53 protein-coding genes and 1 pseudogene (1 of these 54 only partly in view) are annotated in these 51,783 nt (G+C 63.1%); 36 read left to right on the forward strand and 18 right to left on the reverse strand.

Translation table 11 applies throughout. The features are described 5' to 3' along the window. The 3 genes in view from FPL11_RS03005 to FPL11_RS03015 are tightly spaced (each overlapping or abutting the next) and all read left to right on the forward strand, a layout consistent with a single transcriptional unit that may run on beyond the window. A protein-coding gene (locus tag FPL11_RS03005) for an NAD-dependent protein deacetylase (RefSeq protein WP_235013513.1) crosses the window boundary here: on the forward strand, positions 1 to 821 show its 3' portion. It extends 61 nt beyond the left edge of the window; 821 of the gene's 882 nt are visible here — the last part of the coding sequence; its start codon lies off the left edge, out of view; the stop codon is at positions 819 to 821. After that, positions 821 to 949, forward strand: coding sequence for a DUF2256 domain-containing protein (locus FPL11_RS03010; protein WP_144347159.1), 129 nt, complete (start codon positions 821 to 823; stop codon positions 947 to 949). Before FPL11_RS03005 ends, FPL11_RS03010 begins: the two co-directional genes overlap by 1 nt. Further along, positions 946 to 2,502, forward strand: coding sequence for a cryptochrome/deoxyribodipyrimidine photo-lyase family protein (locus FPL11_RS03015; RefSeq protein ID WP_144347160.1), 1,557 nt, complete (start codon positions 946 to 948; stop codon positions 2,500 to 2,502). The genes FPL11_RS03010 and FPL11_RS03015 overlap by 4 nt, the downstream gene beginning before the upstream one ends. A gap of 76 nt (positions 2,503 to 2,578) precedes the next feature. On the opposite strand, the gene FPL11_RS03020 is transcribed toward FPL11_RS03015, so the two are convergent. Continuing rightward, positions 2,579 to 3,583, reverse strand: coding sequence for a porin (locus FPL11_RS03020; protein ID WP_144347161.1), 1,005 nt, complete (start codon positions 3,581 to 3,583; stop codon positions 2,579 to 2,581). Positions 3,584 to 3,774: 191 nt separating this feature from the next. Next, positions 3,775 to 5,781, reverse strand: a complete 2,007-nt coding sequence (locus FPL11_RS03025) for a thioredoxin domain-containing protein (RefSeq protein ID WP_144347162.1) — start codon at positions 5,779 to 5,781, stop codon at positions 3,775 to 3,777. Between the two features lie 87 nt (positions 5,782 to 5,868). On the opposite strand from FPL11_RS03025, the gene ampD reads away from it, so the two are divergent. Together ampD and ampE are read left to right on the forward strand one after the other, a co-directional pair. Continuing rightward, positions 5,869 to 6,456 carry a 1,6-anhydro-N-acetylmuramyl-L-alanine amidase AmpD gene (gene ampD / locus FPL11_RS03030; protein ID WP_110882578.1) on the forward strand — a complete coding sequence of 196 codons (588 nt, stop codon included), beginning with the start codon at positions 5,869 to 5,871 and terminating at the stop codon, positions 6,454 to 6,456. Next, positions 6,453 to 7,316, forward strand: a complete 864-nt coding sequence (gene ampE, locus FPL11_RS03035) for a regulatory signaling modulator protein AmpE (RefSeq protein WP_159308534.1) — start codon at positions 6,453 to 6,455, stop codon at positions 7,314 to 7,316. The genes ampD and ampE overlap by 4 nt, the downstream gene beginning before the upstream one ends. 27 nt (positions 7,317 to 7,343) lie before the next feature. On the opposite strand, the gene FPL11_RS03040 is transcribed toward ampE, so the two are convergent. From FPL11_RS03040 to FPL11_RS03065, 6 genes are all read right to left on the reverse strand, one after another. Next, on the reverse strand, positions 7,344 to 7,793 hold the full coding sequence (locus tag FPL11_RS03040; protein ID WP_144347164.1) for a universal stress protein: 450 nt from the start codon (positions 7,791 to 7,793) through the stop codon (positions 7,344 to 7,346). A 9-nt stretch (positions 7,794 to 7,802) separates the two neighbouring features. Beyond that, positions 7,803 to 9,086 (reverse strand): TRAP transporter large permease, encoded by a 1,284-nt coding sequence (locus tag FPL11_RS03045; protein WP_144347165.1) that lies wholly within the window; start codon positions 9,084 to 9,086, stop codon positions 7,803 to 7,805. A gap of 3 nt (positions 9,087 to 9,089) precedes the next feature. Further along, the gene (locus tag FPL11_RS03050) at positions 9,090 to 9,674 is read right to left on the reverse strand and encodes a TRAP transporter small permease (RefSeq protein ID WP_110882480.1); all 585 of its coding nucleotides are present in this window, start codon (positions 9,672 to 9,674) and stop codon (positions 9,090 to 9,092) included. Positions 9,675 to 9,767: 93 nt separating this feature from the next. Then, entirely contained in the window at positions 9,768 to 10,784 is a 1,017-nt protein-coding gene (locus tag FPL11_RS03055) for a TRAP transporter substrate-binding protein (RefSeq protein ID WP_144347166.1), read from the reverse strand. A 160-nt stretch (positions 10,785 to 10,944) separates the two neighbouring features. Continuing rightward, complete coding sequence (locus FPL11_RS03060) at positions 10,945 to 11,691, reverse strand: TadE family protein (protein WP_144347167.1); 747 nt, start codon at positions 11,689 to 11,691, stop codon at positions 10,945 to 10,947. Between the two features lie 30 nt (positions 11,692 to 11,721). Beyond that, a complete protein-coding gene (locus FPL11_RS03065) occupies positions 11,722 to 12,198 on the reverse strand; it encodes a pilin (RefSeq protein WP_144347168.1) in 477 nt (158 codons plus the stop codon). A 214-nt stretch (positions 12,199 to 12,412) separates the two neighbouring features. Between FPL11_RS03065 and sucC the strand changes: the two genes are divergently transcribed. The 4 genes from sucC to FPL11_RS03085 are packed head-to-tail and all read left to right on the forward strand — an operon-like array spanning position 12,413 to position 16,506. Next, a complete protein-coding gene (sucC, locus tag FPL11_RS03070; protein WP_110882484.1) occupies positions 12,413 to 13,582 on the forward strand; it encodes an ADP-forming succinate--CoA ligase subunit beta in 1,170 nt (389 codons plus the stop codon). Positions 13,583 to 13,615: 33 nt separating this feature from the next. Further along, positions 13,616 to 14,488, forward strand: a complete 873-nt coding sequence (gene sucD / locus FPL11_RS03075; protein ID WP_144347169.1) for a succinate--CoA ligase subunit alpha — start codon at positions 13,616 to 13,618, stop codon at positions 14,486 to 14,488. Continuing rightward, complete coding sequence (locus FPL11_RS03080; protein ID WP_144347170.1) at positions 14,485 to 16,131, forward strand: NAD+ synthase; 1,647 nt, start codon at positions 14,485 to 14,487, stop codon at positions 16,129 to 16,131. The genes sucD and FPL11_RS03080 overlap by 4 nt, the downstream gene beginning before the upstream one ends. Positions 16,132 to 16,167: 36 nt before the next feature. Then, a complete protein-coding gene (locus tag FPL11_RS03085) occupies positions 16,168 to 16,506 on the forward strand; it encodes a P-II family nitrogen regulator (protein ID WP_110882487.1) in 339 nt (112 codons plus the stop codon). Positions 16,507 to 16,538: 32 nt separating this feature from the next. Here the strand turns inward: FPL11_RS03085 and FPL11_RS03090 are convergent, their stop codons facing one another. After that, positions 16,539 to 17,402, reverse strand: coding sequence for an outer membrane protein assembly factor BamD (locus FPL11_RS03090; RefSeq protein ID WP_144347171.1), 864 nt, complete (start codon positions 17,400 to 17,402; stop codon positions 16,539 to 16,541). 64 nt (positions 17,403 to 17,466) lie between these two features. Here FPL11_RS03090 and FPL11_RS03095 point away from each other — a divergent pair, with 64 nt between their 5' ends. The 4 genes from FPL11_RS03095 (at position 17,467) to FPL11_RS03110 (ending at position 22,337) form a co-directional block, all read left to right on the forward strand. Further along, positions 17,467 to 18,579, forward strand: a complete 1,113-nt coding sequence (locus FPL11_RS03095) for an RluA family pseudouridine synthase (RefSeq protein ID WP_144347172.1) — start codon at positions 17,467 to 17,469, stop codon at positions 18,577 to 18,579. Further along, positions 18,576 to 19,367, forward strand: coding sequence for a peptidoglycan editing factor PgeF (pgeF, locus tag FPL11_RS03100; protein ID WP_200833625.1), 792 nt, complete (start codon positions 18,576 to 18,578; stop codon positions 19,365 to 19,367). Before FPL11_RS03095 ends, pgeF begins: the two co-directional genes overlap by 4 nt. 53 nt (positions 19,368 to 19,420) lie before the next feature. Further along, positions 19,421 to 22,042: an ATP-dependent chaperone ClpB gene (clpB, locus tag FPL11_RS03105; protein ID WP_144347173.1), complete on the forward strand. Its 2,622-nt coding sequence runs from the start codon at positions 19,421 to 19,423 to the stop codon at positions 22,040 to 22,042. A gap of 73 nt (positions 22,043 to 22,115) precedes the next feature. Then, positions 22,116 to 22,337, forward strand: coding sequence for a type II toxin-antitoxin system Phd/YefM family antitoxin (locus FPL11_RS03110; RefSeq protein ID WP_144347174.1), 222 nt, complete (start codon positions 22,116 to 22,118; stop codon positions 22,335 to 22,337). Here FPL11_RS03110 and FPL11_RS03115 read toward each other — a convergent pair. The 4 genes from FPL11_RS03115 to FPL11_RS03130 form a co-directional block, all read right to left on the reverse strand. Continuing rightward, positions 22,334 to 23,191, reverse strand: coding sequence for an SDR family NAD(P)-dependent oxidoreductase (locus FPL11_RS03115; protein ID WP_144347175.1), 858 nt, complete (start codon positions 23,189 to 23,191; stop codon positions 22,334 to 22,336). The two genes, FPL11_RS03110 and FPL11_RS03115, sit on opposite strands and share 4 nt — an antisense overlap. Continuing rightward, positions 23,184 to 24,398: a M24 family metallopeptidase gene (locus FPL11_RS03120; protein WP_144347176.1), complete on the reverse strand. Its 1,215-nt coding sequence runs from the start codon at positions 24,396 to 24,398 to the stop codon at positions 23,184 to 23,186. The genes FPL11_RS03115 and FPL11_RS03120 overlap by 8 nt, the downstream gene beginning before the upstream one ends. A gap of 422 nt (positions 24,399 to 24,820) precedes the next feature. Continuing rightward, the gene (locus FPL11_RS03125; RefSeq protein ID WP_144347177.1) at positions 24,821 to 26,101 is read right to left on the reverse strand and encodes a HipA domain-containing protein; all 1,281 of its coding nucleotides are present in this window, start codon (positions 26,099 to 26,101) and stop codon (positions 24,821 to 24,823) included. 103 nt (positions 26,102 to 26,204) lie between these two features. Then, positions 26,205 to 26,858 carry a DUF1614 domain-containing protein gene (locus tag FPL11_RS03130; RefSeq protein WP_144347178.1) on the reverse strand — a complete coding sequence of 218 codons (654 nt, stop codon included), beginning with the start codon at positions 26,856 to 26,858 and terminating at the stop codon, positions 26,205 to 26,207. Between the two features lie 100 nt (positions 26,859 to 26,958). Between FPL11_RS03130 and FPL11_RS03135 the strand changes: the two genes are divergently transcribed. Then, positions 26,959 to 27,303 carry an FmdB family zinc ribbon protein gene (locus FPL11_RS03135; protein ID WP_144347180.1) on the forward strand — a complete coding sequence of 115 codons (345 nt, stop codon included), beginning with the start codon at positions 26,959 to 26,961 and terminating at the stop codon, positions 27,301 to 27,303. Positions 27,304 to 27,402: 99 nt separating this feature from the next. Next, on the forward strand, positions 27,403 to 29,181 hold the full coding sequence (gene aspS / locus FPL11_RS03140) for an aspartate--tRNA ligase (RefSeq protein ID WP_144347181.1): 1,779 nt from the start codon (positions 27,403 to 27,405) through the stop codon (positions 29,179 to 29,181). Here aspS and FPL11_RS03145 read toward each other — a convergent pair. Then, positions 29,178 to 29,723, reverse strand: coding sequence for a DUF192 domain-containing protein (locus FPL11_RS03145; protein WP_159308535.1), 546 nt, complete (start codon positions 29,721 to 29,723; stop codon positions 29,178 to 29,180). The two genes, aspS and FPL11_RS03145, sit on opposite strands and share 4 nt — an antisense overlap. Before the next feature lie 152 nt (positions 29,724 to 29,875). Between FPL11_RS03145 and FPL11_RS03150 the strand changes: the two genes are divergently transcribed. Next, on the forward strand, positions 29,876 to 31,879 hold the full coding sequence (locus tag FPL11_RS03150; protein WP_144347185.1) for an MraY family glycosyltransferase: 2,004 nt from the start codon (positions 29,876 to 29,878) through the stop codon (positions 31,877 to 31,879). A 45-nt stretch (positions 31,880 to 31,924) separates the two neighbouring features. On the opposite strand, the gene FPL11_RS03155 is transcribed toward FPL11_RS03150, so the two are convergent. Beyond that, positions 31,925 to 33,253, reverse strand: coding sequence for a site-specific integrase (locus tag FPL11_RS03155; protein WP_159308536.1), 1,329 nt, complete (start codon positions 33,251 to 33,253; stop codon positions 31,925 to 31,927). A 167-nt stretch (positions 33,254 to 33,420) separates the two neighbouring features. On the opposite strand from FPL11_RS03155, the gene FPL11_RS03160 reads away from it, so the two are divergent. From FPL11_RS03160 to wecB, 19 genes are all read left to right on the forward strand, one after another. Next, positions 33,421 to 33,672 (forward strand): antitoxin, encoded by a 252-nt coding sequence (locus FPL11_RS03160; RefSeq protein ID WP_144347189.1) that lies wholly within the window; start codon positions 33,421 to 33,423, stop codon positions 33,670 to 33,672. A gap of 3 nt (positions 33,673 to 33,675) precedes the next feature. After that, positions 33,676 to 34,074 (forward strand): PIN domain-containing protein, encoded by a 399-nt coding sequence (locus FPL11_RS03165; protein WP_144347191.1) that lies wholly within the window; start codon positions 33,676 to 33,678, stop codon positions 34,072 to 34,074. 142 nt (positions 34,075 to 34,216) lie between these two features. Then, positions 34,217 to 34,576 (forward strand): MarR family EPS-associated transcriptional regulator, encoded by a 360-nt coding sequence (locus tag FPL11_RS03170; RefSeq protein WP_069133716.1) that lies wholly within the window; start codon positions 34,217 to 34,219, stop codon positions 34,574 to 34,576. Beyond that, positions 34,573 to 34,830, forward strand: a complete 258-nt coding sequence (locus tag FPL11_RS03175; RefSeq protein ID WP_144347193.1) for a nucleotidyltransferase domain-containing protein — start codon at positions 34,573 to 34,575, stop codon at positions 34,828 to 34,830. Before FPL11_RS03170 ends, FPL11_RS03175 begins: the two co-directional genes overlap by 4 nt. A gap of 266 nt (positions 34,831 to 35,096) precedes the next feature. After that, a complete protein-coding gene (locus FPL11_RS03180; protein ID WP_144347195.1) occupies positions 35,097 to 35,291 on the forward strand; it encodes a DUF1902 domain-containing protein in 195 nt (64 codons plus the stop codon). Between the two features lie 167 nt (positions 35,292 to 35,458). Next, a complete protein-coding gene (relB, locus tag FPL11_RS03185; RefSeq protein WP_144347197.1) occupies positions 35,459 to 35,686 on the forward strand; it encodes a type II toxin-antitoxin system RelB family antitoxin in 228 nt (75 codons plus the stop codon). 227 nt (positions 35,687 to 35,913) lie between these two features. Then, positions 35,914 to 36,168, forward strand: coding sequence for a type II toxin-antitoxin system HicA family toxin (locus FPL11_RS03195; protein WP_144347199.1), 255 nt, complete (start codon positions 35,914 to 35,916; stop codon positions 36,166 to 36,168). A 9-nt stretch (positions 36,169 to 36,177) separates the two neighbouring features. Then, a complete protein-coding gene (locus tag FPL11_RS03200) occupies positions 36,178 to 36,528 on the forward strand; it encodes a type II toxin-antitoxin system HicB family antitoxin (protein ID WP_144347201.1) in 351 nt (116 codons plus the stop codon). 37 nt (positions 36,529 to 36,565) lie between these two features. Continuing rightward, positions 36,566 to 36,853, forward strand: a complete 288-nt coding sequence (locus tag FPL11_RS03205; RefSeq protein ID WP_144347279.1) for a DUF2442 domain-containing protein — start codon at positions 36,566 to 36,568, stop codon at positions 36,851 to 36,853. A 447-nt stretch (positions 36,854 to 37,300) separates the two neighbouring features. Next, a complete protein-coding gene (locus FPL11_RS03210; protein WP_144347203.1) occupies positions 37,301 to 38,422 on the forward strand; it encodes a DegT/DnrJ/EryC1/StrS family aminotransferase in 1,122 nt (373 codons plus the stop codon). 15 nt (positions 38,423 to 38,437) lie between these two features. After that, positions 38,438 to 39,502 carry a Gfo/Idh/MocA family protein gene (locus tag FPL11_RS03215; RefSeq protein ID WP_186295082.1) on the forward strand — a complete coding sequence of 355 codons (1,065 nt, stop codon included), beginning with the start codon at positions 38,438 to 38,440 and terminating at the stop codon, positions 39,500 to 39,502. 7 nt (positions 39,503 to 39,509) lie between these two features. Further along, positions 39,510 to 40,112, forward strand: coding sequence for an acyltransferase (locus tag FPL11_RS03220; RefSeq protein ID WP_144347205.1), 603 nt, complete (start codon positions 39,510 to 39,512; stop codon positions 40,110 to 40,112). A gap of 288 nt (positions 40,113 to 40,400) precedes the next feature. Next, positions 40,401 to 41,882: a lipopolysaccharide biosynthesis protein gene (locus FPL11_RS03225; RefSeq protein ID WP_235013516.1), complete on the forward strand. Its 1,482-nt coding sequence runs from the start codon at positions 40,401 to 40,403 to the stop codon at positions 41,880 to 41,882. A 99-nt stretch (positions 41,883 to 41,981) separates the two neighbouring features. Next, positions 41,982 to 42,533, forward strand: a complete 552-nt coding sequence (locus FPL11_RS03230; protein ID WP_144347207.1) for an acyltransferase — start codon at positions 41,982 to 41,984, stop codon at positions 42,531 to 42,533. A 778-nt stretch (positions 42,534 to 43,311) separates the two neighbouring features. Next, positions 43,312 to 44,544 (forward strand): ATP-grasp domain-containing protein, encoded by a 1,233-nt coding sequence (locus FPL11_RS03235; protein ID WP_144347209.1) that lies wholly within the window; start codon positions 43,312 to 43,314, stop codon positions 44,542 to 44,544. Between the two features lie 139 nt (positions 44,545 to 44,683). After that, positions 44,684 to 46,075 carry a polysaccharide deacetylase family protein gene (locus FPL11_RS03240; RefSeq protein ID WP_144347211.1) on the forward strand — a complete coding sequence of 464 codons (1,392 nt, stop codon included), beginning with the start codon at positions 44,684 to 44,686 and terminating at the stop codon, positions 46,073 to 46,075. A gap of 18 nt (positions 46,076 to 46,093) precedes the next feature. Then, positions 46,094 to 47,113 carry a nucleoid-associated protein gene (locus FPL11_RS03245; RefSeq protein ID WP_144347213.1) on the forward strand — a complete coding sequence of 340 codons (1,020 nt, stop codon included), beginning with the start codon at positions 46,094 to 46,096 and terminating at the stop codon, positions 47,111 to 47,113. Next, entirely contained in the window at positions 47,110 to 47,346 is a 237-nt protein-coding gene (locus FPL11_RS03250) for a hypothetical protein (RefSeq protein WP_144347215.1), read from the forward strand. Before FPL11_RS03245 ends, FPL11_RS03250 begins: the two co-directional genes overlap by 4 nt. Positions 47,347 to 47,387: 41 nt before the next feature. Continuing rightward, complete coding sequence (gene wecB / locus FPL11_RS03255) at positions 47,388 to 48,488, forward strand: non-hydrolyzing UDP-N-acetylglucosamine 2-epimerase (RefSeq protein WP_144347217.1); 1,101 nt, start codon at positions 47,388 to 47,390, stop codon at positions 48,486 to 48,488. A gap of 242 nt (positions 48,489 to 48,730) precedes the next feature. Here the strand turns inward: wecB and FPL11_RS03260 are convergent. Further along, a pseudogene (locus FPL11_RS03260) lies at positions 48,731 to 49,551 on the reverse strand (integrase core domain-containing protein). Between the two features lie 117 nt (positions 49,552 to 49,668). On the opposite strand from FPL11_RS03260, the gene FPL11_RS03265 reads away from it, so the two are divergent. Continuing rightward, the gene (locus FPL11_RS03265; protein ID WP_159308537.1) at positions 49,669 to 50,796 is read left to right on the forward strand and encodes a glycosyltransferase; all 1,128 of its coding nucleotides are present in this window, start codon (positions 49,669 to 49,671) and stop codon (positions 50,794 to 50,796) included. Positions 50,797 to 51,153: 357 nt separating this feature from the next. On the opposite strand, the gene FPL11_RS03275 is transcribed toward FPL11_RS03265, so the two are convergent. Further along, positions 51,154 to 51,543 (reverse strand): IS3 family transposase, encoded by a 390-nt coding sequence (locus FPL11_RS03275; protein ID WP_159308538.1) that lies wholly within the window; start codon positions 51,541 to 51,543, stop codon positions 51,154 to 51,156. Between the two features lie 56 nt (positions 51,544 to 51,599). Next, on the reverse strand, positions 51,600 to 51,783 hold a 184-nt coding region (locus FPL11_RS10130), incomplete at its 5' end, for a hypothetical protein (RefSeq protein ID WP_222103836.1).

The raw sequence follows: 51,783 nt of genomic DNA on the forward strand, positions 1-51,783 counted from the left end.
AGGCCCTCGAGGCGCACGCCCCGGCGCTGGTGATCACCGGCGCCGGGGTGTCCACCGGCTCGGGCATTCCGGATTATCGCGACCATCGCGGCGTCTGGAAGCGCGGCTCGCCCATGCAGCTGGCCGAGTTCACCGGTCACGAGTCGGGTCGCCGGCGCTACTGGGCGCGCAGCCTGGTGGGCTGGCGCACCGTCGAGCAGGCCCGACCCAATGCCGCCCATCGGCGGCTGGCCGAACTCGGCGCCCGTGGCGTGGTGGGCCCGGTGATCACCCAGAATGTCGATGGCCTGCACCAGGCCGCCGGCAGCCCGGCGGTTCACGACCTCCACGGCCGGCTCGATCGCGTCGAGTGCCTGGACTGCGGCCGGGTCATCCCCCGCGCCCATCACCAGAGCCAGCTGGAGGCGGCCAACCCCGGCTGGGCGGCCGCGGCCCGGTCCCCGCAGATGACCCCGGATGGGGATGCCGAGCTGGGCGATGTCGACTACGGCGATTTCGTGGTGCCGGCCTGCGAGGCCTGCGGTGGCATGCTCAAGCCCGCGGTGGTGTTTTTTGGTGAGACGGTCCCCAAAGCCCGGGTCGCCGCCGCCTTCGCCGCCCTTGAGTCGGCCGGCGCGCTGTGGGTGGTGGGCTCCTCCCTGATGGTCTGGTCGGGCTACCGGTTCGTGCGCGCCGCGGCGGCGGCCGGCAAGCCGGTGTATGTGCTGGGGCTTGGCATCACCCGCGGCGACGCCGAGGCCAGCGGTCGGGTGACCGCGGACTGCGCGAGCGGGCTTGCCGCGATCATCCAGTCCCTGTCACCCCGCCGGGCGGTGGGCTGATGGCGAAAAAGCCGCTGCCCAGCAAGATCTGCCCGGTCTGCGGCCGGCCGTTCAACTGGCGACGCAAGTGGGCGCGTGACTGGGAGAACGTGCGCTATTGCTCGGAACGCTGTCGGCGCAGTCGATGAGCGCGCAGCTTGTTTGGTACAAGCGCGATCTGCGCACCGCCGACCATGCGCCGCTGGCACGCGCCATGGCCGAGGGGCCGGTGCTGCCGGTGTATGTCATCGAGCCCGACTACTGGCGCCAGCCGGACACCGCCCAGCGCCACTGGGCGTTCATCCGCGAGAGCCTGATCGAACTGGATGCGGCCCTCGCCGAGCGGGGCCTGCGCCTGTGGGTGTTCGAGGGCGAGGCCATGGCAATCTTTCGGTGGCTGAATGCCGCGCTGGGCGGGATCACCCTCCACGCCCACGAGGAGACGGGCAACGCCTGGACGCATCAGCGTGATCGGACGGTGCGACGCGGCTGCCGCGAGGCCGGTATCGCGCTGCATGAGGTGCCGCAGTTCGGCGTGGTCCGCCCGCTGGCGAGCCGCGATGAATGGGCCGGACACTGGGAGCGGCGCATGAAGGCCCAGCCCGTGTGTCCGCCGGCAACCGCGCGGGCGCTTGACCCGGGCGCGGCGGTGCACGCTGCCACCATTCCCATCGATCGGCTGCCGGCCGAGCGCGGCGGGGGGCGGGTTGCCTGCCCGGGCCGTCAGCCGGGCGGTCGGGCCGCTGGCGAGTCCCTGCTGGCCAGTTTTCTGGCCACCCGCGGCGAGACCTACCGCCAGGGCATGGCAAGCCCGGTGTCCGCCGGCGAGGTCTGCTCGCGGCTCTCGCCGCATATCGCCTACGGGACGCTTTCGCTGCGCGAGATCGTGCAGACCCATCGCCGCCGCTGGATGGCACTGAAGGCCGAGGCGCCGCGCTCGCACTGGGCGCGGTCGCTCAAGTCGTTCGAGTCCCGCCTGCACTGGCACTGCCATTTCATCCAGAAACTCGAGGACGAGCCGGCGCTTGAGTGGCGCAACATGCACCGCGGCTACGACGGGCTGCGGGACGAGTCGCAGACCGACCCGGAGCGGCTCGCCGCCTGGATCGAGGGCCGCACCGGTCTGCCCTTCGTCGATGCCTGCATGCGCCAGCTGCGGGCCGAGGGCTGGATCAACTTTCGGATGCGCGCCATGCTCGTCGCCGTATCGAGCTATCACCTGTGGATGCACTGGCGTGAACCGGCGCAGGCGCTGGCGCGGCTTTTTACCGACTACGAGCCGGGCATCCACTACTGCCAGTTCCAGATGCAGTCCGGCACCACGGGGATCAACACCCTGCGCATTTACAACCCGGTCAAGCAGTCCCGCGATCAGGATCCGGACGGCGCCTATATCCGCCACTGGCTGCCGGCGCTGGCCGCCGTGCCCGGCGAGTGGATTCACGAACCGTGGCGGATGCCCGGTGGGCTGCAGCGGCGCTACGGTGTGCGTCTGGGGCGGGATTACCCCTGGCCGGTGGTGGATCACGAGCAGGCCGCGCGGGACGCCCGGGCGCGCATCAAGGCCCACCGCGAGCAGCGGGATCTGGCCCGGGAATCGGCTCGAGTACGCCGCCAGCACGCCAGCCGCAGCCCCGCCCCCGAGCGGCCGCGCTCCGGTCGGCGCCGCCCGCCGCCGGGACAGGGCACGCTGGATCTCTAGTCCCTGGAACAAAAAAACCGCCGACCGGGTAGCGACGCCGGTCAGCGGTTGTGTGGGGGAAACCCTGGGAGTGGGATCAGAACTCGTACTTCAGACCCGCGACGCCCAGCTTGTCGGTGTCGAGCTTCGCGAACTCGCCGTCCGAAAACTTGCGGTCAAGATCGCCATACTCGGCAAAGATCACCACGTCGCTGGCGATTTCGTAGTTGATACCAGCTGCCGTCTGCGTGTTCGAGTCACCGTTGCTGGGATCAACGCTCTGGGCCGCCCCGTAGAGGTCACCGCCGCCGTAGTTGTAGGAAAGCGCGATAGCCGTGTAATCGGTGTCATTACCAGCTTGGTCGTTTTCCTGGGCAAAGCGGGCGCTCGCCTCGAGACGGTCACTCAGCTGGGCCACTGCAGCGATGCCGACCACGTGGTCCTGCGACTTGAATTCGTTGGAATCACTGCCATTGGCATTGATCGAACCCCGGCTGTCGTAGGCGGCCGCGAGGGCGACCGGGCCGAAGTCATATTCGGCCGCGGCGATCAGGCTAACCTCAGAACCGTTGCCATCTCCGACATCATCGTTATCGCGATTGTTATGCCGACCCTGCAGCCGGAACGAGAAACCATCCATGTCCGGGCTGTAGTAGGTCAGCATGCTGTCCTCGTCGGTGAGGCTGACCGCGTCCAGCGAAGCGTTCTCAAAGGGATCCACGGCATCGGAAATCAGATCCTCGAAGACGTTGTCGCTGGCGCCGATCGCCACTTCACCGAAGTCGCCGACAAACCCGAGGATGCTGCCGTCGCGGCTTACAGTGTCGCTGTTTCCGAGCGTGTTGTACTCAAACTCCGCCTCGGCAAACGCCGTGATGCCATTGCCCAGATCCCGGGTGCCGCCGATAACAACCTTCGAACCGTCGTCTTTGAAGTCCGTGTCGTTTTCGCCGTTGGTTTTCTTCTCATACAGGTAGTTGAGCACCACTTCGCCGCCCAGGGTCAGAGTGGTGTTCTCGGAGACTTCGAAATCGGCGGCCTGGGCGCCGGCGGAGGCCATGCCGGCCGCGACCAGAAGGGCCAGTTTGGGTGCGTGCTTCATCACTTGAATCCTCGTTTGATTGTGGCGTTGCGTTGACGCGACAGCCGCGGCGTCCGCCGCTGCCCCGACTGGCGATGACAATGCCGGGACAATGTGACGAGGCGATGAGGATTCAGTGACAGATCAGTGGCGGTTCAATGACAGGACGATGGCATTTGGATGACAGCCGTGGTGAAGACGCAACAGGGCGTTCACAGCGACTCGCTGAGGCGGTCCTTGAGCTCGGCGGCGGTGGCCGCCTTCGGCAGGCAGGCCCGGGCGCGGCACACCCACGCGCCGCTGCCCTCGGCCGGCGCGGCACCGGCACGCTGGCCGTCACCGGGAGTCAACACCAGCCGGCCCGGGGCGAAGCCGCCCTCGGCGACGTCGCGCAGGGCCTGGCGCGTCGGAGCATCCCCGCGGATCACCACCAGCGCCGGGGGGACGAGCTGCTCATCCAGGGCATCCAGCAGGGTGCAGTGCGCCGCCGGTGCCTGCTCGATGCTCTCGGCGGCCGCCATTAGCGTGCGCTTGGCGGCATCCAGGTAGCGCGGCTCGCCCAGCCAGTGCCCCAGTCGGTTGAGCGCCAGCGCCGCGATGCCATTGCCGGCGGGCAGGGCATCGTCGGTCCAGCGCCGGGGCCGCTGGATGAGGGGGGCGTGGTCGCGGGCGGTCAGATAGAAGCCGCCGACATCCGCATCCTCGAAGCCCTCGAGCAGGGCATCGGCCAGTGAGCGCGCCCGCGCCGTGCGGGCATCGGACCAGCGCGCCTGCTGGAGCTCGATGAGGGCATCCAGCAGGAAGGCGTGATCGTCGAGGAAGGTCAACGCCCCGCGCGCCTGCAGCGCCGCCTCGGTGCGCTCGGCAGCATCGATGAGATGCGGCAGGTCGAGGAATCGCCCGGCCCGCGCCAGGGAACGGATCATCAGCGCGTTCCAGGCGGTCAGCACCTTGTCGTCGCGGCCCGGCCGCGGGCGCTGGTCGCGGGCATCACGGAGTTTCTGCTGCGCCGACTTCCAGCGGGCCACCAGGACGTCGCGCGGGGTGTGCAGGGCCTTGGCCAGTTCCGAGAAGGCCATGTGCACCTGTGGGTGCCAGCGCCCGTCAAAGTTGGGTTTTTCATCCAGGCCCAGTCGCCGGATCACCAGCTCCGCCTCGTCGGCACTGAGCACCGTCCGCATCTGCTCGGGCGTCCAAAGATAGAACGCGCCTTCGCCCCCGGCGCTGTCGGCGTCCAGCGAGGTGGCGAAGCCGCCGCCCGGCTGTTCCATCTCGCGCAGCGCCCACTCGGCGGTCTCCCGGGCAATGCGGCGGAAGAACCGATCGCCGGTGGCCTGGAAGGCGTCGCTGGCGACACCGATCAGCAGGGCGTTGTCGCTGAGCATTTTCTCAAAATGCGGGATCCGCCATTCGGCATCCACGCTATAGCGCGCAAAGCCACCGCCGATCTGGTCGTAGATGCCCCCCAGCGCCATCCGCCGCAGGCTGTGGCAGGCCATGTGCAGGGCGCCGCGGTCGGGCTCACCGCGCTGCTGACTGCGGGCATAGGTGCGCAGCAGCCGCTCGAGGGTCATGGGCTGCGGGAACTTGGGCGCCGGGCCGAACCCGCCGTGGGCCGGGTCGAAGCGCTCGCCCAGCTGCTGACGCGCGGTGTCGAGCACGCCGGCATCGGGCAGGGCAGTGCGCGGCGTGACCGTGCCCAGCCGATCCAGCACGCGCTTGAGATCGGCGTTCTGCTCGTGGATCTCGTCGCGGTGGTCGCGCCACACCCGGGTGATGCGATCCATGACATCGCCAAAGCCGGGCATGCCCTGGCTGGCCTTGGCCGGGAAGTACGTCCCGGCAAAAAACGGCATCTGATCGGGGGTCAGGAACACGGTCAGCGGCCAGCCACCGCCGCGGCCCACCAGCAGCTGATGGGCGGTCTGGTAGATGTGGTCAAGATCGGGGCGCTCCTCGCGGTCGACCTTGATGTTGATGAACCCGTGATTCATCTGATCGGCGATGGCCGGATCCTCGAAGCACTCATGCGCCATGACATGGCACCAGTGACAGGCCGAATAGCCGATGGACAGCAGGATCGGCCGGTCCTGATCACGGGCGGCGGCGAGCGCGGTGTCGTCCCACGGCTGCCAGTGCACCGGGTTGTCGGCGTGCTGGCGCAGGTAGGGGCTGCTCGCCGCGCCCAGTCGATTGCTGGTGAGGGGTGATTCGGCCATGGCATGATCCCGACAGACAGTGATAACGCGGGCTGGATGCTATCATCCTCGCCATCAACGGGTCTCGACGCACAGGAACGGGCACTCATGCGGATCGATGGGGCAACCGGACGGGTTGCCGAGGCGGCCTTTGTGGCATCGCCCAACCAGGGCGAGCGACCGCCCGGTCAGGCGCCGGAGCTGATTGTGGTGCATGGCATCAGCCTGCCCGCCGGCCAGTTCGGCGGCGGTCATATCACCGAGCTGTTCACCAATCGGCTCAACACCCGCGGTGACGCCCGCTTCGATTACCTGGCCGGCGTGCGGGTATCCGCCCATGTGCTGATCGCCCGGGACGGCGGGCTGACCCAGTATGTCGCGTTTGACCGGCGCGCCTGGCATGCCGGCGAGTCGGTGTTCGAGGGGCGGCGCGACTGCAATGATTTCTCCATTGGCATCGAACTGGAGGGCACGGACACCCAGCCCTACCGGCCGATTCAGTATGACCGGCTTGAGGCGCTGATCCGCGGGCTGCGGGCGACCTATCCGGCCATCGGCGCGGACCGCGTGGTGGGGCACTGCCATATCGCCCCCGGGCGCAAGAGCGATCCCGGCCCCGGATTTGACTGGCAGCGCCTGGCCCGCAACCTCGAGATCCGCTGCCCGATCACCCAGCGCCGGGCGCTCACCCTGTGAAGCTGCTTGCCCTGATTGCCGCACTGCTCATCAACAGCCGCCTGCCACCCGGGGGCTGGCGCAGTGCGCGGGGGTTCTTTCGCTACAGTGCCTGGCTGCAGCCGCGGCTGATGCGCCTGCGCGCCTGGGACCATGGCCTGGGCGTGGCGCTGGTGCTGCTGCCGCCGCTGCTGCCGGTGGCGATCCTGCAGTGGAGCCTGGGTGGCGCGCTGTTCGGCGGCGTGGGGCTGGTGCTGAGCGTGGCCGCACTGTGCTTTGCGTTTGGCGGGGGCGAGCCCCTCGAGGCCGAGGTGGCGGCGTTCACCGCGGCCTGGCGGCGCGGGGACACCGCCGCCGCCGAGACCGCCTTAAAGGCGCTGGCCGGGGGGCGGGACGAGCCGATGGCCTTCGAGGCCATGCCCGAGGCGGCGGCGGGGCATCTGATGCTGCGCGCCCGGACGCGCTTGTTTGCGCCGGTGTTCTGGTTTGTGCTGCTGGGCCCGGTGGGCGCGTTCGGCTATCGACTGGCGGTGCTGGCGCGGGCGTTCGGCGACTGCCAGGACAATGCCGGTCCCGGCTACTGCGGGCGTGCGACGCGCCTGGTGGCGGGGCTGGACTGGCTGCCCGACCGGCTGATGGCGCTGACACTGGCGCTGGCGGGCCACTTCAGTGCGGCCTGGACGGTCTGGGAATCTGAGGCGGCGGCGGGCGCACCGCGGCGCCTGGCGGAAACCGGCATGGCGGCGCTGGGTGTGCCGCTGGCCAACGCCCCCCGCGATCTGACCGCCGACGCCGTGGACGATGCCTATGCGCTGCTGCGGCGGACGGTTTATGTGTGGCTGGCGCTGGTGGCGGCGGGCGTGCTGCTGATCATCGGCTGAGCCGCCGGGCCCCCGCTGGAACGATCGCTAGACGACCATGACCGGGCAGTGCGCCCCGCCTGCCACACGGTGGGCGACGCTGCCCAGCAGCATACTGGTCTCGTCGGTGGTGCCCTGGGCGCCGATCACGATCAGGTCACACTCGCGCTGGCGGGCGAACTGGACGATGGTGCTCGCCGGCCGCCCGCCCTTGACGAACGCCCGCACCCGATCGCGGGGGACGTGGTGGTCGATGATCGACTGCTTGGCCGACATGGCGATGTCGGTGGCGTATTCCTTGAGCGCGTCGTCGGGCATGGTCATGCGCTTTGGCCGGACCATGGACAGCGAGGCCTCGCGCAGGCTGTGGTGCTTGAACACACACAGCACGAACACCTCGGCGTCGGTCAGTCGCTGCAGGCCGATCACCGTATGCAGCGCCGACATCGCGCCGCTCGAACCATCCACGGGCACCAGGATTCGGTTGAATAACGCCATACGCCGCCTCTAGTTGAACATCAGGTCGCGCAGTCCCAGGGCGATCTGCGGGAACATGATCAAAAGGGCCGCCGAGAACACCAGCATCAGGACAAACGGCGGTGTCCCCCGAATGACCTCCATATAGGGTCGCTTGAAGATCGCGATGGCCGTGAAGATATCGCAGCCGAACGGCGGTGTCGCCGATCCGATCGCCACCTGCAGCGTGATCAGGATGCCCACCAGCACCGGGTCGAGCCCGGTGGCCTCGATGGCTGGCATGAAGATCGGGGTCAGCACCAGGATGACCACGATGGGGTCGACGAACATACAGGCGATGAAAAACGCCACGCAGATCGCGATCAGTACGCCCACGGGTCCGGCTTCGTTGATGCCGACGGCGCCGAGCACCGCCTCGGGGATCTGGGCGAACGAGATGATCCAGGAAAATCCGTTGCCCGCGCCCACCAGGATGAACACCACCGCGGTGATCAGGCCCGTGGACTTGGCGATGGCCCAGATCTCGCTGGCCTTGAGCGAGCGGAAGATCACGAACTCAAGGATCAGTGCGTAGAGCACGCAGACCGCGGCGGCCTCGGTGGGGCTGAACACGCCGCCGTAGATGCCGCCGACGATGATCACCGGAAAGCCGAGCGGCCAGAGCGCATGGCGCACCGCTGCCAGGCGCTCGCCCCAGCTGGCCTTGTCCTCGGTGGGGACGTCCTTGATGTGGGCGTAGATGATGCAGTAGATCGAGAACATCGTGAGGATCATCAGCCCCGGGCCGATGCCCGCGATGAACAGCTCGCCGATGGAGGTCTCGGAGATCACGCCGTAGACGATCATGCCGATGCTCGGCGGGATCAGGAACGCGATGTCACTGGCGTTGATGATCAGCGCCAGCGTGAACGGGTCCTTATAGCCGGCCTTGAGCATCCGCGGCCGCAGCGGCGAGCCGATGGCCACCACCGTTGCCTGGGTGGAGCCCGAGACCGCGCCGAACAGCGTGCAGGAGGCGGCGGTGCTGACCGCCAGGCCGCCCTTGATATGGCCGATGAAGCTCATGACCATGTTGATCAGGCGCTCGGCGGAATGCCCCCGGGTCATGATGTCGGCGGCGAGGATGAACATCGGCACCGCGATCAGCGACGCCGGCCGGATCCCCGCGAGCATCTGCTGGATGAGGGTCTCCATCTGCCCGAAGCCGCCGAACATCATGGTGAAGCCGATCACCGCCCCGGCGATCAGCGGCACCATCATGGGGAATCCCAGCAGCAGCAGGATCACCATGGCGCTGAACATGATCGCGCTCATGGCCTAGACCTCGGTCTCGGTGTCGCGGTAGCCGTCGATGACGGCGGTGGACAGGTAGACGTCCTTCTCGCGGATGTTCTTGATGGCGGTGAGCAGGTACTGGATGGCGGTGATCCCCAGCCCCAGCGGCACCCAGACGTAGACCGTCCAGATGGGAAAGCCGAGGGCGGGCAGCACCCGCTCGCTGTCGCGGACATCGATGATGTACCACACCGAGAAGTAGAGCAGGAAGAACATCGTCGCCGAGGTGACCAGGGCGATGATGATCATCGCGACCTTGCGCCCGCCGACGGGGAATGCGTCGTAGATGGCCGACATGCGGATGTGGCGGCCGTGGCGCGCCGCATAGCCGATGCCCGCGAACGTGATCAGGATGATCAGGATCCGGTTGATTTCGCCGGAAAAGGAAATGCTCTGACCCAGCGCGAAGCGCCCCACCACGTTGGCGATGGTGTTGGTGGCCATGAGCAGCACGCCCGAGGCCAGGATGACGGCCTCCAGTCGTGCGAGAAAGGTGTCGAGCAGGCCAAGTGGGCCCGGCAGGTCCGAGCGATAGGCCCGTTCCGCTGCTTCGTCTTCGGCGTTCATGCCCGCTCCGCCTCCTCGATCACTGGTTAATATAGGGGGCGACCCGCCACGCGGGCCGCCCCGGGGCTGACTGGCGATCAGTCAGTCAGAGTCTCAGTTGGACTGGACTTCTTCGAGATCGGCCTTGAACTGCTCGAGCAGCGCTTCGCCATCCTCGCCGGTCATCTCGAGATACGCCTGCTCGACCTGCGGCGCCTGGGCCTTGAAGGCCTCGATCTGCTCGTCGGTGAGACGTGTCACGGTGACCTCGTCGGAGTCCTCGCGGATCTTCTCAAGCGACTCGTCGGCCAGACCCTGGATGTGCTCCATGGTGTGGTCATAAGCCACATTGGCCGCCTCGCGGATCATCTGCTGCTCGCTGTCCGACAGGCCTTCGAAGAAGTCCTGGTTGGCCATCGACGCCGTCACGAACCAGCCGTGGCCGGTGAACGTCAGATTCGGCGAGACTTCGTAGAGGCCACCCGACTCGATCCAGAAGATCGGGTTTTCCTGACCGTCGATCACGCCGGTCTGCAGGCCACCATAGACCTCACCCCAGGGCAGGGGCGTCGGGCTGGCGCCGAAGGCGTCGTAGGTCTCGGAGAGCAGCGGGTTGGTCATGACCCGGATCTTCTTGTTGTTGAGATCCTCCGGGCTGGTGATCGGCTCGTCGGCGGTGACCACCATCTCGCCCTCGGGGTACATCTTCAGCAGCTCGAGGTCATGCTCGGCATAGAGCTCGGGGAACATCTCATTGATGGCCTCGCTCTCGTTGAAGAACTCGAGCACGGTCTGCTCGTCGGTGGGCAGCAGGTAGGGCACGAAGAAAATCTGTGCCGGCGGCAGCCAGGCGCCACTGAAGCCCGGCGACTGGTTGACGAACTCGAGAATGCCGGACTGGGCCTGCTCCATGATGTCGTCGGACTCGCCCAGCTCGCCAAAGCGGTAGATCTCGAGGGTGTGATCGGAGTTGGCCTCGATGTACTCCTTGAAGGCCACGGCGTAGACGTCCTGCACGTCGCCTTCATACTCCTCATGCGCGTAGCGCCAGGTGTCAGCGAAGGCGGCCGTGGACAGGCCGAGGGCGAGCGCACCGGCGGCGGTACGCGTGAAAAGCGCGGATGACTTCATGAATGAGTCTCCTTGTTGCTGTTTCGGGTGACGGCAGAATGCCGCGCACTTGCCGATTACCAGCCGTCACTGATGTGACAGACCCGTTAAAGCTATCCCGCGCTGTTCGCGGGGGTCAAGTCAGTGGCATATGCTTCAAAATGGCGCGAATCATGCACGATCATGGCGCGTTATTACCGTTATCCGGCGCCTGCCGCGGCACCTCCGGCAGTTCGCTGCGACGCGGAAAGCGCCCGCCGCGGTAGGCTCGGGTCTGCATCCGCACCGTGGCCGTGGTCACCAGTGGCAGCCGCCCGGTGGCCAGCATGGCGCGCTCCCGCGCGCCGTACGCCGAAGTCCAGCGCGTGGCGGTGCGCAGGGCCTGGAGAATGAATGCACCGGCATAGGGCACTTCAAGGGCGTAGCCGTAGGTGGCCCGGACCCGTAAAAGGGTAGCGTCCTGGAGGCTGATGCCGCTGCGCCGGCCGATGCCGCTGGGCGCACGATCGAGGTGGCGGAACGGCAGATAGACCTTGCCGTTGGCGTCCCGCTGGCCGTGGTCGGCGAACGCCTCGCGGGTCGGGTTAAGAATGTGCAGCGCGAGGTTGAGCCGGGCATCGGGCATGGCCCGGGTGAAAAAGGCCGTCTCGAACCCAGTGGCCGTGGCGTCTTTGAGGTGCAGTGGGACGATGGCGCGGGCAAAGGCATTGCGCATGGGGCCCGTTTCGGCATTGGCGAGGGCCCCGGTCCGCGCCGCCATGAGGGTGGCGTGATCGACCACGGCCCGGGCCTGATGGATGAGCGCCCACTGGGTGATCGACAGGCCCAGCACGAGTACAACCGGCAGGGCGATCACCGTTTCCAGCATGATGCTGCCGGTGATGCGCCCGCTGCCGCTTGGGGTGGACCGGCCTGCGCGTCGGCGCATGCTCAGGGCCGGGTTATGACGGATGGGTCGCTATTGAGTGGTCGAGGTGGAACGGCAGCTGGCTGGGGCGTATTGAGCGGGGAGGCCGTTGGTATCGGGGATCTCGCAGTTCCAGGCGAGGGCGTTGTTGGATGTGTCCGGTACGAAGTTCAAGAGGGTATCTATCGCAGCAGAGTCCCCGATGTCTCCAAATTCAATCTCTATAGTACCTGCCGTTTCTCCCGGCACCGCCTCTCCGTGAACAGAGAGGCCCTTAATAACTTCCGTTGCATAATCTGTCCCATCTGCTAAACCCGCCTCCGCATTACTGGTCGGCAACTCGCCATTCGCATAGTAGTAATCCGCCACACTCGTCTTGGCGGCGCCGGCGGCGGTGAGGGCCTCGGTGACCTTCGCCCGCACCGTGTAGTCCGAGTAGGCCGGTACGGCCACCGCCGCCAGGATGCCGATGATCGCGACCACGATCATCAGCTCGATCAGGGTGAAGCCCTTCTGTCGCATTCGCATGGGAAACCTCCGTTGTCATGCTCAGGCCAGACTGCGGCCTGCCGGTCCATTCAGCCCCAGGCGCCGCTGCCGATCTGCGCGCCGGGTCACACAACCGACCCGCCCCGCGGGTGCGCCGGATGAGTGGCGGTTATCATGGGGTCGCTGATCTTTTGAATCGGTGCGTTTAATCGTGGAGAATGTCGGCACTTTTATTGGAGGAGGCGGAGCGTCCATGAACCTTCACGAATTTCAGGCGAAGCACATCTTCAGCCAGTTCGGTATTCCCATCCCCCGGGGCTTCGTGGCCCGCTCCGCGGCCGAGGCCCGCTCTGCTGCGCAGGAGCTGGGCGGTTCGGTGCAGGTGGTCAAGGCGCAGGTCCATGCCGGCGGCCGCGGCAAGGCCGGTGGCGTCAAGCTGGCCAAGAGCATTGACGAGGTGGGCGAGTACACCGAGGCCATGCTCGGCACCCGGCTGGTCACCCATCAGACCGATGAGCAGGGCATGCCGATCAACGCGGTGATGGTCGAAGAAGGCCTGGACATCGCCCGCGAGATTTACCTCGGCGCCCTGGTCGACCGGGCCAGCAAGCGGGTCGTGTTCATGGGCTCCGCCGCCGGCGGCATGGACATCGAGGAGGTGGCCGCCACCGAGCCGGAGAAGATCGTGACCGTTCGGGTCAATCCCGTCGCCGGTCTGCAGCCCTATCAGTGCCGCCAGATGGGCTTTGCGCTGGGCCTGACGCCCGCCCAGATCAAGCAGCTGACCCAGATCATGAAGGGCCTGTACCGCTGCTTCGAGGACCGCGACCTCAGCCTCATCGAGATCAACCCGCTGATCGTCACCGCCGACGACTCGCTGCTGGCGCTGGATGCCAAGATCAACGTCGATGACAACGCCATTGAGGTCAACCGCCAGCCCGAGATCGCCGACATGCGCGATCTGAGCCAGGAGGACGAGACCGAGGTGCAGGCCGCCGAGCACGGCCTCAACTACATCACCCTCGACGGCAACATCGGCTGCATGGTCAACGGCGCGGGGCTCGCCATGGCCACCATGGACGTCATCAAGCTGCACGGCGGCGAGCCGGCCAACTTTCTGGACGTGGGCGGCGGCACCAACAAGGAGCGCGTCACCGAGGCGTTCAAGATCATCTCCGCCAGCCCCGATGTGCAGGGCATTCTGGTGAATATCTTCGGGGGTATCGTGCGCTGCGACATGATCGCCGAGGGCGTGATCGCCGCGGTGAAGGAAGTGGGGGTCAACGTCCCGGTGGTGGTGCGGCTCGAGGGCACCAATGTCGAGCAGGGCAAACAGCTGCTCGCTGACAGCGGCCTCGATATCATCCCCGCCGATGACCTGACCGACGGCGCAGACAAGGTGGTCGGCGCGGTCAGCGCCTGATCCCGCAACCCGGACTAACGACGAGGAATACACATGAGCATTCTGGTGGACAAGCACACCAAGGTCATCGTCCAGGGCTTCACCGGGAAGCAGGGCACCTTTCACGCCGAGCAGTGCATTGCCTACGGCACCAACATCGTCGGCGGCACCACGCCGGGCCGCGGCGGCGAGACGCATCTTGACCGGCCGGTGTTCAACACCGTGCGCGATGCGGTGGACTGCACCGGGGCCGACGCCTCGATGATCTATGTGCCGGCCGCGTTCGCCGCCGACGCCATCCTCGAGGCCGCCGAGGCGGGCATCAAGGTCATCGCCTGCATCACCGAGGGCATTCCCGTGCTGGACATGCTCAAGGTGAAAGCGGCGCTGGACTTCTACGACGCCACGCTGATCGGCCCCAACTGCCCCGGCATCATCACCCCGGATCAGTGCAAGATCGGCATCATGCCGGGCCATATCCACAAGGCGGGGTCCATCGGCATCGTCTCGCGCTCGGGCACGCTGACTTACGAGGCGGTCAAGCAGACCACCGACATCGGCATGGGTCAGAGCACCTGTGTGGGCATCGGCGGCGATCCGATCCAGGGCATGAGCTTCATCGATGTGATCTCGCGCTTCGAGGCCGACCGTCACACCAAAGGCATCGTCATGGTGGGCGAGATCGGTGGCACCGCCGAGGAAGAGGCCGCGGAGTACATCCAGGCCAACGTGCGCAAGCCGGTGATCGCCTATATCGCCGGTGTCACGGCGCCGCCCGGCAAGCGCATGGGTCATGCCGGTGCGATCATCAGCGGTGGCAAGGGTACCGCGGCGGATAAGTTCGGCGCCCTCGAGCGCGCCGGCGTGGCCACGGTCCGCTCGCCGGCGGAGATCGGTCAGCGCGTGAGCGACGCCTTTACCGGATGAATCAGCACCTGCGGCTGGTCATGGCCCAGCTCAACCTGCTGGTCGGCGATGTCGCAGGCAACACCGATGCGGTCATCGAGGCCGCCACCCGGGCGCGGGACGACCTGGGTGCGCGGTTGGTGTGCTTTCCGGAGCTGACGCTGACCGGCTATCCGCCGGATGATCTGCTGCTGCGGCCCGACTTCATCGCCGCCGTCGATCACGGCCTGGGCCGCATCGCCGAGGCAGCCCGGGGCATCACCGTGATCGTGGGCGCCCCGCAGCTTGCCGATGGCCATCTCTACAACGCCGCCTGCGTGATCCGCGACGGCGCGGTGCAGGCCTGCTACGCCAAGCAGGAGCTGCCCACCTATGGCGTATTCGACGATCTGCGCTATTTCACGCCGGGGACGTCGCCCTGTGTGATCGACGTCGACGGCTGCCGGGTGGGCGTGACCATCTGTGAGGACGCCTGGCACCGCGGGCCGGTCAACCAGGCGGCGGGGGCCGGCGCGGATGTGGTGGTCAACCTGAACGCCTCACCCTTCGATCACTATAAAAGCGCCGCCCGCGAGTCGGTGCTGCGCGACCGCGTTGCCGAGACCGGTCTGCCCATCCTCTACTGCAACATGGCCGGTGGACAGGACGAGGTCGTCTATGACGGCGGGTCCTGCGCGTTCGATGGCAACGGCGATCTGATGGTGCGCGCGCCGCACTTCGACACGGGCCTGCATCCGGTGGATGTCGAGTGCATCCATGGCCGCTGGACACCGCTGGAGGGGGCCATCGAGCCGTCGCTCTCGCCCGAGGCAGTGGTCTATGAGGCCCTGGTCTGGGGGGTGCGCGACTATGTCGAGAAAAACGGTTTCCCGAGCGTGGTGATCGGTCTGTCCGGCGGCGTCGACTCGGCGCTGGTGACCTGCATCGCCGCTGACGCGCTGGGCCCGGACCGAGTGCACTGCCTGATGATGCCCACCCGCTACACCGCCGATATGAGTCAGACCGATGCCGCCGGGCTGGCCGACGCGCTGGGCGTTCGCTACGACACGCTGGCCATCGAGTCGGTGTTCGATGGCTTCTGCGCCACGCTGGCGCCGGTGTTTGGTGACCGGCCCGTGGATGTCACCGAGGAGAATCTGCAGTCGCGGATCCGCGGGACGATGCTGATGGCGGTGTCCAACAAGCTGGGCGGTCTGGTGCTGGCGCCGGGCAATAAAAGCGAAATGGCGGTGGGCTACTCCACGCTCTATGGCGACATGGTGGGCGGGTTCTCGCCGCTCAAGGACATCTTCAAGACCGAGGTGTACCGCCTGGCCGCCTATCGCAACGCCGACGCCCCGGTCATCCCCGAGCGGATCCTGACCCGCGCACCGAGCGCTGAGCTTGCCCCCGATCAGAAGGACAGCGACAGCCTGCCGGATTACGCCGAGCTCGACACCATCCTGGCCGCCTATGTCGAGGACGATGCCAGCGTCGAGGATCTGGTGGGTCAGGGGCATGACCGCGAGACGGTGGCCAAGGTGGTCAAGCTGCTGCACCGCAACGAGTACAAGCGCCGTCAGGCGGCGCCGGGGGTCAAGGTGACCACCAAGGCATTCGGTCGCGACCGGCGCTATCCGATCACCTCCGGGTTCGGTCGTCAGCCGGGCGGACCGGGCGCCTGATACACTCACGCCTCCAGCCAACAGCGGAGCATTGGAATGAAGAAAATCGAGGCCATCATCAAGCCGTTCAAGCTCGATGACGTGCGCGAGGCCATCGCCGAAGTGGGCATCACCGGCATGACGGTGACCGAGGTGAAGGGGTTTGGCCGGCAGAAGGGCCACACCGAGCTTTATCGCGGGGCGGAGTACGTTGTGGACTTCCTGCCCAAGATGCGCGTCGAAGTGGTGGTGGCCGACGACCAGGTCGAGCGCGTGGTCGAGGCCATCGTGGCGGCGGCCAACACCGGCAAGATCGGCGACGGCAAGGTATTCGTCACGCCGGTGGAGCAGGCCGTGCGGATCCGCACCAGCGATTCCGGCGAACAGGCGCTCTGATCGCGAACGCCGTCCGCGGCGGCTGGACGCCGCTAGAGGCCGCCGCCCATCGGGCCACCCATTCCGCCTGAGCCGCCTGAGGGGCCTTCGGACGTGGGGGCGGGTGGCACTTCCATCGTCTCTTCCTCGTAGAGTGTCGGCGTGTCGGGGATGCGGTCCCCGGCATCGCGGTCGGTCTCGCGCTGGGCCGTGCGCACGCCATCAGCCAGGGCATCCAGACCGAGGCGCTGGTAGGCGGTGCCAAGCAGGTCGGTGGCCGGCTTGACCGCGGCGGTGCCCTCAAAGGCCTCGATCACGGTGATGGCCCGCCGGGCGGCGGCCACCCAGGCATCGCGATCGGCATAAAAGCGCGCCACGCTCAACTGGAACTCCGCGCCTTCGGCGTACAGCACATCCAGTCGTCCGCGCGCCATGTCGGTGTACTCACTGTCGGGATAGTCCTCGACCAGTGTGGTGTAGGCGGCGAAGGCCTGGCGCCGTGGGACCGGGTCGCGCAGGACGTCGTTGATGCCCACCCAGTCCTTGACCGGCCCGCGGTTTTTCTCCTCAAGCGCGAGGCCCTGCATGTACCAGCTGTAGGGCACGGCGCGGTGGCGCGGGTTGATGCGCCGGAAGCGTTCGGCGGCGGCCACGGTGGAGGCCACTTCGCCGGCCTGGAAGTAGGCGTGGATGATGTCGAGCTGGGCCTGGGTGGCGTAGAGCCCGAACGGGTACTGCGCCTGCAGCGACTCGAGCTCGCTGATGGCGGTCTGCCAGTCGTTGCGCCCGGCCGCCTCGCTGGCGGCTTCGTAGAGGGCCGCCGCCTCGGCATTGTCGAGCCGGTTGGAGGTCTGCGTGTTGCCGGCGCAGCCCGCGAGCAGGCCGATAAGCAGTAGAATTGCGAGAAAGCGCGTCATGGCACCTGTGTCCACCGTGTGTCTGATCCACCCAGTCTAGAGAAAACGGGGAGCATCGCCCAGCATGAATGACTCGTCAGTGACCCGGATCGAGCGCGACGCGACGATCCCCGAGGCCGCCGCGGGGCGGCGGCTGGATGCCGTGCTCGCCGAGCTGTTCCCGGAGTTCTCGCGCTCGCGGCTGCAGCGCTGGCTGCGCGATGGGGATCTGACCGTCGATGGCGGATCGCCGCGGGGGCGTGTGGCGGTCAAGGGCGGTGAGCGCATCCGGCTGGCCGCCACCGCCTCGGAGGAGGGGGTGGTCGCGGCCGAGCCCATTCCGCTGTCCATCGTTCATGAGGACACGGCCCTCCTGGTGATCAATAAACCCGCCGGTCTGGTGGTGCACCCCGGCGCGGGCAATGCGGATGGCACGCTGCAGAATGCGCTGCTGCATCATGATGCGCGCCTTGGCGGGCTGCCGCGCGGGGGGATCGTGCATCGGCTCGACCGTGACACCACGGGGTTGATGGTGGTGGCGAAGACCCTCGAGGCGCATACCCATCTGGTTGAGCAGCTCCAGGCCCGCACGGTGGGCCGCGAGTATCTGGCGGTGGTCGGCGGCACCTTTACCGCGGGCGGCAGCGTGGATGCGCCCATTGGCCGGCACCCGCGGGACCGGTTGCGGATGGCGGTGCGCCAGGGCGTGGACAATAACGGCGATCCCATCGGCGCGGGGGTCAAGCCGGCGGTCACCCATTACCGCATCGAGGCGCGTTTCCCGGCCCATACGCTGCTCCGCTGCCGGCTGGAGACGGGGCGGACGCATCAGATCCGTGTGCACATGGCGCATATCCGCCATCCGATTGTCGGTGACGTGCTGTATGGCGGGCGGCTGGCGCTGCCGTCAGGGGCCGAGTCGGCAATCCCGGCCGAGGGAGATAGTGGGGTTGCTTCGGCGCCGAGTGAACACTCGTCATCCACACGCAACGTCCACACGCTGGCCGATGTGCTGCGCCGCTTCCGCCGGCAGGCCCTGCATGCCGAGACCCTCACGCTGGTGCACCCGACAAGTGGTGAGACCCTTTCCTGGTCGGCGCCGCCACCGGACGACTTTGCCGCGCTGCTGGCCGCCCTGCGTGCGCATCAGGCTCAGATGGCGTCGGCCGCTGAGGATGACGGACGGTGGCGGCCATGACCGCCGGGACGGGCCTGTCGATCCTGCGCCCGGATTGGCCAGCGCCGGTGAACGCCGGCTTTACGACCCGGCACGGTGGAGTCAGCGAGCCGCCGTATGACGCCCTCAACCTGGCGATGCACGTGGGCGATGACCCCGCGGCGGTGCGGGAAAATCGTCGGCGTCTGCTTGAGCAGGCCGGCCTGCCCGAGGCGCCGCGATGGCTCTCCCAGGTGCACGGCACCCGTGTGGTGCATGCAAGCGCCGTCGAGCGCGACGTCACTGAGGCCGATGCGGTGTGGACGGATCAGCCCGGGCAGGTCTGTGCGGTACTGGTGGCCGATTGCGTGCCGATCCTGCTGGCCGCGAGGGACGGCACTTGTGTGGCCGCGGTCCATGCGGGCTGGCGTGGTCTGGCAGCAGGGGTGATCCCGCAGACCCTGGCGGCACTGCCCGTCCCGGCGTCTGAGCTCATGGCCTGTATCGGCCCGTGTATCGGGGCGGAGGCCTATGCGGTGGGCGGTGAGGTGATCGAGGCGATGGCAAGCGAAGGGGTGGCTGCCCGATATCGGTCGGCAACCGTCACCGACAACGCGGGACAGGGCCCCCCAGCGGGTGACACCCCCAGCGGGCGCTTTCAACTTGATCTGGCGGCCACCGCCCGCGGGATCCTCGCGGACGGGGGCGTTGGCGCGATCACCGCGGTGGACCGCTGCACCCACACGGCGTCGAGCACCAGTTATTCCTATCGGCGTGAGGGTGCCACGGGCCGTCTTGCCGGGTTCGTGGCGCGACTTGCAAAGGCCTGATGCACACCCCATATCAATAGTCAAAGCGAACGACTACTGAAGGAGTCTGCACCATGCGTACGGACAAACTGACCACGAAATTCCAGATGGCCCTGGCGGATGCGCAATCGCTGGCCGTGGGGCGTGACAACTCGATGATCGAGCCGGAGCATCTGACGCTCGCTATGCTCGATCAGGAGGGCGGCGGCGTGCGTCACCTGCTGCAGCAGGCAGGCGTCAATGTCAATCTGCTGCGCTCGCAGCTCGGCGAAGCCGTTGATCGGCTGCCCACGGTGAGCGGTGATGGCGGTGAGGTGCATGTCAGCAATGACCTCAACCGACTGCTCAATCAGACCGACAAGCGCGCGCAGAAGCGCGGCGACAGCTACATCTCGAGTGAGCTGTTTCTGCTGGCGGCCGTGGATGATGGCAAGACCCGGGTGGGCGAGGCGCTGAAACACGCCGGTGCCAATAAAGAGGCGCTGGAGAAGGCCATCGATACCACCCGCGGCGGCGAGAACGTCGATGATCCCAATGCCGAGGACCAGCGCCAGGCGCTTGAGAAGTACACCATCGACGTCACCGAGCGGGCGGAGCAGGGCAAGCTCGATCCGGTGATCGGCCGTGACGAGGAGATCCGACGCACGATCCAGGTCCTGCAGCGGCGCACCAAGAACAATCCGGTGCTGATCGGCGAGCCGGGCGTGGGCAAGACGGCCATCGTCGAGGGCCTGGCGCTGCGCATCGTCAACCACGAGGTGCCCGAGGCGCTGAAGGAAAAGCGCGTGCTCTCGCTCGACATGGGGGCGATGGTGGCCGGCGCGAAGTACCGGGGCGAGTTTGAGGAGCGCATGAAGGGCGTGCTCAAGGACCTGGCCAAGCAGGAAGGTGAGATCATCCTGTTCATCGATGAGATTCACACCATCGTCGGCGCCGGTAAGGCCGAGGGTTCGATGGACGCGGGCAATATGCTCAAGCCGGCCCTGGCGCGGGGTGAGCTGCACTGCATTGGCGCGACCACGCTGGATGAGTACCGCACCAACATTGAAAAGGATGCCGCGCTGGAGCGGCGCTTCCAGAAAGTGCTGGTGGACGAGCCCTCGGTGGAGGACACCGTGGCGATTCTGCGCGGCCTGAAGGAGCGCTATGAGGTGCACCACGGCGTCGAGATCACCGACCCGGCGATCGTCAGCGCGGCCACGCTCTCGCAGCGCTACATCACCGACCGCAAGCTCCCGGACAAGGCCATCGACCTGATCGATGAGGCGGCGAGCCGCATCCGCATCGAGATCGATTCCAAGCCGGAGGCCATGGATCGACTCGAGCGCCGGCTGATTCAGCTCAAGATCGAGCGCGAGGCCCTCAATAAGGAAGCCGACGAGGCCTCGAAAAAGCGCCTCGCCACCCTTGAGGACGAGATCGCCGAGATTGAGCATGAATACAGCGAAATGGAAGCCGTCTGGAATCGCGAAAAGGCCGCCGTGGAGGGCACCACCGGGCTCAAGGAGGCCCTGGAGCAGGCCCGTCAGGAGCTGGAGACAGCCCGCCGGGCGAGTGACCTGACGCGCATGTCCGAGCTCCAGTACGGCCGGATCCCCGAGCTCGAGCAGCAGCTTGAGGCGGCCACGCAGGCCGAGGATCAACCGGCCATGCAGCTGCTCCGCAACGCGGTCACTGATGAGGAAGTCGCCGAGGTGGTCTCGAAGTGGACCGGCATCCCCGTGGCGAAGATGCTCGAGGGTGAGCGCGACAAGCTGCTGCGCATGGAAGAAGGTCTGGGCGAGCGGGTGATTGGCCAGTCCGAGGCCGTGCAGGCCGTCTCGGATGCCATCCGCCGGTCACGGGCGGGGCTGTCCGATCCGCACCGGCCGAATGGCTCGTTCCTGTTCCTCGGCCCCACGGGCGTCGGCAAGACCGAGCTGTGTAAGGCGCTGGCGAGCTTCCTCTTTGATACCGAGGAGGCGATGGTGCGCATTGACATGTCCGAGTTCATGGAAAAGCACTCCGTGGCACGGCTCATCGGTGCGCCGCCGGGCTACGTCGGCTATGAAGAGGGCGGCCATCTGACCGAGGCCGTGCGCCGCAAGCCCTACTCGGTGCTGCTGCTCGATGAGGTGGAAAAGGCCCACGCGGATGTCTTCAACATCCTGCTGCAGGTGCTCGATGACGGACGGCTCACCGACAGCCACGGCCGCACGGTGGATTTCCGCAATACCGTGATCGTGATGACCTCCAACCTCGGCTCACACCTCATCCAGTCGCATGCCGGCGAGGCGCAGTATGACGAGATGAAGCGCGAGGTGATGGGCGTGGTCGGCCAGCATTTCCCGCCGGAGTTCATCAACCGGGTCGATGACGTGGTGGTGTTCCACCCCCTCGAGCGCGAGCAGATCCGCCGGATCACCGAGATCCAGGTGCGCGACCTCTCCGAGCGGCTGCGCGACCGGGACATGGCGCTGGAGCTCACTGATGCGGCACTGGATGTGATCGGCGAAGCGGGCTTCGACCCGATGTATGGCGCCCGGCCGCTGAAGCGGGTGCTCCAGCAGCGGGTCGAGAATGCTCTGGCGCAGCGGATCCTTGCCGGCGAATTCCAGGCCGGCGATCGCATCCGGGTGGATGCCGAGGCGTCGACGGACGGCGAGGGCAGTGGCGGCTTGACCCTCGAGCGGGTCAGCGAGCCCGTGCCGGCCTAGCCGTTCACCCGGCGGATCATTGCCAGGCCGGCGTTTGTTTCATAAAGTTTGTGAAACAGGCAGGAGGTGAAAAATGCAGGCATCGGTTCGGGATCTGCGGCTTCGTGCGGCCGAGTTGCTGGCGGCGGTGGAGCGGGGTGAGTCCATCCAGATCACCTATCACGGTCGCCCGCGGGCAATGTTGATCGGCATGGGTGGAGAGGTTGCGGGTTCCTCTCTTGGGCGCGCGATCGATGCCGACGAAAACCCGGCCTTCGGGCTCTGGCGGGGTTGGATGGAGGTCGAGGGCGCCTAGCCGTTCACCCGGCGGATTACCGTGTCGAGGGCGCGCGTCGGCAGCAGCCGGCGTAGCGCCTTAAAGACATGGGTGGGGAGGGTGACGTGGTAGCGGGGCTTGGGGTGAACGGACTCGACCGCCAGGCGCAGCTTGCGCGCCACCGCCTCGGCCCCCAGCGTGAATGGCGGATCACCGGCGCCTTCGAGGCGTTTGATCACGGCCTGATAGCTTTGCTGGTGGACGCTTGCACTGGGATCGATCCAGCGCTCGAACTTTTCCCTTCCGGTGGCCCGGAAGTGGCTCGTGACCGGCCCGGTCTGGATCAGTACCGCCTCGATGCCGCTGCCGCCCAGTTCCTGACGCAGGGTGTCGGTCAGGCCTTCGAGGGCGTACTTCGAGGCGTTGTAGGCGCCCCGCCACGGCAGGCCGATAAAGCCGAGCACTGAGCTGTGCTGGACGATGCGGCCATGGCCTTGAGCCCGCATCGCCGGCAGCACAGTGCGAATCACCGCCTGAGCGCCGAGGACATTGGTTTCGAACTGCGCGCGCAGGGCTTCGCGGGGCAGATCCTCGACGGCCCCCGGCTGGCCGAACCCGGCGTTGTTGAAAACGGCATCAATGCGGCCGTTAGTGCGACCGAGCAGGGTATCCACCGCGCGCTGAATGCTCGCGTCATCATCCACATCCAGGCGCAGCGCATCGTCCAGGCCATCATGCTGCAGGGCCTCGACGTCCTGCGGCTGGCGTGCCGTGGCAAAGACGCGCCAGCCGTGGCGTTGCATGGCGAACGCGCAGTGCCGCCCGATGCCCGTGGAGCAACCGGTGATCAGGATGACTGGCTTTGTCTCTGCGCGTTGCGGGGTCTCAGACATGGTCCGTTCCGGTCAGTCGTAGGTCGTTGTGGGTCAGCGGCTCGCCGCCGGCTTCGGTCACCCGCACCGTGTTGCTCATCCCGATGCCCCATTGGCCGGGGATACGCAGCATCAACGGCAGATGAAAGACCATGTTGGTCTGGAACTCGCGCTCGACGCCGCGGGCTATGAACCCGGAGCCCTCCACCCATGAAGGCGGGAACTGGAGCCCGACGGTGTAACCGAACACACCCGAGAAGAACGCCCGGTCGGCGAGTGGGGCGAGGGCCGCCTCGGCCGCGGCCGCCGCGTTATCCATCGACACACCCGGGCGCATGTGCTCGATCAGGGTTGTGTGGATATCCCGGATGCCATCCGCCACCCGACGCATGTCATCGGTTACGGACCCCGCGACGCGTGTGCGCATCATTGGTGCGGTATAGCGCTGATACGCCGACCCGAACTCGATGAACACCGGGTCACCGCCCGCCACCGTGTGACGCTGGTGGTTGCAGTGGATGACGCTTGATCGCCAGCCGGCCGTGACGATCGGCTGCAGGCTCATGAACTCGCTGCCGGCGTTGATCATGGCCGCCGATCCAGCGGCGGCGAGCTGCTGGTCCGTCACGCCCGGGGCGATCAGCTGCTCGGCAGCGGCGATGCCGGCCTCGGTGATCCGGGCGCTTTCCCGCAGCAGGGCGATTTCGGCGTCGCTTTTGACGATCTTGACGGCATCGACCAGTCCCGAGGCATCGATGAGGGGCCGATCCGGGAGTGCGTCCGCGAGTCCGTCCCTGAAACCGGTGCGCAGTGCGGGTCCCCAGTTGTCCGTGCCGATGGGCCCGGAAAGCCCCAGGTCGGCGATGATGCCGGCCATCTGCTCCGCAGCGCCGTTCGCGTCTTCCCAGCGATATCCAAAGACCGCGTCCACCCGGGCGGTGGTCACGGCCGGGCCGGTCTCGATGGAGGGTACTTGCAGCACCGCTTGTCCGGGTGGGTTGCCCCCGGTCGTGAGCAGTAGTGCGGTATGCACCGAGACCTCGAGGGTGTTGTAGCCGGTGAGATAGCCGATATCCGCCGCGTCGGTGACCAGCAACCCGTCCAGGCCGGCCGCCGCCATTCGCTGTGTGACGGCCCGGCGGCGCCGATCGTACTCGGCATCATCGAATGGCCGAGTCAGTGAGCCGACGCGCTCGGCAAGCACTTCGCGATAGCGATTGAAATCCATGGATGGCCTCCTCTGGCTGGCGGATTACACAATGTGGGACTTCCCGCGATGTTCGTCCAGAACGAGGCGGTCATCCCTGTTCCCGATCCCTTGCACACTCGTCACCCATATCGTTTATACACATCCCCGATACACACTGATGGATACACATTGTGGGTGTTCAAGCCCTCCGGAAGAGGCATCCGCTTCTCGGGATCTTTGGCCTGTCCCGGATACCGGATGTGTACGGCCTTGCGCTCCAGCGCCTAAATGGCGATCAGTCGGATTAGCGATGAGTAAGGCGGCAGTCGGCGGTCGGTGGTGAGCAAGTAAGCAGGCAATCTGAGCGTTTGGGCAACCAGCAAGCGGTCGAATGGATCGCGATGGTGCCATGCCAGTGCGGCCACTTCGTGGCACTGCAGATCACCCGATTGCCGGGCGGATTACCCGATCTGTGCGGCCCTGCGCGCAAGCGTACGGGCGTTTGCCTCGCCGGCCCGTCTCAACGCGGTCTCAATATGCGGCGTCTCGGCGACGGTCGTCCAGAAAACAATCGCCGCCTCGGCTGCGGCGTGCCAGTCGGCGAATTCGGCGGGTTGTGGCATCGGTGGGTCGAAGTCCGGCGCCCGCATCTCGCCACTCGTTATTGGCGCGTAGGCCATCGGCAGCATGTCGTAGGCCGGCGTGGGCTCAAAGCGGGGACGGCCTGGCCGTTGTCCGTCAGCCGCGACGGGTCGAAAGGTCACGTTCCCCGGGTGCATGTCGGAATTGGCGATCATCCGTCCGAACCACCACTGCCGGCTCACCGCCACGCATCCCGCCGCATCCAGCCAGCCATGGCGATGCAATGCCGCAATCTGCACACGCCAGTCGTGACTGAACACACCCACCAGCGACGGATCGATCGCTGCGAGGGTCGAGACCGGACGGCGTCCGAAGGCGCCCTGTCGATCGAAGCGCTCGATCTCCAGGAAACGCCGCGACTCGGCATCAATGACCCTCGTTTGCGACGCCTTGACGCCCGCTATCCCGGCCAGCGCTCGTGCTGCGAGATGCTCGCAGTAGAGCAGATCCCGCCAGCGCTGCACCACGGCTGACCCATCGTCCGGCGCGGAGAACTTGACGATGACCGGGGTTGACGTACCGGTCTTGGAATTCATGCACAAGGCCGTGAACTTGGGAAATTCGCCACCGGCACTGGACGCGGGCAAGATGTCCGCAATCGCCCGCCTGGCGAGCGCCGGGAAATCTGTCTGTCGATTCGACACGGATATGGCCGACTTGCCCTCGGCGCGCTCCCGGTACCAGCACTCGATGGATGCCTGCCCCACCACCAGGTCTCCGGGCAGATCGGCGCCGTGCCGGCCGATGATGCGCAGGATGTCGTCGTCACTCCACAAGGCCGGTTCGGCGGGGACCGGCAGCCTGCCCTCAAGTGCCCGGGCATAACGACGCCCGATGTAGCCCTGCGGGCGCATATCGAGGATCGGATAGGGCAGGCTCTCCCACCAGCCATCGCGCTGCGCCTCGTCGATCGGCCAGCCCAGGGCCTGCAGGTCGAAATGACAGCCCTCGGGTGCGATCGGCGTAAGCAGCCCGGCGTCATGGGCCCGGCCCTCAGTATCGATCCGCATGACCGGGAGCGATGTCTCCTCGATGCCAGCGACCTGCGCCTGTAATGCCTGCGCGACCTGAGACCACTGGATGCGTGATGGACGCGCCATTCAAACCGCCGTTATGCAATCATTAATGCAATGATCTTATCGCCTAAGAACAGAGAGTTGCCACTATTCAGCGCATGGACTGCAATGGTTTGCCGAGCCGCATCTACGCCAGCAACACCGCCACCAGCCCGGTGATGAACACACCGTCAAACGTTCCCGCCCCGCCAATCGAGGCCAGGGGCGAGCCGAGGCCGCGTACGTCGCGCAGGCGCAGGGCGTCGGCGCCCAGCAGCACGCCCAGGGTGCCGCCGATGTAGGCCAGCGGGGCGCTGCTCTCAGGCGCCAGCGTGACGGCGGTCACCGCCGCGCTGATCGGCGCGATGAAGATCGGCATCCCGATCCCGACCCCACTGACAGGCCGGCTGAACGCGTAGCAGATGCCGGTCTGGATGGCGACTGCCGCCAGCACGATCCCCGGTGACAGCGGGTTGTGGTTGAGCAGATAGACCGTGAACGCCACGGGGATGATGCCGCCGCCGACATTGACTGCGATAAGCACTTTGTCTGGGTTGAGCCGACGGGCCATGGCGGTCATCCAGCGCAGCCGTTCGGCCCAGCGCGGATCGGGCTCGCGGGTGGCGTCGACCGTGAATAGCGGCAGGTTGATGCTGCTGCCGAGCAGCGAGGTGATCAGCAGCAGCATGGCGGAGCCCTGCGACAGTCCCAGCTTGTCAAAGGCGACGGTCACGACGCCGATCTGGATGAACACGAACAGCGTGGCGGCGAGAAAGATGGCAGCGATGATCTGAAGCGGCACTGACGGACTCCTGATGATCCAAAACCGGCTATCATGGCTTGCATTGGGGCAGTCGCGCCCCGACTCAATAACCATTGCACAGGTGACAGGGACCCACAGCATGCCGATCTATGAATACGTTTGCGATGACTGCCGCCACGAGCTCGAGGCACTGCAGGGCATGAACGATGCCGTGCTCACTGAATGCCCCGAGTGCGGCCATGCCGCGCTGCGGCGCAAGATTTCCGCCGCCGCCTTCCGGCTGAAGGGCAGTGGCTGGTATGAGACCGATTTTAAAAAGGACAACCAGCGCAACCTGGCCGGGGATCAGGCCGCGAGCCCCAAGTCCGAGGGGAAATCGGCCGAAGGAGGACGCAAGGATGGCGGCAAGTCGGCCGCTGCGGGCAAAGACAACGGCGCCGGCAAGGGCTCAGGTAAAGCCCCTGGGGGCAGCGCCAAAGAGTAGTTTCGCACCCTGCAACCCGGTTGGGACGGCTTGCCTGCCCTTCCCCCACCGCTTAACATTTGCTGGCTTCAATGATCCATCAATGGCGGTTTGATCCCTATGCGCACCCACTACTGCGGCGATGTCACCGAGGCCCTGCTCGATCAGGATGTAGAAATCTGCGGCTGGGTGCACCGGCGGCGGGACCACGGGGGTGTCATCTTCATTGATCTGCGCGACCGCGAGGGTCGCCTGCAGGTGGTGTTCGACCCGGATCGCGAGGAGGCCTTCGCCACCGCTGACCGCGCCCGGCCGGAGTGGGTGCTGCGAATCAGTGGCCGGGTGCGTCGCCGGCCGGAGGGGACCGCCAACGAGAACCTCGGCTCGGGCCAGGTCGAGGTGCTCGCCCATGACATAGAAGTGCTGAACACGGCCAAGACGCCGCCGTTCCAGGTCGACGAGGACGACGTTGGCGAGGACGTGCGCCTGCGTCATCGCTACATGGATCTGCGCCGCCCGGCGATGCAGCAGCACCTGATCACCCGCGCCCGGGTGACCAGCTTCATGCACCGCTTCCTCGATGGCTACGGCTTTCTCGATATCGAAACGCCCATGCTCACCCGCGCGACGCCTGAGGGCGCCCGGGACTTTCTGGTGCCAAGCCGCCTGCATGCGGGCAGTTTCTACGCGCTGCCGCAGTCGCCGCAGCTGTTCAAGCAGCTTCTGATGATGTCGGGCCTCGATCGCTACTACCAGATCGTGCGCTGCTTTCGGGACGAGGACCTGCGGGCCGACCGCCAGCCCGAGTTCACCCAGCTTGATGTCGAGGCCTCGTTCATGGACGAGGGCGAGATCACTGAGCTGATGGAGCGTATGGTTCGCGAGCTCATGCACGATGTGGCGGGCGTCGATCTCCCCGCGACCTTCCCGCGCATGACCTACGCCGAGGCCATCGAGCGTTATGGCATTGACCGGCCCGACCTGCGCATTCCCATGGATCTGGTCACGGTCAGTGATCTGCTGACCGGCGTGGATTTCAAGGTGTTCGCCGGGCCGGCCGCAGACCCGCGGGGGCGTGTCGCCGCCCTGCGCGTGCCGGGCGGGGCATCGCTCACCCGCAGGCAGATCGACGAGTACACCGAGTTCGTGGGGCGCTATGGCGCCAAAGGCCTTGCGTACATCAAGGTCAATGACCCGGCGGAAGGCGTCGATGGGCTGCAGAGCCCCATCCTCAAGTTCTTGCCTAAATCGGTGGTCACCGACCTGCTCGCACGCACCGGCGCCGGTGCCGGTGATCTGATCTTTTTTGGGGCGGATCGGGCCAAGGTGGTCAACGAGTCGTTGGCCGCGCTGCGGGTGCGGTTGGGCCACGATCTGGGGCTGCTCGAAGGCGAATGGCGGCCGCTGTGGGTGGTCGACTTTCCGATGTTCGAGTACGACGAGGATGATGGTCGCTACTACGCGCTGCATCACCCCTTCACCGCGCCGCGTACGGATTCGGTGGAGGCGTTCCAGGCCGCCGATCCCGAGGCGCTCATCTCCCGGGCCTATGATCTGGTGCTCAACGGCACCGAGCTGGGCGGCGGGTCGATCCGTATCCATCGCCCCGAAATGCAGTGGGCGGTGTTCGAGCGCTTGGGCATCGAGGCGGATGAGGCGCGCGAGAAGTTCGGCTTCCTGCTCGAGGCGCTCGAGTACGGCGCGCCGCCGCATGGGGGGATCGCCTTCGGGCTTGACCGGTTGGTCATGCTGATTGCCGGGGCGGGCTCGATCCGCGACGTCATGGCCTTTCCCAAGACGCAGACCGGCACCTGTCTGCTCACCGATGCGCCGGCGGGGGTGGATACCCAGGCGCTGGATGACCTGCACATCCGCGTGCGCCGGCCGCAGAAGGGCTAGTCGGTAAGCGTCAGCCGGGTGCCGGGTCGGATGCCGTGGCGCTCGGCGGCACCGGCCGCGAGCTCAAGGGCGGCGGCAATCGGTGCATCGATCCCATAGCCGGTGCCACCGGGGGTCATCCGCTCGACGTCAATCACGACGCCGTCGGCGTTGATATAGGCAATGTCGAGGGCGCGGCGGACGTTCTGCATGTGCCAGCCCACCCGGCGCGGCTGTGTGAAGGCGAACCAGATTGGATGATCGCGGACCACTGTCACGGGCAGGTGCTGCATCCCCTGGGCGCGCTCGTCAGGCTCATCGGCAATGCGCACGGCGAGGCGGCGGGGCGATGAACCGGTCGTTTCAGCGTCATCGGCTGCCGGTGGGGTGATCACGACCTCGCCCGTGGTCATGGACTGCCATGCGGGGGGCAGGGCAGTGGGATCTGGCGCGGTGCCGGCATCGCCGGATTCGGCCGTCCCGCCGAACAGCCAGGCATCACCCAGCAGGATCGCGCCGGCCAGTGCCAGCCCCGCAATAATCCGTGCAATCCATCGTTTCATGGGTGGCAGGCTAACCGATTCCCGGCGCCGGCGTCGCGGGGGGTGCGCCTGGCCGGCCTGACCGTTCCTTACATCGCAACACCATCCGCGGTTATACTTAGGCTGATCTGCAGGGAGCGGAGGGGTAACGGCAGGGCGGGCCGGTTTATGACATGACGGCATCAATGGCAACGGCATGGTTGGTGGCGATGGGATTGGCGGTGCTGGGCGTGGTCGCCCTGCGACCGCCCGCCGCCGCCCTTGGTCTGGTGGATAAGCCCGGCGGGCGCAAGGTACATGCCCGGGCGGTGCCGCTGATCGGCGGGGTGGCGGTGCTGCTGGCCTTCGGCCTCGCAAGCCTGCTGCTGCCCATCCCCCTGCGTGCCTACGGCGCGCTCTATGCCGGGCTGGCCGTCCTGGCGGTGAGTGGCCTCATTGACGATGCCATCGGCCTGTCGGCGCGCTGGCGTCTGTTGGCGCAACTGGTCATGGCGACGTTGGTGCTGGTCGCCGGTGGCCCGACGCTCGCCGATATCGGCCATCTGCCGGGCGTGGGTCTGGTGCAACTGGGGGCCCTGGCCGGCCCGATAACGGTTGTGGCCATTGTCGGCTTCGTCAATAGCCTGAATATGATGGACGGGGCGGACGGCCTGGCCGGTGGGGCGGCCGTGCTGATCCTGGTGGGGCTCAGCATCGCTGCGTGGCTTGCCGGCAACGTCATGGTGCCGGCCCTGGCGCTGACGCTGGCGGCGGCGGTGCTGGGGTTTCTGGTGTTCAATCTGCGGGCTCCCTGGCGGCGCCGCGCCTCGGTATTTCTGGGCGATGGCGGCAGCCTTGCGCTGGGGTTTGCGCTGATCTGGCTGGCGCTTGAGACCGCCGCGCTGCCGGGGCGGGTGATCTCGCCGATGGGGATCGCCTGGCTGCTGGCGCTGCCCGTGGTCGAGACCCTCAACCTGATCGTCCGCCGGCTCATGCGCGGGCAGAGTCCCTTTCACCCGGATCGCGAGCATCTCCACCATATCCTCCGCCGCGCCGGTTTCAGCGTGGGGCAGACCACGGCGCTCATCCTGGGGGTGATGGGCCTGATGGCGGTGGTGGGGCTTGAGGCCTCGCGACGCGGCGTGGCCGATGGCTGGCTGTGGCTGGGGTTGGTCATCTTCGGGGTCATGCATTTCGTCTTTACCGATCGGGGCTGGCGCAGCCTGCTGGCGCTGCGGCGGCTGCGGGACTGGCAGGGCACGATGCGTCGCCGGGAAGGGCTGCGCGGGGTTCCGCTGACCCCCTGGCGCCACCGTCTGGCCCTGGGTGGCTTTTACCTGTTGGTGGCCACCCTGCCATTCGCCCTGAATACCGCCCCGCTGGGGGTTGCCATGGTGGCATTGGCCGTGGTGCTGCCGGGAGCGCGGTTTGCCCGCACGGTGGCGCGTGAGTGGTGGGCCTGGGTGATGTTCGCGCTGGCCGCATGGGCGCTCTGGCGGGGCATCGGAATGGGTGGGAGCGTGGTGACACTCTGGAACGGGGTGGCGCTGAGCGGCCTCGCGGCCCTGCCACTGGGCTGGTGGCTCGCCAGTAGTCCGCGGCATGTGCTGGGCGGGGCAGGGGTGCTGATGGTCGCGCTGATTGCCAGTGCGGGTCTGCTTGGGCTCGATAACGGCTTGGGGTCGGAGGCGGCTCGAGGCCTCAACGGGCCGGCGCGCCTGATGTTGCTCGCCCTGCCGCTGCCATTGTGTCTGGGCCTGCTCATGCGCCAGATTCAGCGGGCCGACCGTGGCTGGCTACAGGCAGGGCCACTGGCGGTACTGGCGCTGATCACCGCCGCGGCACTCGTCGCTGGCGTAGTGACGGCGCCTACTCCGCTGCCGATGACCGTGGCGCAGGTGCGTGTCGAGCTGCAGTCACTGGTTCAGCTCACGGGCATCACCGGCGCAGCGCTGCTGGTGGCGCTGCTTGCCGGTCTGATTCGGCCGCTGGGATGGCTCTGGGGTGTCCGGGGCGTCCCCCAGTATGCGGTGACGTCACTGGCGGCGCTGATGGCGCTGGTGGTGGCGTCGCTCCTGATCGGGCTGCCGTGCCAGGGGGTCGAAGGGGGACTGGTGTTCAGTCTTGCCATGGCGGTGCTTTGCATGGCCGCCATTCAGGCGCGTCGATGGCAGCGCTCCAACGCCGAGCGGGACTAGGCGGCGTGGGTCGGTGGGTGCGGCGTCTATGCGGAATCTGCCCCCTCACCGAGTCATCAACGCCTCGAACGCCTCGCCATCCCGGCCCATGATGTTCGGGACGAACGGCGCGTAGACGTTGAACAGCATGGCCGAGTCGGCATGGCCTAGCAGGCGTGAGACGAACAGGGGGTTCTCACCGGCGGCCAGATGCAGCACGGCGGCGGTATGCCGGGTTTCATAAACGCGGCGCCGCTCCAGGCCCAGGTGCTTTAAGGTGGGCAACCAGAAGTCCTTCGAGACCTGGGACGGATCCAGCGGCTGGCCTTCGAAGTCGGTGAATAGCAGCCCATCGAGTGGATGCCTCGGGTTGGCGGCATCCGGGACCACCAGCCGCGGGTTGTTAGCGAAGTTACCCGGGTCATCGGGGTCCCGGCGCTGACGGGCGCGGTCCCGCACTTCCACCGCATCGGCGTTGAACTCCTCGGGCTGCTCGGGGACGCCACCACGCAACAGCGCAAGCATACTGGGTCCGTGGCGCTCGCCGACATAGGCAGCCAGGGCCTCACCGAGTCGGGGTGCGAGCTGGATGTTGCGCCGCGAGCGGCGCGTCTTGAGCATCTGCAGCATGCCATCGGTGAGGGCCACCCGGATTCGCAGGCGGTTGCGCGGCAGGTCCAGATCGCGCAGGCGCAGGCCGTTGATCTCGCCGGTGCGCAGCCCGGTATAGAAGCGCACCTCAAAGTACAGCCGCATGCGCGGGTCGACGGCGCGCAGAAAGGCATGGACCTGCTCCACGGTCAGCGGCTGGGGATCCTTGCGGTCGTCCGGCAGCCGCGGCAGGTGCTTGATCGGATTGTTGATCCCCAGCTCGCGCTCGGCGAGGTTCATGATCGCCGAGATATGCGCCATCAGGTTGGTGATGCGGCTGTTGCTGAATGCCCGTCGGCCGTTGGGCCGGGTCGCCTCGAGCAGCCCCTGGCGGAACGTGCGCAGGGCGCGCTCGTCGACCTGGTCAACCGGGTAGTCGCCCAGGAAGGGCACGATGTGACCCCGCAGATTGCGGGCGACCCGGGTGCGATAGGCGGGCTTCCAGTCGCCTTTGCACATCTCGTACCAGCTCCAGGCATAGCGGCCGAAGCGCTGCCCCGGGTCATCGCTGCGGTTTTCACGCAGCAGCCGCTCGGCGGCCTCGATCTTTTTGCTGTTGGGGAACCACTTCGCGTAGTTGAACGCCCCCGTCTCGAGCTCGGCGTTGAGGCGGCGGACGTTGCGCCGCATACGCTGACGGTTGGCCGGAGTGTCGGGCAGCCCGGTGCCTTCACGGAAGCGCTTGCCGTTGATGAACATATCGTACTGCAGGATGCCGTTGGGCCGGACCACGAATGACGCCATGTCGCCCAGCATGCGCGAGCGCCTGGCGTCGATGTTGTGAGATCCGTCGCAGTGGGTTGGGCAACAGCGGGACGAGCGCCCGGCCACTCCGGCCCATGATTGCCCGGTGTCATACTGCAGAGTAATATCTCCAACGAGAGCACGGAATTGTCTGGAGGATGCAAACGATGTCGATGTCAGCCAAATTGTTCATGAGCGGGCGGAGTCAGGCTATCCGCTGGCCGGCAAAGTTGCGCATCGACGCAACCGAGGTGCTGATTGAGCCGGTCGGCGAGGCGTATCTGATCAAGCCACGGACACCCAGCCAACGAAACCTCGGCGAATGGCTGCGCGCGTTTTATGCGGCGATGGAGCCCTTGCCTGATACCTTCCTGGCCGAACGCAGCGATGCAGTGCCACAGACCCGGGATTGGTCCTGAGGCATGCTGCGGACGCTGGACACCAATATATGCAGCTACATCCTGCGAAAACGGCCCGAGAGTGTTATTGAGCGTTTCTCAGCGCTGAGTGTTGGCGATGTATGGATTTCAGCCATGGTGGCGGCCGAGTTGCGGTTTGGGGCCGAAAAGCTTGGCTCGGGCCCGTTCAGAGCCACTGTCGAGGCATGGCTTGCTGGATTTGAAGTGCGCGCATGGCCGGTTGAGGCGTCCAGCCGTTATGCGCAGGTGCGGGATCATCTGGAAACCCGTGGCCAGCCGATCGGGAATATGGATTTGATGATCGCCAGCCACGCATTGGCGGAAGATACAGCAGTTGTCACGAATAACGCCCGGGAGTTTCATCGCGTGCCGGGGCTCGCGGTTGAAGAGTGGTTGCTCTGAGGCATCCAGCAGCTTTAGGCCTTTGACCCGAGCCTGTGACTTCGTTCACACTCTGAACCGTTGCCTCAAAAGAACGCTGAGCGCGACACGGCGGTAGCGTGCCTGACTACCCGCCTCCACCCCAGAAAAGTTAGTAAAAACAGTGACTAACAAGACCGCTTCGCTCGACGATGCGCTGTCCCTGCGGGCGCTCCAAGCGCTTGAGTCCGACCCCAATCTGAGCCAGCGCGCCCTGGCCCGCGAGCTGGGTGTGAGCCTGGGCCGGACCAACTATTGCTTGCATGCGCTGATGGACAAGGGGCTGGTCAAGCTCCAGAACTTCCAGCACAACCCGCGCAAGATGCGCTACGCCTATCTGCTCACGCCCCAGGGCATCGAGGAGAAAACCCGTATGACCTGGCGGTTTCTACGCCGCAAGGAGGCGGAGTACGAGGCGCTGCAGGCCGAGATCGCGGAGTTGCGCCGGCGCGTGGCGGCGGATGCCGGGGTGGAGGGTCGATGAGATTGACGGATCAGCAGGTCGCTGCCATACGACGGGCCGTGTCTGCGGATGATGATGCGCGTGGCGGCGATGTGGATCTGTTGGTCGTTCTGCCCGAGCCGGTTGAGCGTCCTGCAATGCTCTCGGCGCAGCTATCAGCGAAGATCAGCCGCCATCTGCACGGCCGCTCGGTTGATGTTGTGCTGTCTGCCCCGAACCTGACAACGACGCCAGTTCACGAAGTCGCCGCACAAGAAGGCGTTACGCTGTTGTGACTGATCCCGCCCAGCGTCTGACTGATGACACAGCGGATTCTGAACAGGTAAATGCCTTGATTCTAACGTTGGGCGTCCATGAGTGGGGCGATAAGGCTACGATTGAAAAATTCCTGGCCGCCAAGGGTTCAAGCTGATTGCGTCAGCGCATGGCGCGATTGCAGCGCCCCTCGGAGGAGCTGATCCGGGAAGAGCGTGACGAGCGCTGAGTGGGATGGTTGCCGCGCGTTCAGACCTTAGCGAGTGCATCAGCGAGGGCGGCAGTGATGGAGACAAGCTACATTGTTCGATCCATGTGGGACGATGATGCAGGCGTTTGGGTTGCGACCTCTGATGACGTGCCCGGCCTCGTTGCCGAGGCGGAGTCACTTGACGCTCTCTACGAAAAACTCGAAGTACTCGTCCCTGAGCTGCTCGACGTCAATGGCTTTGGTCAAGGCCAAGAGGCTTCGACGGAGTGAGCGAGTTGGTGCATTGAAGCCATCAAAAGCACGACCGGTATGAGACACCATACTCGCCAGAGTAATGCGATGAGTACGACTAAGCTGGATTATTACATTGCCCTGTGATTCTCATGGCACTGATGGTGTGAGGTATACACATATACCAGCACCCACGGGAGAAGGTTATGAGTAAGCAGACAGCCGTTCGCCTGTCGGATGAAACCTATCAGCGTCTGCAGGTGCTATCCGAGCAGACCGGACGCACGGCGACTGATTACATCCGTGAGGCGATCGAAACCCATCTGGATGATCTTGAGGACATCTATCTCGCTCAACAGGCGCTTGAGCGACTACGCCGGGGTGAGGACGAGGTGGTAAGCGCCGAGGCCTTCTGGCATGGCCTGGAGGGTTGAATATCTGCGCTCCGCGCGCAAGGCCGTGGAGAAGCTCGATCCCGCTGAGCGTCGCCGAATCCGCACATTTTTGGAGCGTCGGATCGCTACGAGCCCTGTTCGACATTGGGGCGATCAGGCACAAGCTGCTGACCTCTCCTGCAGCGGCGGTAGGGTCCCTTTTAGCACTGGCAACACCCTGACGGCAGGCTTGACTGAGGTGCCAGATTTAGGCACCATGATCAGCAATGAAGCGGAAGCAGCGACAAACGCTTGAATCAGTTTTCGCCCGACCACCGAGCGCAAATATTCAATGGCGGCAAGTCGTTTCAATGATGCAAGCGTTAGGGGCGGAAGTTACCGAGCGTCGTGGGTCAAGGGTCGCATTTATACTCAGCGGTAAGGTCAACATACAGCATCGCCCTCACCCTGGCCCCTCGCTTGATAAAGGTGCGGTCGCTGACCTGCGAGATTTCCTCGAAAGCTGCGGAATTAAGCCGTAGGAGGATGTGATGAGCACGATGAAACTGGATGATTACATCGCGCGGATTGATTATGACGAGGACCGTGAGGTCTTTCACGGCCGGATCATCAATATTCGGGATGTCGTTAATTTCTACGGCGCCACGCCTGCGGAGCTAAAACAAGAGTTTCGTAATTCGCTCGAATGCTACCTTGAAGTATGCGCCGAGCGTGGGCTGGAGCCCGCGAAGCCGTACTCCGGGCGGTTCAATATCCGGATGTCCAGCGAAGAGCATCGGCTGATCGCCCAAGCCGCTGAGCATCACGGTGAGAGCCTCAACGCCTGGGCACGGAAAACTCTAGATGATGCAGCCCGTCGTGAGCTTGACCCGGCTGGGTGAAGTTATTGAAAGACTGAGGTTAGCGCAGTGGAAAAATATGAGGCCTGGAACGGGTACTTTAGCCCTTAACGCTGACGAGCGGGTCGAATCCGTGGAGATTGACCAGGAGCACTTGACTGTCGGCTTGATGGATGGCCGGCGTATTTCGGTTCCACTTGAGTGGTATCACCGGTTAGCAAACGCTGACCCGCAGCAGCTTGAGCGCTGGGAAATTTGCGGGGCAGGTTACGGGCTGCATTGGGAAGATCTTGACGAAGACATTAGCACCGAGGGATTGCTCAGAGGTGCACCAGCCCCGCGCTATGAGCATGAAAAAATTAATTGACCAGGTCCCTGACTGCGGCCTTTGTGGCGGAAAAAAGACCCCCTTTGGGTCAAAAATTTGGGTTAGAAAAATGTTCCGCGCAACGCATGGAAACGCCCGAGTGAGCCACTTCGCGGCGATGTGACGCCGTCTTTGGGTGATTCAGGGGCGGGGGTTGCCGTCTCAACCTCGGCAACCTCCGGGAACAGGCGGGGGATGCCCCGCGGATTCGTCCATAGTGGGTTCAACGGAAACCTCCGGTCTTAGTCGGGAGTTTCACCTTCTCGAACCGAGTAACTCACCCCGCGGCACTGCTTACATAGCGCCAAACATCGCGGCAAAAGACTGTCCCTCGAACGCCCATGATGACCGCCACCATTGATCTCGCCCGGTTGCTGCGCGAGGGCTGCACAGACAAAGCAGGCCGGGAACTAGGCATCGCGCGTTTTGAGCAGAAAAACAATCGATATGTCCGCTAGCAGTATCCCGTTCATTGACCTCAAGGCCCAATTCCAGAAGCTAGAGCCACAGATCCGTGCGCGCATGGATCGGGTACTGGAGCACGGCCGATACATCCTCGGCCCAGAGGTCGAGGAGCTGGAAACCCGACTCGCCGAGTTTGTCGGGGTTGATCACTGCATTGGCGTCGCATCCGGTACCGACGCGTTGCAGATCGCACTCATGGCGTTGGAGATCGGCCCCGGAGATGAAGTCATCACCGTGCCCTACACCTGGATCTCGAGCGCCGAGACCATTGCGCTGGTCGGCGCCACGCCGGTGTTCGTGGATATCGAATCCGACACTTGGAACATGGATCCGGCGAAGCTCGAGGCAGCGATCACGGAGAATACCCGGGCCATCATGCCCGTGGGTATTTATGGTCAGCCGAGCGACATGACGGCGATCAACGCGATCGCTGAGCGATATGAGTTGCCCGTGATCGAGGATGCCGCGCAGAGCCTGGGCGGGACGCACGGTGGCAAGCGCTCGGGTGGACTGGGGACGATCGGCTGCACATCCTTTTTCCCGAGCAAGCCGCTGGGCTGTTACGGGGACGGCGGTGCGGTTTTTACCGACGATCCCGCGCTGGCACAGGCTGTCCGCCAGATCCGTAACCACGGGCAGGCTAAAAAGCACCACCATCCGGTGCTCGGCATCAACGGCCGCCTCGATACCCTGCAGGCAGCGATCCTCCTCGCAAAGCTCGAGGTGTTCGAGGATGAGATCATTCAGCGTCAGTCCGTCGCGGCCGGCTATGGACGGACACTGGCCGATGCGCCGATCAAACGCCCGGTGGTCGGTGAGGGGAACACATCGGTCTGGGCCCAGTATACGATTCTCTCGCCGGATCGCGACGGCCTGCGCGAGCGGCTGCAGGCGCAGGGTATTCCTTCGGTCAGCTACTACGCCGTCCCAATGCACCAGCAGCCAGTCTTCGCATCGCTTGGCTATCAGGTTGGCGATTTCCCCGAGACCGAGCGCGTCTCTGCACAGTGCCTCAGTTTGCCCATGAGTGTGGGGCTCTCGGAAGCCGTCATCGAGGAGATCGGTCGTATCTGCACCGGTCAGCGCGCCGATCAACCCAGCTAAGCCTGCAGGAGTTACATGATTCACCACGAACCTGAACCGATTACCGGCCGCCGTATCCGCGTGGGGCTAGTTGGCTGCGGCCGTATCGCCAATAAGCACATTGAGGCGCTTGAGAAGCATTCGGAGAACCTCGAGCTTGTCGCGGTCTGCGATACCGATCCCGACGCGCGACGCGATGCTGAGGCTCAGACCGGTGCGTCGGCCTACGCGAGCTACCCAGCGCTACTGGAGCGCAGCGACATCGATGCCGTAATCCTCTGCACCTCCAGCGGTCTTCATCCGCCACAGGCCATCGCCGCCGCAAAGGCTTGCAAGCATGTCATCACCGAAAAGCCCATGGCGACGCGCTGGGCCGATGGCAAGCGCATGGTAGAAGCCTGTGATGACGCCGGTGTGCGGCTCTTTGTGGTCAAACAGAACAGGCGCAATGCGACGCTCCAGCTCCTGAAGCAGGCCGTGGAGCAAAAGCGCTTCGGGCGTATCCACATGGTCAACCTCAACGTCTTCTGGGCCCGCCCGCAGGAATACTACGACTCCGCCCGCTGGCGGGGCACCTGGGAGTTCGACGGCGGCGCTTTCATGAACCAGGCCAGCCACTACGTGGACCTGCTGGACTGGCTGATCGGCCCGGTGGAGAGCGTGCAGGCCTACACCGGCACCCTGGCCCGGGATATTGAGGTGGAGGACTCCGGCGTCCTCAACGTGCGCTGGCGCAACGGTGCCCTGGGCAGCATGGCTGTGACCATGCTTACTTACCCCAAGAATTTGGAAGGCTCCATCACCATCCTGGGGGAAAAGGGCACCGTTCGCGTCGGTGGGGTGGCCGTCAACGAGATCCAGCACTGGGAGTTCGACGACCACCGGCCCGAGGATCACAGCATCCGCGATGCCAACTACGAGACCACCTCCGTCTACGGCTTCGGCCACCCGGCCTATTACGAGAACGTCATCGCCACCCTGCGCGGCGAGGCTGAGCCGGATACCGACGGCCGGGAGGGGCTGAAGTCCCTGGAAGTCCTCATCGCCACCTACCTCTCCGCCCGTGACGGTCGCCAGATAGCGCTGCCGCTGGAGTACTAGGAGCCCCATGGCCGACTACAAGGTCCATGAAACCGCCATCGTTGACGACGGCGCCACCATCGGCACCGGCAGCCGGATCTGGCACTGGGTCCATATCTGCGGTGGTGCCCGTATCGGGGAGAACTGCTCTTTCGGCCAGAACTGCTTCGTGGGCAACCGCGTGGTCATCGGCAACAACGTCAAGGTGCAGAACAACGTCTCCGTCTACGACGACGTGATCCTGGAGGACAACGTTTTCTGCGGCCCGAGCATGGTCTTCACCAACGTCTATAACCCCCGCTCGGCCATCCCACGCAAGGACGAATACCGGCCCACCCACGTCAAGCAGGGCGTGTCCATCGGCGCCAACGCCACCATCGTTTGTGGGGTTACCCTGGGTGAGTACTGTTTCATTGGCGCGGGTGCGGTGATCACAAAAGACGTCAAACCCTATGCGCTCATGGCCGGCGTGCCGGCCAAGCACCTCGGCTGGATGAGCCGGTACGGGGAACAAATCCCCTTGCCTCTAAACGGCGAGGGTGAGCATCGCTGCCTCTACATGGGTGACTGCTATCGGCTGGAAGGTGGCGAAATGCGGCTGGTTGAAGCTGGTAGCCTCCCGGCGAAATAAGCGGGAGAGAGAATCCTGCTCTTCGTCGATCTCAATGCGTAGTGCACCCATGTCTGCCCGGCTGCCAAGTTTCATTTCCGAAGCGATATTGACCACCGCAAGTGCATCCTACGCACCAACACTGTACGTCGATGGGGACGATCTAAAAAATCGATGCGATACAGATTGAGGCGGCTAGCGACTACTCAGCCTTTCTATGCAGTCCAATCTTGCTGAAAGTGACCAAGCAAGGGGCTGTCAAGTGCTGCATGCAACCCTGGCTTAGTAGTCTCTCGACCCACTCTTCTATTGACCGTCTTCCCGGCGGCCATGAATAGGCTAGGCAACGCGGCCCGGCGTTTGCTCCCGAAGAACCGTTTCATCCGGAGCGTCTCGATCCTGGCCGGTGGCACGGCTGCGGGGCAGATCATCGTCGTCGCTGCTTCGCCGGTACTAACGCGGCTGTACAGCCCGGAAGACTTCGGGCTGCTGGCAGTTTTTGCGTCCCTCCTAGGAATTCTGGGAGTGGTCGCAAGCCTCCGCTTCGAGCTTGCCATACCTTTGCCAGAGAGCGACGATGAAGCTGCCAGCCTCACCGTACTCAGCCTTCTGGTTGTTGTGGGGATGGCCCTCCTCGCAACGGCAATAGTCATACCTTGGCGGGCGCCCATTGCAGCGGCCGTGAACGCGCCCCTTCTGGAGGACTATATTTGGCTGCTCCCGTTGGGGCTTTTCCTGATGGGTGTCTACCAGGTCTTTAACTACTGGGCGATTCGAACCAAGTCCTATCCGGCAATCGCCAGAACAAAGCTGACACAGGCTGTCAGTATGATTGCGGTGCAGATCGGCGGATATGCGTTGGGGCCAGTGTCGTTGTTGTTGGGGCGAGCGTTTGGCCAGGCTGCTGGAACTAGCACACTCGGGTCACTCGCGTTTGTCAGCCGGCGCGAAGCGTTCAGGAAAGTAACCCTATCGGGTGTCTACAAAGCCGCGGCACGTTACTGCAATTTCCCTTTGTATTCCTCATGGGCCGGCCTATTGAATGCAGGTGGAAGCCAGATTCCTCCGATTCTGTTTTCCGCCTTTTATAGCGCCGGCGCTGCTGGCCTTTACATTCTGGCCCATCGAGTAATTGCCATGCCGATGACTCTTGTAGGGTCGGCGATCGCCGATGTCTTCATGCCCAACGCCATCGATGCAGTGCGGGAAGCCCGACTGAGAGACTCCGTCGCCTCCCTGCAAAGACAATTGGCGTGGATCGCATTACCTCCTGCGGCATTGCTCTTTGTCGCGGCCCCAGAGGCCTTTCGAGTTGCATTCGGTGCCGATTGGGAACAAGCCGGCTACATGATTAGGTGGCTGACCCCAATGCTCGTTCTGCAATTTGTCGTATCACCGTTATCACGCATCTTTGTGGTATTGCAAAGGCAGCGATTAAGTCTTCTTTTGCAAGCAAATCTGTTTCTGCTCAGACTGGGGTGCTTTGTTCTTATTTGGTTTTTCTCGCCCGATCTCCTTGACGCAGTTATATGGTTTGGTCTGGTAAGCAGCTTGGGGTATTTTGCTTATTTTTCTGCAATCGCATCATTAACTCAAAACACTCTTAGTTTGTTTTTAAAAAATTGGGCTCAATGCCTTCCATGGATTGTTGTCGTGGTCTCGCCTTTATTGATTGTCTCTTATTCCGGTGGCTCGGGTGCGATCTGGGAGAAGGCCGTTGCTCTGATAGTATCAGCGAGTGGGATAGCTATTTTCTATGACAGAACGCTAATCAGAAGAAATCGTGAATAAAAATCAATTAGCCACTGCTGGAAATTAAGCCGAAAACCAATATAACCATAACATGAGTCAGTCCTACTAACGTTATTTGCTGCCCTGAATTATCGCACGATGAACAACAGACGTATTAAATTACCTCGTTTCTTAGTTAAAGAAATAATCAAAAGGGTCTTGACGCGTGTAAAATATATCGGATTGAAAAATACGCTTACCTATTTTTTCTTCCAGCGCATATTACGCATAAACTCCCATGTGGAATGGCCGGTTCATTGGGCGTCAATCGTAAGTTCACCAGATAGAATCCAACGCGGCTCCTTTCGTCCATATCCAGGATACATGCCTGGGCAGTATATCCAAGCAGTCAACGGTGTTGTCATAGGTCGTAATGTCCGGCTAGGGCCCGGTGTAAAGATAATATCTGCAGATCACGACGTAAATGACTTTCAGGTTCATTTAGTGAATAGCCCGATCTATATAGGAGATAACTGCTGGCTGGGGGCTGATAGTGTTATTCTACCAGGTGTAAAGCTAGGCAATCATGTGGTCGTGGCAGCGGGCGCTGTTGTTACGAAAAGCTTTGGCGAAAATGTTCTGGTCGGCGGGATCCCTGCAAGAGTTATAAAACGAATCGGAGCTTATCAAGGGAAAGTGGATTACATTTGAAGACCGATTGTTCATCGAGTCTTGCAGGCTAGATCTTTTTGACAGCTTTAGATTAGTTTGCTCCGGTCCAAGCACTCAAAAATAATTGGTTATTGGCGGGCCTGTTGAGTGAGATCTCGCCATAGGAAGACTCAATTAGGAATGTTTTTTAATTCGAAAAAATCTGAAGCGAGCTGGCTAGATAAAAATTTTCTAAGGTGTCGATTATTTTTTTTCAGTCGAATCGACGCTGTAAGGTATGAGACCCCTTATGAGCCGGTAGGTTTCGGTGTTGAGCGGTACAGCATGTACGAGATCGTTCAATATAGAGATTACATTAAGTGGGTGCCAGAGAGCTTAGTCCAAGCCAACGAAAAAAATTTTTCTCTCGATGCATATTTTCTTATTGATCAGGGAAGTGGGCTTCCTGTGGGAGCGGCGTCTGCTTTGAGGGTTCGCGACCGATCTTTCTGGTATGACAATATTCCGATGCGCCCAGATGAGGTCAGACTTGTTGGGTTGAAAATTTTACCGAACTACCGGGGGCGGGGCCTTGGCAGGTTCCTACAAAGGCAGTTCTTTTACGATGTCACTAGGTTTGAGGGCGTGCAGTGGATTTCTGCCATTGTGGAAGACCACAGACTTCCGTCTATTCGGTCGCAAGCGGGGGTGTTTCACCACACGACGCATAATTGGTTAATTAAGATGTTTGGGAGGAATTTAGTTTCCATTATAACGGGCGGAATGCACAAAGGGATTTGGTATGTTGGCCCTAACCGTGGGAGTCGATGGAGAAACGATGTCTAGTCAGCCGGAGGCGTGGGTATTCAATTGTGATTACAATGGCTTGTCAGTGATCCAATCCCTCGGACGAGCTGGAGTGGTTGTGCGCGCGCTAGACGCACATCGGGCAATTGGTACGCGCAGCAGGTACGCGCGCTATTCTTCGGTCCCGGACCCGCTGGTTGACGAGGATGGTTTTATTAAAGCGCTGTGGCGGCTGCGGGAGGCGGTAGATTCTAACCCCATCTTGGTTCCGACTAATGATCACTGGGCGGAAGCTATTGCGCGTCACCGTGCAGTGTTGTCGGAAGGATTTGAGTGCTGCGTCTGTCAGTATGAGACGGTTTCATTGGTATTGGACAAGGAGCGTTTCGGGTACTGGGGCAAGTCTGTGGGCTTACCTGTGCCGCAGGTATGGCAATTGGAAGAAGCAAGGGGGGATGCAGAGATTCCCTTTCCGATAGGTGTCAAACCGAATGTGCGGCGGTCGGCTGGGCAGGGTTCATTCAATGCTCGGGCCGCGGACCAACTGCGGTTCCGCCGATGTGTGAATCGTCCTGAGCTGGACGCTGTTCTCTGCGAGGCGGAGCAAGCCGATGTACATGTGTTCCTGCAGGAAATTATCGAGGGACGGTCGGACGCAATGCGGACGATTGGTGTTTACGCGGTAGAAGGCCGTCTATTAGGGATAGTATACGGAAAAAAAAAGCGCGGTTTTCCGCCGGGTTCTGGCGATTGCGTAGTAGGTGTGGCTGAGGAACCCCCTAAGTGGGCGATTGATTTGGCGGAAAAAAGCTGTGCTGCCCTACATTACACCGGGATTGCGGAGCTCGAAGTTATGCAAGATTCAGTCTCAATGCATAATTTTTTAATTGAGATTAATCCAAGAAGCTGGAGTTGGATTGGGGTTTCGCAACCTGCCGGGAGTAACTTGCCATTGCTCGCCTACAACAATCTTGCTTTCGGGCAGGAGCCAGCCGGGCTGCAGGTCGGCTGCCGGGATGGGGAGCCGGTGTATTACGCAAAGCTTTTGGGAGATCTACAGAACACGCTTCTATGGTATCGGTTCAGTGATTCTAAGGATTGGGTGCTTAATTTCCGCGGGTGGTGGGGTACATTCGCCGGCAAGCGTGGTGTTTTTGCCGAGTTCGCTCAAGATGATTTGCCTGTAGCCATTTTTTCAGTGGTCCAAGCGGCTAAACAATTCATTCGTCGCGCCCGGCGGGTTCTTGGTGGTGAGCGGTTTTGAGGTTTTTAAGGGCTCTTTTAGAAAACCTTGCGTTGTCGATTGGGTATTTCCGTCTTGAGCATTGTAGTCATATGCATATTTCGATAATCCGAGCTTTCACTCGGAAATGTTGCACGGAAACGGTTGAAAGGGTCTTAATATGACGTTAACCGTTCAAACCCCTGACACGCGAGCCTTGGAGCGCGATTATATCCTCGGCGTGCTACTGGGTGAGTTCCTTGGGCTCCCTTGGAGACGTGTTCCCAGTGAAAGGCGGGATGTGCGCATATCGCTCGAGGGTGCGCATGGCGAACTTCGTCTACCAGATGAACTGCTATCAGTGCCGGCCGACGATTGGCTTACTGTGGCTTCGATGCCTCTTCGCCCGCTGGTGCAGTGGGACACGCGAGACTTGGCAGATGACATTACGCTAGTCGAGTCAGTTTTGCCGGTTATTTATGGCGATCGGGAGCCCGGCGTCAAAAGGGAAAATGAGAGCATTGCACTGCCGGTGGATATCTTTGGTTCGGCCTTTTTCATGCTATCCCGATACGAGGAGCTGGTGACGCCGGATCGGGATGAGCACGATCGCTTCGCCGCCTGGGCTTCAATGGCCTATCAGGAGGGATTCCTGGAACGGCCGCTCGTCGATGAGTACGTGGAGATCCTGTGGGAGGCGATGCGTTCCCTATGGCCGGGGATAGAGCGTCGATGGTCAAAGGCCAGCACCCAGGTCACGTGCGATGTGGATAGTCCGTTCTGCTTCGATGGCTCGTTGAAGAAGACGGTTCGCCGAGTCGGTGGGGACCTGTTGAAGCGACGCTCGCCTAGCAATGCGGCGCGGACGGTCGTCGGTGCCTGGTTCGCCCGCAAGGGCGATTACCACCTAGATCCGCATCGCAACGGCCTTCAGTACATCATGGACGTGAATGAGCAGGCGGACCGCTCGGTGGCCTTCTACTTTATAGCCGAGAAGACTGATCCTCGTCTGGATAAACCGGTCAGTCTGGATGACCCGCGCATGCGCCATCTGCTACAGGAGATTCACGCGCGTGGCCACGAGATCGGATTGCACCCCGGGTACAACACCTTCCGCCATCCAGATGCCATGGCTCGGTCGGTAAAGACTCTCCGCCGAGTGATGGCTGAGGAAGGTATTGACCAAGAGAAAATAGGCGGCCGCCAGCACTTTTTACGCTGGGAAACGGCAATCACGCCTCGCTTATGGGACGAGAATGGCCTTGATTACGATAGTACCCTTAATTATGCAGACCGGCCAGGCTTTCGCTGCGGCACTTCTCGCGAGTACCCGCTCTACGATCTGAAGAAAGGGTGTGCGCTTCGTGTCCGAGAGCGGCCCTTGATTGTCATGGAGTGCTCGGTGATTGCGAAGCGATATATGGCCTTGGGGTATGGCGATGAGGCGCTGGCGGTAATGGAGCGCTGCCGTGACATCAGCCACCGCTTCGGCGGGAACTTTACCCTGCTCTGGCACAACTCGCACCTCGACTCAGCGGCGGATCATCGGTTTTTTCGACGACTCGTCGACTGAGTGCCTGACGAAGACGGAATGCCGGTCACCATCAATAACGTCGTGGTCCATCGGCTGGTCAAGGAGCAGCACCAGCCGATTCGGGCTTCACAGATGCGGGACGCGGTCCTCGACCGGACCAATGAGAACGTCCAGAAACTTATCCACAGCCTGGTGGCTGTTTACGGCACCCGGTATAACACGGCGCAGTATGGGGTGTTTGACGATGGCGCCGGGCGCGGCACGTTTCCGGACGCCTTTGAGCGTTATGCCGGGCAGGCGATGACCAACGAGGCGGAATTCCTAGCGCTATCCCGTATGGTAATGGGCCGACTCTACCAGCAAGCGAGACAGCTTTCGGCGGCCAGCGGGGGATACATGGTGTTCGCCGATTACGAGCGTGACAGCGGGCGGCAGTTCCTGGTGGCCATGGTCAAGGCACAGCCGGGGCTGACCCTGACTGAGACGCTTCAGCCGGAGGAGCTGATGGCGCTCGATCTGGATCGCGTTCACCAAGGAGCGCGGATTAACTTCAGGCGGTTTGCTGACTATCAGGCGGCTGGGCCGAAAGACCGGCAGGAGATTCGCTATCTAAGCTTCGTCAGTCCCCGATCGGCTCAGGAAACGGCCGGCTATTTCGTTACGGCGTTGGGTTGCACCGCCGGAACGACGGCAAGCCGATCCACGGATAACCTGCTGCGGGAGAGCAAGAAGCTGTTCCGGGAGACGCCCCAGCTTCGGTCAAACCGAGAGAATTTCGAGCAGCGGCTTCTAGACTATCTGCACGACAAGCGCGACGAGAGGGCGTCGGTGAGGGTTTCTGAGGTAGCGCACCTCGTCCAGCAGCACATCCCGACGGAGATGGCAGAAGCGGCGGACGAGATCGTGGAGCATTTTGTTACACGGCTGAACAGTGAAGAGGTACAGGTCCCGCCCGAGTTTCCGGTCAACGCGGCGGTGCTGAAACGCCATACGCATATCACCGGTCAGAGCTCATCTTGGAAGCTGAGCCTTGAGCGTGGTGCCCTGAGCACGGATCCGGCTGCGCAAAATCGTTGACTCTGGATGCGGTCGAGGGGCAACGCGAAGGCTTCCCCGATGACTTGCGCAAAATGGTCGAGCGGATGAAAGAGCGATTGGACGGCGACGAGCGTCGGCTTCGCCGCTGGCTTTGGACCTTCTACGGGCTTAGCTTCTTGCCGCTCTTAAGCGCCCTGATGGTGATGACCTGGCTATATTGGAACTCGCTTGGAACCATCACAGGATGGTTAGCCAGCGTGGTGGGCGCGTAAGTCCCGCTTAAAATTCGAACTACCCGATACGCCTGTACTCTATGCCCCAAATCCTTACGGTCCTCGGCGCCCGCCCCCAATTCATCAAGGCCGCTCCAGTCAGCCGCGCTTTTGCGGAGGCGGGTATCGATGAGGCCATCGTCCATACCGGTCAGCACTTCGACGAGGGCATGTCGGATGTGTTCTTTGAGGAATTAGAGATTCCTAAACCGTCATTTAACTTAGGAATCCATGGCGGGGGACACGGCGCCATGACTGGCGCGATGCTGCAAGCCCTGGAACCCCTGATGGAGTCTAAACGGCCAGACTGGGTTCTCGTCTATGGCGACACGAACTCGACGCTGGCTGGAGCTCTGGTGGCAAGCAAGCTGCATATTCCGGTGGCGCATGTCGAAGCGGGCTTGCGGTCCTTCAATCGCCGCATGCCAGAGGAGCAGAACCGGATATTGACTGACCACCTGGCTGATGTCCTCTTTACCCCGACGGACACGGCCACTGCGAGACTGCGCGAGGAAGGTATCCCTGACGAATGTATCCATCAGGTCGGTGATGTCATGTACGACGCCGCGCTCTACTATGGCCGTCTGGCGGATGCGCGCAGTGATGTCCTCTCGCGATATTCGCTCACCGCCGGCGATTATGTACTAGCGACCGTACATCGCGCTGAGAATACCGACGATCCAGAGCGCCTACGGTCGATCATGGAGGGCCTGGACGAAGTCGCCCAGCAGGATATGGCGGTCGTCCTGCCGCTTCATCCCCGGACGCGTGTCGCTTGTGAGCGCTATGGCATCCAGCCTCGATATACCCAATTCATCGATCCTGTTGGCTATCTGGATATGGTGGCGCTGGAACGCCACGCGGCAGTCATCGCTACCGATTCGGGTGGTGTGCAGAAGGAAGCCTATTTTCACGGGGTGCCGTGTGTGACGCTGCGGGATGAGACGGAGTGGGTGGAGTTGGTGGAGATGGGGTGGAATCGGCTTCTCTCGTCCCGGTTTGAACTCCGTGACGCGTTATTGGCCCAGGTGGGGGTGGCCGGCAGTAAAGGCGCTCCTTATGGCGATGGATCCACTGCGCAACAGGTTGCCGAATATCTGCTGAAGAGTGCTTTACGAAAAGCCTGTGATCTTGCGCCGTAACACCGGAGACTCCAGCACGCCATTACCCGGTTTTTGAACGCATTAGGGGGGGTTGATGTGTGCAAGGGCGGGATGGCGACGGGCTCGGTCGCACTCCACCCTGATATACACGGAAAGACCTTGGTGGAGGGCCTTGGGGTTCATCAGCGGCCGACTGTAGATGCTCTCGACCCTCAGGCTATGGGAGAAGGCCTTCACCACCGCATCGTCTAAGCAGTTGCCTCGTCCCCTTATGCGGGCGTCTAGCTGTGCACTCTCATGAGTTTGTCCCCGGATAGTCCGAGGGTGCTAATCGGTGTCTGGTGGTTGAGACGACCGTGCTGGCGATGCCAGTAGTAGTCATGTAGCCAATGCGGCAGGTGCTCTCCACGCTCGCCAGAGTTCGAGTATGCGAACGCGTAAGCCCATTCGCGCAGCGCCGTCTGGATGAAGCGCTCCGCTTTTCCGTTAGTGCGCGGCGTATTAGGCCGAGTAAACCGGTGCCGTATACACAGGCAGCGGCACATCGCCGCTAACTTCTTCGATCGGTAGGAGGGGCCGTTTCCTGTGAGCACGCGTGGGATCGTGACGCCGAGCGATCGGTAATTGCGCACGGTTGGCAATAGGTGGTCTCTGAGTCCTGGATCTTGCTGTGGGCAATGCGCGAGCAGTCATCGATCGCCACGTGCACATACTCCCAGCCAGCGCCGCGGGATGTGCCGAGGCCGCGTCCCGTGATGCGGTGGCCGACGCGCTCAAAGCGCCCGAGCTTCTTGATGTCGAGATGAAGCAGGTCGCCGGGGTTCTCATGCTGATAGCGCTGCGGCGGCGGTTTGATCTCCAGTGCACTCAGGCGATTGAGCCCATTGCGCTGAAGGATCCTGCACACGGTCGCCCGGGAGATGCCCATGTTCATGGCGATGCGATCCATGGTCCAGTGCTGGACCGTTTTTGGGTCAACATGGAAGAGCTCCGCTGCCTTGCGATAGCTCAGCCCTTGATCGATAACGGCATGAACCATCCGGGCTCGACCTCGAGGCGTGAGCGCGGCATAGTGATGACTGTCCCCGGGGGTCTCCTTCATTGGGTTGCCAAGTCCGCAAATTCAGCATCCCTCGGAGCTCCCCCGTGGACAACCTATTGAGAGATTACATCTAGATCGGCTTTAACAGTGCAAAAGCAGTTGATGCATAATCGAAGCATGCGCGCGGCAGAAATATTTATGAGCAACGCAATCCTTTTTCATCATCCAGGACCCATCAATGATGGCCTACAATCTGGAAGGCCCGTAAGGGTAAAAAATCTTTTACAAGCATTTAGCGAAATAGGTTTTGAAGTGGATGTAATAGCCGGTAATGTTTCGCAGCGCCGGAAAGCAGCAAAAAAGGTAAAAGATAAAATAGGGCACGGACGCCAATACAAGTTCATGTACGCAGAAAGCTCAACAATGCCTACTGCTTTAACTACCGCTTCCCATTTTCCTATCGCGCCTTGCATGGATCCTGAAATTTTTTTTTATTTAAAAAGAAAGAACATCCCAATAGGTTTGTTTTATCGCGATATATATTGGAGATTCGAGGAATATTCTCAAAAAGTTTCTTTTTGGAAACGAGTGTTTGCGATAAGTTTCTTTCGCTACGACTTGCAATGGTATCAAAAAACTTTAAAAGTTATGTATCTGCCATCCTTGCAAATGGGTAGGTTCCTGCCCAACCCAGCCAAATTTAATCTTAGCGCGTTGCCGCCGGCAGTCGGTGAAAATAGTATAGGGGCACCCGCAGAAACGGTTACTGAACCACTCAATATACTATATGTCGGCGGTCTTTCTTCGCATTATCGGTTACACGTTCTTTTTCGCGTTATATCACGATTATCCGGAGTAAAGCTTACAGTATGTACTCGCAGTCAGGAGTGGTCCCAACTAGAGCACGAATATGAAGAATGGTTGACACCTAATATAGAGATTGTGCATTTAAGTGGGGAACAATTGCCAGAGTTATACGAGCAGCATGATGTCTGTTCGCTTTTTCTAGAACCGAACCTTTATCGAAGCTTTGCAGCGCCTGTTAAGCTTTATGAATACATTGGCGCGTGTCGACCTATCATCGCTTCCCAGGATACAAATGCCGGTGATTTTGTGGAAGAAAATAACGTAGGTTGGTCGATTTCTTATGATGACCATTCTTTGGAGGAGCTTCTTAAATATCTGATTTCAAGTCCCAGCGAAATTATAAAACAAGGCCGAAACTGCAAGCCGGTAGCCAAAAAAAATACATGGCGGAACCGCGCAGAAAATGTAGCACGGTATTTGGGTGATCTTGATCAGTAACAGTGGACACTCGATTACGCCACTATCCTCGCCTCGAATGCATCAGGGCTGATGTATCCAAGGGCAGAATGACGACGGGTTCGGTTGTACTCCACTTCGATATACGGAAGAAGCTCTCCACCACCGCATTATCGAAGCAGTTGCCTCGGCCGCTCATGCCGGCGACCAGTCCGTAGCGACAGATCAGGTTCCGGTGATCCCAGCCACAGTAAACGCTGCCGCGATCCGTATGCATGATCACGCCGCTGGGCTCGCGACGCCGGGCAAGCGCCGCTCGCAGCGCCGTGCAGGCGAGCTCAGCGTCGATACGTGTGCTGGTCGCTCAGCCGATCACCTTGCGCGTGCACAGATGCAAGATCAACGCGAGGTAGAGCCAGCCTTGTATCGTGCGCAGGTAGGGGTGTCACCGGCCCACTGCTCGTCAGGCCGCTTGGCGCTGAAGTCTTGGGCAAGGACATCGGGCGCTACACCAAGGGAGTGGCCCGAGTCGGTGGTATGCCGAAAGGGTTTGGCCGCGCGGGCCCGCAGCCCCTGCGGGCGCATACTCTCGGCCACGGTCTTGCGGTTCATCGCCATGCCTTCAGCCTCCAGCTCCTCGCGAAGGCGAGGCGAGCCGTAGCGGCGCTTCTTCGCCTCGAACAGTTCGACTACCTTCGCGTCCCGCTTGGCCCGCTCGGCCAGGCGCTGCGAGGTGGTCTCTCGACGGCGCAGCCACGCGTAGTAGCCACTGCGCGAGACACCGAGCACCGCGCACTGGCGCGCGATGCTGTGTACCGATCGATGCTGGTGAATGGCGGCGTACTTCAGTCCAGCTTCTTCGCGAAGTACGCCGGGGTTTTTTCCAGGATCGTGACCTCTTCGGTCTTGTCGGCGAGCTGGCGCTTAAGCCGAGCATTTTCCTCGTGGACCCCCACTGTCAGACTACATGTCGTCTCGATTTTGTATCCTCTTAAGTTCAGAGGGGCTGAAGGAGACGACGAGTCATGC

The organism is Spiribacter aquaticus, assembly GCF_007625215.1.
GTDB lineage: Bacteria > Pseudomonadota > Gammaproteobacteria > Nitrococcales > Nitrococcaceae > Spiribacter > Spiribacter roseus.

Bases quoted from the DNA above. Each gene is read 5' to 3' on its own strand.
- FPL11_RS03010 (WP_144347159.1), top strand. From the start codon at position 821: ATGGCGAAAAAGCCGCTGCCCAGCAAGATCTGCCCGGTCTGCGGCCGG.
- FPL11_RS03015 (WP_144347160.1), top strand. From the start codon at position 946: ATGAGCGCGCAGCTTGTTTGGTACAAGCGCGATCTGCGCACCGCCGAC.
- FPL11_RS03020 (WP_144347161.1), bottom strand. From the start codon at position 3,583: ATGAAGCACGCACCCAAACTGGCCCTTCTGGTCGCGGCCGGCATGGCC.
- FPL11_RS03025 (WP_144347162.1), bottom strand. From the start codon at position 5,781: ATGGCCGAATCACCCCTCACCAGCAATCGACTGGGCGCGGCGAGCAGC.
- ampD (WP_110882578.1), top strand. From the start codon at position 5,869: ATGCGGATCGATGGGGCAACCGGACGGGTTGCCGAGGCGGCCTTTGTG.
- FPL11_RS03040 (WP_144347164.1), bottom strand. From the start codon at position 7,793: ATGGCGTTATTCAACCGAATCCTGGTGCCCGTGGATGGTTCGAGCGGC.
- FPL11_RS03045 (WP_144347165.1), bottom strand. From the start codon at position 9,086: ATGAGCGCGATCATGTTCAGCGCCATGGTGATCCTGCTGCTGCTGGGA.
- FPL11_RS03050 (WP_110882480.1), bottom strand. From the start codon at position 9,674: ATGAACGCCGAAGACGAAGCAGCGGAACGGGCCTATCGCTCGGACCTG.
- FPL11_RS03055 (WP_144347166.1), bottom strand. From the start codon at position 10,784: ATGAAGTCATCCGCGCTTTTCACGCGTACCGCCGCCGGTGCGCTCGCC.
- FPL11_RS03060 (WP_144347167.1), bottom strand. From the start codon at position 11,691: ATGCGCCGACGCGCAGGCCGGTCCACCCCAAGCGGCAGCGGGCGCATC.
- FPL11_RS03065 (WP_144347168.1), bottom strand. From the start codon at position 12,198: ATGCGAATGCGACAGAAGGGCTTCACCCTGATCGAGCTGATGATCGTG.
- sucC (WP_110882484.1), top strand. From the start codon at position 12,413: ATGAACCTTCACGAATTTCAGGCGAAGCACATCTTCAGCCAGTTCGGT.
- sucD (WP_144347169.1), top strand. From the start codon at position 13,616: ATGAGCATTCTGGTGGACAAGCACACCAAGGTCATCGTCCAGGGCTTC.
- FPL11_RS03080 (WP_144347170.1), top strand. From the start codon at position 14,485: ATGAATCAGCACCTGCGGCTGGTCATGGCCCAGCTCAACCTGCTGGTC.
- FPL11_RS03085 (WP_110882487.1), top strand. From the start codon at position 16,168: ATGAAGAAAATCGAGGCCATCATCAAGCCGTTCAAGCTCGATGACGTG.
- FPL11_RS03090 (WP_144347171.1), bottom strand. From the start codon at position 17,402: ATGACGCGCTTTCTCGCAATTCTACTGCTTATCGGCCTGCTCGCGGGC.
- FPL11_RS03095 (WP_144347172.1), top strand. From the start codon at position 17,467: ATGAATGACTCGTCAGTGACCCGGATCGAGCGCGACGCGACGATCCCC.
- pgeF (WP_200833625.1), top strand. From the start codon at position 18,576: ATGACCGCCGGGACGGGCCTGTCGATCCTGCGCCCGGATTGGCCAGCG.
- clpB (WP_144347173.1), top strand. From the start codon at position 19,421: ATGCGTACGGACAAACTGACCACGAAATTCCAGATGGCCCTGGCGGAT.
- FPL11_RS03110 (WP_144347174.1), top strand. From the start codon at position 22,116: ATGCAGGCATCGGTTCGGGATCTGCGGCTTCGTGCGGCCGAGTTGCTG.
- FPL11_RS03115 (WP_144347175.1), bottom strand. From the start codon at position 23,191: ATGTCTGAGACCCCGCAACGCGCAGAGACAAAGCCAGTCATCCTGATC.
- FPL11_RS03120 (WP_144347176.1), bottom strand. From the start codon at position 24,398: ATGGATTTCAATCGCTATCGCGAAGTGCTTGCCGAGCGCGTCGGCTCA.
- FPL11_RS03125 (WP_144347177.1), bottom strand. From the start codon at position 26,101: ATGGCGCGTCCATCACGCATCCAGTGGTCTCAGGTCGCGCAGGCATTA.
- FPL11_RS03135 (WP_144347180.1), top strand. From the start codon at position 26,959: ATGCCGATCTATGAATACGTTTGCGATGACTGCCGCCACGAGCTCGAG.
- aspS (WP_144347181.1), top strand. From the start codon at position 27,403: ATGCGCACCCACTACTGCGGCGATGTCACCGAGGCCCTGCTCGATCAG.
- FPL11_RS03145 (WP_159308535.1), bottom strand. From the start codon at position 29,723: ATGAAACGATGGATTGCACGGATTATTGCGGGGCTGGCACTGGCCGGC.
- FPL11_RS03150 (WP_144347185.1), top strand. From the start codon at position 29,876: ATGACGGCATCAATGGCAACGGCATGGTTGGTGGCGATGGGATTGGCG.
- FPL11_RS03155 (WP_159308536.1), bottom strand. From the start codon at position 33,253: ATGGCGTCATTCGTGGTCCGGCCCAACGGCATCCTGCAGTACGATATG.
- FPL11_RS03160 (WP_144347189.1), top strand. From the start codon at position 33,421: ATGTCGATGTCAGCCAAATTGTTCATGAGCGGGCGGAGTCAGGCTATC.
- FPL11_RS03165 (WP_144347191.1), top strand. From the start codon at position 33,676: ATGCTGCGGACGCTGGACACCAATATATGCAGCTACATCCTGCGAAAA.
- FPL11_RS03175 (WP_144347193.1), top strand. From the start codon at position 34,573: ATGAGATTGACGGATCAGCAGGTCGCTGCCATACGACGGGCCGTGTCT.
- FPL11_RS03180 (WP_144347195.1), top strand. From the start codon at position 35,097: ATGGAGACAAGCTACATTGTTCGATCCATGTGGGACGATGATGCAGGC.
- relB (WP_144347197.1), top strand. From the start codon at position 35,459: ATGAGTAAGCAGACAGCCGTTCGCCTGTCGGATGAAACCTATCAGCGT.
- FPL11_RS03195 (WP_144347199.1), top strand. From the start codon at position 35,914: ATGAAGCGGAAGCAGCGACAAACGCTTGAATCAGTTTTCGCCCGACCA.
- FPL11_RS03200 (WP_144347201.1), top strand. From the start codon at position 36,178: ATGAGCACGATGAAACTGGATGATTACATCGCGCGGATTGATTATGAC.
- FPL11_RS03205 (WP_144347279.1), top strand. From the start codon at position 36,566: ATGAGGCCTGGAACGGGTACTTTAGCCCTTAACGCTGACGAGCGGGTC.
- FPL11_RS03210 (WP_144347203.1), top strand. From the start codon at position 37,301: ATGTCCGCTAGCAGTATCCCGTTCATTGACCTCAAGGCCCAATTCCAG.
- FPL11_RS03215 (WP_186295082.1), top strand. From the start codon at position 38,438: ATGATTCACCACGAACCTGAACCGATTACCGGCCGCCGTATCCGCGTG.
- FPL11_RS03220 (WP_144347205.1), top strand. From the start codon at position 39,510: ATGGCCGACTACAAGGTCCATGAAACCGCCATCGTTGACGACGGCGCC.
- FPL11_RS03230 (WP_144347207.1), top strand. From the start codon at position 41,982: ATGAACAACAGACGTATTAAATTACCTCGTTTCTTAGTTAAAGAAATA.
- FPL11_RS03235 (WP_144347209.1), top strand. From the start codon at position 43,312: ATGTCTAGTCAGCCGGAGGCGTGGGTATTCAATTGTGATTACAATGGC.
- FPL11_RS03240 (WP_144347211.1), top strand. From the start codon at position 44,684: ATGACGTTAACCGTTCAAACCCCTGACACGCGAGCCTTGGAGCGCGAT.
- FPL11_RS03245 (WP_144347213.1), top strand. From the start codon at position 46,094: ATGCCGGTCACCATCAATAACGTCGTGGTCCATCGGCTGGTCAAGGAG.
- wecB (WP_144347217.1), top strand. From the start codon at position 47,388: ATGCCCCAAATCCTTACGGTCCTCGGCGCCCGCCCCCAATTCATCAAG.
- FPL11_RS03265 (WP_159308537.1), top strand. From the start codon at position 49,669: ATGCGCGCGGCAGAAATATTTATGAGCAACGCAATCCTTTTTCATCAT.